At 70.3% G+C, this 57,289-nt stretch carries 52 protein-coding genes, 3 tRNA genes and 1 other RNA gene (1 of these 56 running past the window's edge); 26 read left to right on the forward strand and 30 right to left on the reverse strand.

Annotated features, from left to right (window positions below; translation table 11 throughout):
* The first annotated feature begins 124 nt into the window (after positions 1-124).
* A complete protein-coding gene (locus Raf01_RS31690; protein WP_203921740.1) occupies positions 125-2,578 on the forward strand; it encodes a penicillin-binding protein in 2,454 nt (817 codons plus the stop codon).
* Between the two features lie 120 nt (positions 2,579-2,698).
* Here Raf01_RS31690 and Raf01_RS31695 read toward each other — a convergent pair whose 3' ends face one another.
* Positions 2,699-3,154: a GatB/YqeY domain-containing protein gene (locus tag Raf01_RS31695; RefSeq protein ID WP_203921741.1), complete on the reverse strand. Its 456-nt coding sequence runs from the start codon at positions 3,152-3,154 to the stop codon at positions 2,699-2,701.
* 25 nt (positions 3,155-3,179) lie between these two features.
* Here Raf01_RS31695 and Raf01_RS31700 point away from each other — a divergent pair, with 25 nt between their 5' ends.
* Complete coding sequence (locus Raf01_RS31700; RefSeq protein WP_239134087.1) at positions 3,180-4,067, forward strand: metallophosphoesterase; 888 nt, start codon at positions 3,180-3,182, stop codon at positions 4,065-4,067.
* Positions 4,068-4,157: 90 nt separating this feature from the next.
* Positions 4,158-4,231, forward strand: a tRNA-Pro gene (locus Raf01_RS31705).
* 797 nt (positions 4,232-5,028) lie between these two features.
* Here the strand turns inward: Raf01_RS31705 and Raf01_RS31710 are convergent.
* From Raf01_RS31710 to Raf01_RS31725, 4 genes are all read right to left on the reverse strand, one after another.
* Positions 5,029-5,367 carry a hypothetical protein gene (locus Raf01_RS31710; protein ID WP_203921743.1) on the reverse strand — a complete coding sequence of 113 codons (339 nt, stop codon included), beginning with the start codon at positions 5,365-5,367 and terminating at the stop codon, positions 5,029-5,031.
* A 533-nt stretch (positions 5,368-5,900) separates the two neighbouring features.
* Positions 5,901-6,158, reverse strand: coding sequence for a hypothetical protein (locus Raf01_RS31715; RefSeq protein WP_203921744.1), 258 nt, complete (start codon positions 6,156-6,158; stop codon positions 5,901-5,903).
* Between the two features lie 100 nt (positions 6,159-6,258).
* The gene (locus Raf01_RS31720; protein WP_203921745.1) at positions 6,259-6,573 is read right to left on the reverse strand and encodes a hypothetical protein; all 315 of its coding nucleotides are present in this window, start codon (positions 6,571-6,573) and stop codon (positions 6,259-6,261) included.
* A 142-nt stretch (positions 6,574-6,715) separates the two neighbouring features.
* Positions 6,716-7,561 carry a hypothetical protein gene (locus Raf01_RS31725; RefSeq protein WP_203921746.1) on the reverse strand — a complete coding sequence of 282 codons (846 nt, stop codon included), beginning with the start codon at positions 7,559-7,561 and terminating at the stop codon, positions 6,716-6,718.
* A gap of 272 nt (positions 7,562-7,833) precedes the next feature.
* Here Raf01_RS31725 and trpD point away from each other — a divergent pair, with 272 nt between their 5' ends.
* Entirely contained in the window at positions 7,834-8,934 is a 1,101-nt protein-coding gene (gene trpD / locus Raf01_RS31730) for an anthranilate phosphoribosyltransferase (protein ID WP_203921747.1), read from the forward strand.
* On the opposite strand, the gene Raf01_RS31735 is transcribed toward trpD, so the two are convergent.
* Positions 8,935-9,783, reverse strand: coding sequence for an NAD(P)H-binding protein (locus Raf01_RS31735; protein ID WP_203921748.1), 849 nt, complete (start codon positions 9,781-9,783; stop codon positions 8,935-8,937).
* 97 nt (positions 9,784-9,880) lie between these two features.
* On the opposite strand from Raf01_RS31735, the gene Raf01_RS31740 reads away from it, so the two are divergent.
* Positions 9,881-10,321 (forward strand): MarR family winged helix-turn-helix transcriptional regulator, encoded by a 441-nt coding sequence (locus Raf01_RS31740; protein WP_203921749.1) that lies wholly within the window; start codon positions 9,881-9,883, stop codon positions 10,319-10,321.
* Positions 10,322-10,337: 16 nt separating this feature from the next.
* Here Raf01_RS31740 and Raf01_RS31745 read toward each other — a convergent pair whose 3' ends face one another.
* Positions 10,338-11,318 carry a DUF5937 family protein gene (locus Raf01_RS31745; RefSeq protein ID WP_203921750.1) on the reverse strand — a complete coding sequence of 327 codons (981 nt, stop codon included), beginning with the start codon at positions 11,316-11,318 and terminating at the stop codon, positions 10,338-10,340.
* 69 nt (positions 11,319-11,387) lie between these two features.
* Between Raf01_RS31745 and Raf01_RS31750 the strand changes: the two genes are divergently transcribed.
* From Raf01_RS31750 to Raf01_RS31760, 3 genes are all read left to right on the forward strand, one after another.
* Entirely contained in the window at positions 11,388-12,206 is an 819-nt protein-coding gene (locus Raf01_RS31750) for an isocitrate lyase/PEP mutase family protein (protein WP_203921751.1), read from the forward strand.
* Between the two features lie 125 nt (positions 12,207-12,331).
* Complete coding sequence (locus Raf01_RS31755) at positions 12,332-13,387, forward strand: LLM class flavin-dependent oxidoreductase (protein WP_203921752.1); 1,056 nt, start codon at positions 12,332-12,334, stop codon at positions 13,385-13,387.
* 205 nt (positions 13,388-13,592) lie between these two features.
* Positions 13,593-15,050 carry a GGDEF domain-containing protein gene (locus Raf01_RS31760; RefSeq protein ID WP_203921753.1) on the forward strand — a complete coding sequence of 486 codons (1,458 nt, stop codon included), beginning with the start codon at positions 13,593-13,595 and terminating at the stop codon, positions 15,048-15,050.
* 352 nt (positions 15,051-15,402) lie between these two features.
* Here Raf01_RS31760 and Raf01_RS31765 read toward each other — a convergent pair whose 3' ends face one another.
* Positions 15,403-16,473: an aspartate-semialdehyde dehydrogenase gene (locus tag Raf01_RS31765; RefSeq protein ID WP_203921754.1), complete on the reverse strand. Its 1,071-nt coding sequence runs from the start codon at positions 16,471-16,473 to the stop codon at positions 15,403-15,405.
* Between the two features lie 4 nt (positions 16,474-16,477).
* On the reverse strand, positions 16,478-17,743 hold the full coding sequence (locus Raf01_RS31770; RefSeq protein WP_203921755.1) for an aspartate kinase: 1,266 nt from the start codon (positions 17,741-17,743) through the stop codon (positions 16,478-16,480).
* A gap of 175 nt (positions 17,744-17,918) precedes the next feature.
* On the opposite strand from Raf01_RS31770, the gene Raf01_RS31775 reads away from it, so the two are divergent.
* Both Raf01_RS31775 and leuA read left to right on the forward strand, forming a co-directional pair.
* Positions 17,919-18,674 (forward strand): hypothetical protein, encoded by a 756-nt coding sequence (locus tag Raf01_RS31775; RefSeq protein WP_239134088.1) that lies wholly within the window; start codon positions 17,919-17,921, stop codon positions 18,672-18,674.
* Between the two features lie 391 nt (positions 18,675-19,065).
* Positions 19,066-20,745 (forward strand): 2-isopropylmalate synthase, encoded by a 1,680-nt coding sequence (gene leuA, locus Raf01_RS31780; RefSeq protein WP_239134096.1) that lies wholly within the window; start codon positions 19,066-19,068, stop codon positions 20,743-20,745.
* On the opposite strand, the gene Raf01_RS31785 is transcribed toward leuA, so the two are convergent.
* Positions 20,732-22,195 carry an MFS transporter gene (locus Raf01_RS31785; protein ID WP_203921757.1) on the reverse strand — a complete coding sequence of 488 codons (1,464 nt, stop codon included), beginning with the start codon at positions 22,193-22,195 and terminating at the stop codon, positions 20,732-20,734. The genes leuA and Raf01_RS31785 overlap by 14 nt on opposite strands.
* Before the next feature lie 49 nt (positions 22,196-22,244).
* Between Raf01_RS31785 and Raf01_RS31790 the strand changes: the two genes are divergently transcribed.
* Both Raf01_RS31790 and Raf01_RS31795 read left to right on the forward strand, forming a co-directional pair.
* Positions 22,245-22,892, forward strand: a complete 648-nt coding sequence (locus Raf01_RS31790) for an HNH endonuclease family protein (RefSeq protein ID WP_203921758.1) — start codon at positions 22,245-22,247, stop codon at positions 22,890-22,892.
* On the forward strand, positions 22,883-23,143 hold the full coding sequence (locus Raf01_RS31795) for a hypothetical protein (RefSeq protein ID WP_203921759.1): 261 nt from the start codon (positions 22,883-22,885) through the stop codon (positions 23,141-23,143). The genes Raf01_RS31790 and Raf01_RS31795 overlap by 10 nt, the downstream gene beginning before the upstream one ends.
* An 88-nt stretch (positions 23,144-23,231) precedes the next feature.
* Here Raf01_RS31795 and Raf01_RS31800 read toward each other — a convergent pair whose 3' ends face one another.
* From Raf01_RS31800 to ffs, 9 genes are all read right to left on the reverse strand, one after another.
* Complete coding sequence (locus tag Raf01_RS31800) at positions 23,232-24,290, reverse strand: ABC transporter ATP-binding protein (protein WP_203921760.1); 1,059 nt, start codon at positions 24,288-24,290, stop codon at positions 23,232-23,234.
* 10 nt (positions 24,291-24,300) lie between these two features.
* A complete protein-coding gene (locus Raf01_RS31805) occupies positions 24,301-25,347 on the reverse strand; it encodes an ABC transporter ATP-binding protein (protein ID WP_203921795.1) in 1,047 nt (348 codons plus the stop codon).
* 100 nt (positions 25,348-25,447) lie between these two features.
* Complete coding sequence (locus tag Raf01_RS31810; protein WP_203921761.1) at positions 25,448-26,449, reverse strand: ABC transporter permease; 1,002 nt, start codon at positions 26,447-26,449, stop codon at positions 25,448-25,450.
* Between the two features lie 102 nt (positions 26,450-26,551).
* Positions 26,552-28,312 carry an ABC transporter substrate-binding protein gene (locus Raf01_RS31815; protein ID WP_203921762.1) on the reverse strand — a complete coding sequence of 587 codons (1,761 nt, stop codon included), beginning with the start codon at positions 28,310-28,312 and terminating at the stop codon, positions 26,552-26,554.
* 85 nt (positions 28,313-28,397) lie between these two features.
* Positions 28,398-29,456 carry an ABC transporter permease gene (locus Raf01_RS31820; protein ID WP_373319628.1) on the reverse strand — a complete coding sequence of 353 codons (1,059 nt, stop codon included), beginning with the start codon at positions 29,454-29,456 and terminating at the stop codon, positions 28,398-28,400.
* A 271-nt stretch (positions 29,457-29,727) separates the two neighbouring features.
* Positions 29,728-30,321, reverse strand: a complete 594-nt coding sequence (gene recR, locus Raf01_RS31825; RefSeq protein ID WP_203921763.1) for a recombination mediator RecR — start codon at positions 30,319-30,321, stop codon at positions 29,728-29,730.
* 10 nt (positions 30,322-30,331) lie between these two features.
* Positions 30,332-30,652 carry a YbaB/EbfC family nucleoid-associated protein gene (locus Raf01_RS31830; protein ID WP_239134098.1) on the reverse strand — a complete coding sequence of 107 codons (321 nt, stop codon included), beginning with the start codon at positions 30,650-30,652 and terminating at the stop codon, positions 30,332-30,334.
* Between the two features lie 114 nt (positions 30,653-30,766).
* Positions 30,767-33,445, reverse strand: coding sequence for a DNA polymerase III subunit gamma and tau (locus tag Raf01_RS31835; protein WP_203921765.1), 2,679 nt, complete (start codon positions 33,443-33,445; stop codon positions 30,767-30,769).
* Between the two features lie 28 nt (positions 33,446-33,473).
* An RNA gene (ffs, locus tag Raf01_RS31840) (signal recognition particle sRNA small type) lies at positions 33,474-33,568 on the reverse strand.
* Between the two features lie 52 nt (positions 33,569-33,620).
* Here ffs and Raf01_RS31845 point away from each other — a divergent pair.
* Positions 33,621-33,705, forward strand: a tRNA-Ser gene (locus tag Raf01_RS31845).
* 95 nt (positions 33,706-33,800) lie between these two features.
* A complete protein-coding gene (locus tag Raf01_RS31850) occupies positions 33,801-34,355 on the forward strand; it encodes a GNAT family N-acetyltransferase (RefSeq protein ID WP_203921766.1) in 555 nt (184 codons plus the stop codon).
* Between the two features lie 6 nt (positions 34,356-34,361).
* Here the strand turns inward: Raf01_RS31850 and Raf01_RS31855 are convergent, their stop codons facing one another.
* Entirely contained in the window at positions 34,362-34,613 is a 252-nt protein-coding gene (locus Raf01_RS31855) for a hypothetical protein (RefSeq protein WP_203921767.1), read from the reverse strand.
* A gap of 81 nt (positions 34,614-34,694) precedes the next feature.
* Positions 34,695-34,982, reverse strand: coding sequence for an excisionase family DNA-binding protein (locus Raf01_RS31860; RefSeq protein ID WP_203921768.1), 288 nt, complete (start codon positions 34,980-34,982; stop codon positions 34,695-34,697).
* 831 nt (positions 34,983-35,813) lie between these two features.
* On the opposite strand from Raf01_RS31860, the gene Raf01_RS31865 reads away from it, so the two are divergent.
* Complete coding sequence (locus tag Raf01_RS31865; protein WP_203921769.1) at positions 35,814-36,329, forward strand: hypothetical protein; 516 nt, start codon at positions 35,814-35,816, stop codon at positions 36,327-36,329.
* A gap of 234 nt (positions 36,330-36,563) precedes the next feature.
* Here Raf01_RS31865 and Raf01_RS31870 read toward each other — a convergent pair.
* Positions 36,564-36,650: transfer RNA gene (locus Raf01_RS31870), tRNA-Ser, on the reverse strand.
* Between the two features lie 73 nt (positions 36,651-36,723).
* Between Raf01_RS31870 and deoD the strand changes: the two genes are divergently transcribed.
* Positions 36,724-37,437, forward strand: a complete 714-nt coding sequence (gene deoD / locus Raf01_RS31875; RefSeq protein WP_203921770.1) for a purine-nucleoside phosphorylase — start codon at positions 36,724-36,726, stop codon at positions 37,435-37,437.
* 146 nt (positions 37,438-37,583) lie between these two features.
* On the opposite strand, the gene Raf01_RS31880 is transcribed toward deoD, so the two are convergent.
* Positions 37,584-38,234: a hypothetical protein gene (locus Raf01_RS31880; RefSeq protein WP_203921771.1), complete on the reverse strand. Its 651-nt coding sequence runs from the start codon at positions 38,232-38,234 to the stop codon at positions 37,584-37,586.
* 189 nt (positions 38,235-38,423) lie between these two features.
* On the opposite strand from Raf01_RS31880, the gene Raf01_RS31885 reads away from it, so the two are divergent.
* From Raf01_RS31885 to Raf01_RS31915, 7 genes are all read left to right on the forward strand, one after another.
* Positions 38,424-39,782, forward strand: a complete 1,359-nt coding sequence (locus Raf01_RS31885) for an efflux RND transporter periplasmic adaptor subunit (RefSeq protein ID WP_203921772.1) — start codon at positions 38,424-38,426, stop codon at positions 39,780-39,782.
* 6 nt (positions 39,783-39,788) lie between these two features.
* Positions 39,789-40,478 (forward strand): response regulator transcription factor, encoded by a 690-nt coding sequence (locus Raf01_RS31890; RefSeq protein ID WP_239134091.1) that lies wholly within the window; start codon positions 39,789-39,791, stop codon positions 40,476-40,478.
* 80 nt (positions 40,479-40,558) lie between these two features.
* Positions 40,559-42,277: a sensor histidine kinase gene (locus Raf01_RS31895; protein ID WP_203921773.1), complete on the forward strand. Its 1,719-nt coding sequence runs from the start codon at positions 40,559-40,561 to the stop codon at positions 42,275-42,277.
* Positions 42,278-42,313: 36 nt separating this feature from the next.
* Positions 42,314-43,615, forward strand: a complete 1,302-nt coding sequence (locus tag Raf01_RS31900) for an efflux RND transporter periplasmic adaptor subunit (RefSeq protein ID WP_203921774.1) — start codon at positions 42,314-42,316, stop codon at positions 43,613-43,615.
* Positions 43,616-43,629: 14 nt separating this feature from the next.
* A complete protein-coding gene (locus Raf01_RS31905; RefSeq protein WP_239134092.1) occupies positions 43,630-44,463 on the forward strand; it encodes an ABC transporter ATP-binding protein in 834 nt (277 codons plus the stop codon).
* Positions 44,460-45,665, forward strand: a complete 1,206-nt coding sequence (locus tag Raf01_RS31910; RefSeq protein ID WP_203921775.1) for an ABC transporter permease — start codon at positions 44,460-44,462, stop codon at positions 45,663-45,665. Before Raf01_RS31905 ends, Raf01_RS31910 begins: the two co-directional genes overlap by 4 nt.
* Positions 45,666-45,674: 9 nt before the next feature.
* The gene (locus Raf01_RS31915) at positions 45,675-46,349 is read left to right on the forward strand and encodes a hypothetical protein (RefSeq protein WP_239134093.1); all 675 of its coding nucleotides are present in this window, start codon (positions 45,675-45,677) and stop codon (positions 46,347-46,349) included.
* 15 nt (positions 46,350-46,364) lie between these two features.
* Here the strand turns inward: Raf01_RS31915 and Raf01_RS31920 are convergent, their stop codons facing one another.
* The 4 genes from Raf01_RS31920 to Raf01_RS50970 all read right to left on the reverse strand — a co-directional run bounded on the left by Raf01_RS31920 (position 46,365) and on the right by Raf01_RS50970 (position 48,197).
* On the reverse strand, positions 46,365-46,799 hold the full coding sequence (locus tag Raf01_RS31920; RefSeq protein ID WP_203921776.1) for a nucleoside deaminase: 435 nt from the start codon (positions 46,797-46,799) through the stop codon (positions 46,365-46,367).
* A 14-nt stretch (positions 46,800-46,813) separates the two neighbouring features.
* Positions 46,814-47,338: a tRNA adenosine deaminase-associated protein gene (locus Raf01_RS31925; protein ID WP_203921777.1), complete on the reverse strand. Its 525-nt coding sequence runs from the start codon at positions 47,336-47,338 to the stop codon at positions 46,814-46,816.
* Between the two features lie 179 nt (positions 47,339-47,517).
* Complete coding sequence (locus Raf01_RS31930) at positions 47,518-47,691, reverse strand: hypothetical protein (protein WP_203921778.1); 174 nt, start codon at positions 47,689-47,691, stop codon at positions 47,518-47,520.
* A gap of 98 nt (positions 47,692-47,789) precedes the next feature.
* Positions 47,790-48,197 carry a hypothetical protein gene (locus Raf01_RS50970; RefSeq protein ID WP_373319633.1) on the reverse strand — a complete coding sequence of 136 codons (408 nt, stop codon included), beginning with the start codon at positions 48,195-48,197 and terminating at the stop codon, positions 47,790-47,792.
* A gap of 1,067 nt (positions 48,198-49,264) precedes the next feature.
* Here Raf01_RS50970 and Raf01_RS31940 point away from each other — a divergent pair.
* Positions 49,265-50,257: a prephenate dehydrogenase/arogenate dehydrogenase family protein gene (locus Raf01_RS31940; protein ID WP_203921779.1), complete on the forward strand. Its 993-nt coding sequence runs from the start codon at positions 49,265-49,267 to the stop codon at positions 50,255-50,257.
* Between the two features lie 59 nt (positions 50,258-50,316).
* Here Raf01_RS31940 and mtnA read toward each other — a convergent pair whose 3' ends face one another.
* Positions 50,317-51,300: an S-methyl-5-thioribose-1-phosphate isomerase gene (gene mtnA / locus Raf01_RS31945; RefSeq protein ID WP_203921780.1), complete on the reverse strand. Its 984-nt coding sequence runs from the start codon at positions 51,298-51,300 to the stop codon at positions 50,317-50,319.
* Between the two features lie 161 nt (positions 51,301-51,461).
* Here mtnA and Raf01_RS31950 point away from each other — a divergent pair, with 161 nt between their 5' ends.
* Complete coding sequence (locus Raf01_RS31950) at positions 51,462-52,529, forward strand: PHP domain-containing protein (RefSeq protein ID WP_203921781.1); 1,068 nt, start codon at positions 51,462-51,464, stop codon at positions 52,527-52,529.
* Positions 52,530-52,618: 89 nt separating this feature from the next.
* Entirely contained in the window at positions 52,619-54,298 is a 1,680-nt protein-coding gene (locus Raf01_RS31955) for a DUF885 domain-containing protein (RefSeq protein WP_203921782.1), read from the forward strand.
* Positions 54,299-54,358: 60 nt separating this feature from the next.
* Here Raf01_RS31955 and Raf01_RS31960 read toward each other — a convergent pair whose 3' ends face one another.
* Together Raf01_RS31960 and Raf01_RS31965 are read right to left on the reverse strand one after the other, a co-directional pair.
* The gene (locus tag Raf01_RS31960; protein WP_203921783.1) at positions 54,359-56,614 is read right to left on the reverse strand and encodes a DUF6114 domain-containing protein; all 2,256 of its coding nucleotides are present in this window, start codon (positions 56,612-56,614) and stop codon (positions 54,359-54,361) included.
* A 73-nt stretch (positions 56,615-56,687) separates the two neighbouring features.
* On the reverse strand, positions 56,688-57,289 hold the 3' portion of the coding sequence (locus tag Raf01_RS31965) for a DUF6230 family protein (protein ID WP_373319631.1). The gene runs 52 nt beyond the window's last position; 602 of the gene's 654 nt are visible here — the last part of the coding sequence; the start codon falls outside the window, past its right edge; the stop codon is at positions 56,688-56,690.

Genomic DNA, 57,289 nt, shown 5'->3' on the forward strand with positions numbered 1-57,289 from the left:
CGAGCAATCAAGGAAGCAGAAGGGACAACCGGACACCCAGGTTCGCGCGTTTAGCACAACGAGGCCGCGTCCGGCAGGACGCGGGCCAAATTCGTTGTTCGCGTACCCTGAGGCGGTGAACCGGATGCGTATACGTGATCGCAACCCGCTGTCCAATGCCACGGCTCTTCTCATCTGTGGCCTACTAGCTGGGGTTGTGGTCGCGGCTGCCGCTTTCCCGGCGGTGGCCATGTCCGGGCTCGCCGCCAAGGCGGGGGCGGACGGATTCGACAGCCTTCCGACCGAGCTGACCGTGGCGCAGTCACCACAGGTCAGCTATTTGTATGCTTCTGACCATAAAACGCTCATTGCGGCCTTCTACGACGAAAACCGGCGAGACGTTACGGCTTCGCAAATCGCGCCGGTCATGCTGCAGGCGATCGTCTCGGCCGAAGACATGCGCTTCTACCAGCACCACGGCGTGGACGTGAAGGGCGTCGCCCGGGCGATGGTCGCCAACCAGAAGTCCGGCGAGACCGAGCAGGGCGCGTCGACGCTGACCATGCAGTACGTGCGGCAGGCGATCGAATATTCGGCGTCCACGCCCCAGGAGGTCGTCGACGCGACCTCGGACACCCCGGGCCGCAAGCTCCGGGAGATGAAGATCGCGCTCTCCCTGGAGAAGAAGCTCACCAAGCAGCAGATCCTCGACCGGTACCTGAACATCGCCCCGTTCGGTAACGGCGCCTACGGCATCTACGCCGCCGCCGAGGTGTACTTCAACGAGACGCCGGACAAGTTGACGCTTGACCAGGCAGCGCTGCTGGCCGGCCTGGTGAAGGCGCCCACCGCGTTCGACCCGGTGACCACCAGCGGTCGCCCGCAGTCACTGCTCCGGCGCACGTACGTGCTGAACAACATGGTCAAGATGGGCTACATCACGCAGGCCCAGGCCAACACGGCGAACAAGGCCGAGCTCAAGCTCGCCGACAAGTCGACGCCCAACGGCTGCACCAGCGTGGTCAAGCCCGAGTGGGGCTTCTTCTGCGACTACTTCTACCGCTGGTGGCTTCAGCAGCCCGCGTTCGGTGCCGACGAGTACGAGCGTGCCGAGCACCTCAAGACCGGCGGCTACTCGATCTACGCCTCGCTGGACGTCGGCGCGCAGGCCGACGCGATGAAGAACGTGAACACCCAGGCGAAGGGCCTTCCGAAGAAGTCGGACGCGTTGATGGTGGCCGGGGTGGAGCCGGGCACCGGGCACATCAAGGTGATGGCGGTCAACCGCACGTACAGCAACGACCAGAGCGGCAACGGGCTCAGTACCGATCCCCATAAACACGGGCAAAAGGGTAACTATCCGAATACCACGGTGCCGCTGCTCGGCGCTCCCGATCAGCCGGGCGGATACCAGTTCGGTTCGACCTTCAAGATGTTCACCATGCTCACGGCGCTCCAACAGGGCGTACCGCTGTCCCGAACGATCGACACGACGAACCCCTACAAGTCGCACTTCATCGTCGGGTCGGGGCCGGCAGCCTGTCCGGGCACCAACTACTACTGCCCGACCAACGACTCGAAGGACGAAGTCGGCCCGTACAACATGTGGACCGGGTTCGGCGCCTCGATCAACACCTACTTCGTCCCGCTGGAGGAGCAGGTCGGCGCGCAGAACGTCGTCGCCATGGCGCAGAACCTCGGCATCACGTTCTCCGGCAACAAGAACACCGAGGGCACCGACGCGTACTTCGCGACGCACGGAGCCGACCAGTGGGGCGCGTTCACGCTGGGTGTCGCCGCGGTCAGCCCGCTCGAGATGGCCAACGCGTACGCGGCGGTGGCCGCCGACGGCAACTACTGCGAACCGCTGCCGGTCGACGAGATCCACGAGTTCAACGGCACCAAGCTCGACGCCGGCAACCCCCGCTGCCGCCAGGCCGTCGACCCCGACGTGGCCCGCGCGGCCACCGACGCGGCCCGGTGCCCGGTCGGTGACCAGGGCTTCTACGGTGGTTGCAACGGTCACGCGACCGCGTCGCCGACCCGGAGCATCGTGCCCCACAAGTACCAGATCGCCGGCAAGACCGGCACGACGGACAACGACCGCACCGCGGCGCTGATCACGATGACCAAGCAGTTGGCCGTCGCGGGCATCGTCGCCGACCCGGACAACTCGGATACCCACGGGTACAGCCACACCCAGGTCAACCTGGCGGTGCAGCACACGCTCGCCGACTACATGCAGGGCAAGCCGGCGGTCAACTTCACCAAGGAGACCGAACACACCGCGTACGGTCAGCGGCAGAGCATCCCGAGCGTGAAGTGCCAGTCGCCGAACGCGGCGACCACGCGGCTCGAGAACGCCGGCTTCGCTGTGCACGTCGGTTCGAAGCCGGTGGCCTCCAGCTGCCCGGCCGGTACCGTCGCCAGCACCACCCCGAGCGGCAGCACCTCCAAGGGCGGCCCGATCACCCTGAACATCAGTGCGGGACCGGGCGGCCAGCAGAACCCGCCCCCCGGGCAGGGCACGGGGCAGGGCAATCCGCCGGGCTGCATCCCGATTCTGGGGAAGAACTGCCCGCCCGGCGGCCGGCACTGACCGGCAGCCGGCGCTGATCAGTGGAGCCGGGCTTCGGGGCCGTCTAGGCGACCCCGGAGCCCGGCTCCGTCGTTTCCGGCTCGCTCGCGCGGCTCCGTCGTTTCGGCCCGCTCGCGCCGCTCAGAGGCCCAGCTGGCGGCGTACCTCCGCGGCCACCCGGCCGCCCTCGGCCCGACCCGCGACCGCGCCCTGAGCCGCCTTCATGGCCTGGCCCATCGCTCCCCGACCGCTGGTGTCCACCCCGGTCAACGCCTGCGCCACGATCCCGGTCAGCTCCTCGTCAGACAGCTGGGACGGCAGGTACCCGGTCAGCACGCCCTCCTCGGCGCGCTCACGCTCGGCCTGCTCTGCCCGCCCCGCGTCCGCGAACGCGGTCGCCGCCTCGCGCCGCTTCTTCGCCTCCCGGGTAAGGACGGCCTGTACCTCGTCCTCGCCGAGTTCCCGCGCCTGATCGCCGGCGACCTCCGCATTGCGCACCGCGGCCAGCGCCATGCGCAGCGTCGAGGTGACCAGTTCGTCCCGCGCCTTCATCGCGGTGCGCAGATCCGTTTCCAGGCGGTCCTTGAGCATGCTCATGGTCCCCGAAACTACCCTTAGCAGCATGCGCACGCGTACTGCATTAAGGTTCGTGACCGCCACGGCGGCGTTGGGAGCCGGGACACTGGCCTACGCCTCGCTGATCGAGCGGAACATGTTCACCCTGCGCCGGTTCGACGTGCCGGTGCTCGCGCCGGACGCCGAGCCGCTGCGCCTGCTGCACATCTCCGACCTGCACATGACCCCGGGGCAGCGGCGCAAGCAGGACTGGGTGGCCGCGCTCGCCGTGGCGACCGACCCGGACCTGGTCGTGACGACCGGGGACAACATGGCCCACCCGGACGCGGTGGCCGGCGTCACCCGGGCGCTCGAGCCGCTGATGGACCGGCCGGGGGCCTTCGTCTTCGGCTCCAACGACTACCGCGGGCCGGTGTTCAAGAACCCCTTCGGGTACTTCAAGAAGGACCGGGAGTACGTCCAGGGGGTCGAGCTGCCGTCCGAGGACCTGCGGGCGGCCCTGGTAGCGGCGGGCTGGGCGGACCTGAACAACGCCCGGACGGTACTGAAGGCGGGTGGCCGGACGGTCGAACTGGCGGGCGTGGACGACCCGCACATCGGCCGGGACAGCTACCGGCATGCTCCGCTGGCGGACGCGGACCTGCACATCGGGCTCACCCACTCGCCGGAGCCGTCGGTGCTGTCCGACATGGCGGCGGACGGGTTCTCGCTGCTGCTGGCCGGTCACACGCACGGTGGGCAGGTGCGGGTACCCGGGGTGGGCGCACTGGTCTCCAACTGTGGGCTGGACCGCCGGATGGCTCGGGGACTGCACCGCTGGCCGGGTTCGGACGCCTGGCTGCACGTGTCGGCGGGCCTGGGTACCCACCCGACGGCCCCGGTACGGTTTGCCTGCCGACCGGAGGCGTCGCTGCTCACGCTGATCCCCCGGTAGCCCGGGTAGCTGGTGGCCCGGGTGACGTCGGGTTAGCGGAGGCCCCTGTTTCCCGCGCCGTACCGGTCAGCTACTATTGCCCGGCACGCTCGGGGTGTGGCGCAGCTTGGTAGCGCGCTTCGTTCGGGACGAAGAGGTCGTGGGTTCAAATCCCGCCACCCCGACAGAGCAGAGCAGCAGATCAGGGCCGGTCTCCCAGAACAGGGAACCGGCCCTGATCATGTTCTAGAAGCCATTGGGAGACGTTTGGGAGACGATCTTGCCGGGTCACTCTCCGACCTCCGCCCGCGCTTCGACAGCCGCCGGTCTAGGTCCGTCACCGGGGAGCCGGGAGCGGGCGCCCAGCGGGCATCCAGCGCGGCCGGACACAGCCCGGTCAGGCTGTCTAGGAGCTGAGTCCGCATCGCGGCCGTGGCTCGCGAGTACGCACCCGGTCGGTACGAGCTGAAAGGCAGCGCCTTCACCAGCCCGTTCCTCCGCTGCACACCGTTCACGTTCAACGATGCCTCCGCCGGCATGCTCGACGACGACACCGGCTTTCGCTGCCTCGCCTCAGTGGAAAGCATCCGCGAGCTATCGAAGGGCCGGCAGAAGGTCCCAACCGGCCGGCTGACTGTTGTCTCATCACACGTCGAGCCAGCAACCTTCCGACTGTCGGCTGCACGGTTCCTCGCGGTTTCGTGCAGGACGAGGCTGTCTATTACGACGGTTCAGAGTCGGATTCGGTTGCGCCGGTTGCTGTACTTCGCGGCCGTACGCACGCTAGCGTCGCTTCCGCTGGCTTGTTTCGTTGCTCTCCGCGCTCGGGCGCTGGAGGGGCGCGGAGCGCTCACTCTGCGTCTACCGACGCTGCCATCTGTCGGCGCTGCGTCGTCACCACGGCGCATTCAACGCGACGGCACTCGGCCGTACGGCCCGCGCGGCATACCTACCGGCCAGGCAAGTTGCACGACAAGCGCGGTCAGCGGTTCCAAGGCAAGCGGGGCAAGGAATCGCGTTTGACAGCATGCAACATCGAAGCCTTAGAAACGTCAGGCAGGTCGGACTGCAGACGGGTGAGCGCGGACCTTTGCATGAGTACACCGCCCCAGTTCAGAACCCATAACGAAGGTATGACGGCGAGCGGAATCGGCCACGGGAAGTGATTCGTGACGGCGATCCAAGCCAGGATCAACGCGACGCCCAACACAGCGACCGGAATCGCGCAGGCATCGAGTCGGGTTCCTCGCACCAGCATGGGATAAGCGGCATGCCGCTTAAGTGAATCCTCCCAGTCCGCTGGCTGCTCGTCTTGGAGCACGAGGGCCTCACCCCGAGGGTCGCCGAGGACGCCCGTTCGACGCCAGCCCCGAACCGGAGCCCACGGCTGATCTTTCAGCAAGCGCCGGCTGGAGCACAAGCGGATGGTTCTCGTACTCGCGATGTCGGCGTTGCGGAAGACCGGCAAGATCCAGCCTCCGGCCCTACGGACCCGGATCACGCCTCCGGCGGCCAGGACTGCTCGCCCTGGACCCCAGCGCTCCGGGAAGCTCCGACGACGGCTCACCAGTGACGCACCAAAGGCAACCAGACCGCGCCACCGGGAGGCCGGCACCCACGCGGGGGCCGCACCCTTACGGCATGCAGTGGGAGCGAGATGGGAGCAGATCTTGATAACAGCCGTCGCGGGAACCTCGCCAGATGAATGACCACCCACGCTCCGACCAGCGCGAACGCCCAGGCGGCCAGGTCGATCACGGATCAGTACCTAATTCGGGACGAAGAGGGCGCTACCGACATCGGGCAACGCTGGGTTCGGAACGGAGACTGGGAAGCTCCTGGCGCGGGGCTGGCCTAGATGGTCTTCGACTCCGGCGAGACGAGTTCGAACCCATCGCCGATCAAGCCGGCGTGGCGGTCCTGGAGCCACAGCTCGCCATCACGGCCACGGAAGCTGATCTCATCGGTCAGAACGCGCTCATCCATCAGGTGGGTCACGTGGATCTCATAATCACCACGATCGTCGACGTGCACCACCATCTTCAGGCTCTCAATGCCCTGGCTGCCCACGCGCCGGTAGGTCTTTGCCTGATACACGTCCAATGGTCGCACGCGGTAATCACTCTTCGACGCGGCGTCGACGACCGGACCGCGCCTCCGGCGGGTAGGAGTCTCCGCTCGGCCAGCAAACGGCGGGCTCGGTCCATCGTGGCTAGCGAGGAGGCAGCCACACCAGGTCGCGCCTGAACTGTCGTCGGATCTCCGCATCCGCGAGGTCAAGCCAGCCGTTGAGGCGGACCCCGGCCAGACGCAGCAGCACGAGCGAGGCTGCCCACAGAAGCACAGCAGCGAACCAGGGCAGCCAGCGAAGAAAGCTGGACGGATCGCCAGCCGCGATGAAGCGCCAGATCAACGGGACGGAGCTCCAGAGCAGAATGCAGGCGAAGGCAAGACGCGTGCACCAGACCGCCGCCCAGTAGGCCGGGGCGCGCCGAACGTCGGGGCCGATGGGAACGATGATCGGCATGGCCGCAACGTAATGCCCGCGATTCGCGGCCGGTAGTCGACCGAATGGCTGAGCCTCCGGCGGGTGGGGCCTCCGGCCCTACGACCCGGACCACGCCTCCGGCGGCCACACTGCTCGCCCTAATGGAAGCGGGGCCTCGCGCTTATGAGCTTCTTATCGCGAACGGGAACGCCACCACCGCGGCCACGGCCACTATGACGGTGACGATCGCCAGTGCCCGCATCCCCCGCCGGGGAGCCGTGACCACTTCCCCGCCCGTACCGTAGGTAGCCGGCACCGCGCGCAGCATCGCCACGATCCGCTCGGCGGTGCGCAGCTGCGCGCGGATGTTCGTCCGATACTCGCTTCTACCCATGTCGTTCAGCGGCGAGTCGATCCGGACGTCGAGATGGTCGCCGCCGTCCAGCCGGAGGGTGAGAGTCAGGAAACCGCGCTCGAACCCGGCGATCAGGCGGCGGGGAACGCTGATCCGGCGAAGCGCGCGGTCGACGTGCAGGTACTCCGGCGTCACGACGAACCGCGCGGCCGGACCGGCGAGGTAACAACCGCTCAGGGCGCAGGCACCCAGGATCAGCTCAAGGAGACTGATCGAGCGACCCTGGGTGTTCCAGTTGAGCAGGGCAGCCGCCGCGGGCCCGCCACCGGCGAGAACCATGTAGAAGTAGGCCAGGCCGCTGCGGCGTACGGCCGAACGTCGCCGGGCGCCGGACCCGACCGGCGCCGGGCTGGACGGCGGCGCCGCCGGGAACTCGGCGCCCTCGTACCGCATGCGGTTCGCCGAGATGAGCCGGCCGCTGATGGCGACGAACAGCGCGACGCTCGCCGGTAGGGCCAGTCCGCCGAGCGGCCCGGGCCCGGTGGCTCCCACCGCCCACAGCACTCCGCCGACCGCCACGGCGGCCAGCGCGACGCCCGATACGGCCAGCGTCAGCGGCCACGTCCAGACCAGCGAGTGGTTGTCGTGGTACCGGATTTCGTGCCTGCCCACGGCAGCCCCTATCGCCAGCGGCCGGCCGCGATCGGCCGGCGGTTGATCACGCTTCGAAGGTGACACACCCCGGCAAGAACCGATGTGGGCGCCGGGTAGCCGGCGGCTGACGCTATCCTGGGCGCGTGACGATGCGCATGATCGGCTGGTGGCCCGCCTGGTAGGCGGTCCCGGTTCTCATGCACCCACGCGGCCGCCTTCGGGGCGGCCGTTGTCGTGTCCATCACTGGCCGGCGCCCCGGTAGGGGCCCGGACCCTGGAAGGACACGTCGATGAACTCTGTTCCCGTCCCGGCGACGCCGGCCGCCGCCTTGTCGTGGCCGGCGATTCTCAGACCGCTGCTCGCCGGAGACGACCTGTCGAGTGACGCCGCCGCGTGGGCGATGGGGCAGGTGATAGGCGGCGACGCGTCGCCGGCTCAGCTGGCCGCGTTCGTGGTGGCGCTCCGAGCGAAGGGCGAGACCGCGGCCGAGATCGACGGCTTCGTGTCCGCGCTGCTGCGGGCTGCCCCGCCGGTACCGATCCCGGGACCGATCGTGGACATCGTGGGTACCGGTGGAGACGGTACGAACGCGGTCAACATCTCCACGATGGCCGCCATCGTGGTCGCGGCGACCGGCGCGACGGTGGTCAAACACGGCGGCCGTGCCGCGTCGGCGACCAGCGCCGGGTCGGCCGACCTGGTGGAACGTCTCGGCGTACCGCTGGATCTGTCCGTCGCGGACCTTGTCGCCGTCGCCGCCGAGGCGGGCATCACCTTCCTGTTCGCGCCGCAGGTCCACCCCGGGATGCGTCACGCCGGTCCGGTACGCCGGGAGTTGGGGGTGCCGACCGTGTTCAACGTGCTCGGCCCATTGATCAATCCGGCGAACCCGACGCACCGGCTGATCGGGGTGGCGGATCCCCGCCTGCTGCCGGTGATCGCGGAGGTGTTGCGCAGGCGGGGCGCGAACGCGCTGGTGGTGCGCGGTGACGACGGCTTGGACAAGCTGAGCACGGCGGCGACATCGCAGGTCTGGCGGGTACGCGGGCACCGGGCGACCCGTGAGGTCTTCGACCCGCGGGCGGTCGGGATCCGCCGCTGCGCCGAGGGCGCCTTGCGGGGCGGCGACGCCGACATCAACGCCCGGGTCGCGCACGAGTTGCTGGCGGGCAAGCCGGGCGCGGTCCGTGATGCGGTTCTGCTCAACGCGGCCGGCGCCCTGGTCGCCGCGGCGCCAGCGGATGATCCGCTCGCGGACCTGTTGCCCCCGGCGATGGACCGCTGCGCCGCGGCGATCGACTCCGGCGCCGCCGCTGACCTGTTGGCCCGGTGGGTCGACGTGGCTCGGGTACGCCGGCGCGGGTCCCCGCAGTCGCCGGGTGCGTCGTGACTACCGGAACCGGTGGGCATTGCGGGTACACCAGTCGACGAAGGTCGCTGGTTGGCGGTGGAGCAGCCGCTTCACGGTGTCCGTGCGGAACCCGGTGGTGTCGGCGCGCATCAGCGTGAACCCCTCGACGATGGCGTCGGCGAGGGCCGGGGGCGCGCCGCCCGGGAAACGGGATCGCACGGCCTCCGCCGGTGTCGCCACGGTACGCACCTCGATCTCCCGGCCCAGCGCCGCGGAGAGAATCCGGACCTGCTCGGCGATGGTGAAGGTCTCCTCGCCGGTCAGCACATACTCGTTGCCGTCGTGGCCGTCCTCGGTGAGCGCGAGGGCGGCGACGGCGGCGATGTCGGCCGGGTCGATGGGCGCGTAGCGGCCGGGTCCGATCGGGTCGAGGACGAAGCCTGCCTGCCGGATGGTGGGCAGCCAGTCCAGGGCGTTGGTCATGAAGCCGCCGGGCCGCAGGAAGGTGGCCGGGATGCCGGATGCGCGGACCATCTCCTCGCGTTCGTGGTGCCACTGGCCCATCGCGGGCATCGGGTCACCGAGGACGTTGTACGAGGACAGGTGCACGATGTGCGCCACGCCGGCGCTCCGGGCGGCGGCCACGGCGTGAGCGGTGTGGTTCAGGCCGATGCCCGGGGTGAGCAGGAACAGCTTGTCGACGCCGTGAAAGGCGCCGGGCAGGCTATCGGGCTCGTCCAGGTCGGCGACCACGCAGTCGGCCCGGGTGCCGAGCCGGTCGGCCCGGGCCGGATCGCGGACCAGGATCCGGAACTTGACGCCGCTCGCGTCGAGTTGGTTGACGAGTTCGCGGCCGACGTTTCCGGTCGCTCCGGTGACCAGTAGCATGAGAAACTCCGAGATCGTGTACCGGTTAACGACTTGCTGGAGGAGAACGCTAACCGGTTAACGATGTGCTGTCAACGCCGAGATCGAAGGTGCCCGAGTGACCGAGTTCCTGGACTTGCACAGCAGGACGTCCAAGGCGCTGCGCGCCGCGGCCGAGGCCGGCATGCAGCGTCATGGCCTTCACCTCGGGCAGAACCACCTGCTGGCGATCCTCTGGGAGCGGGACGGCCGCACTCCCGGCGAGATCGCCGCGGCGGTGAACGTCACCACGCCCGCCGTGGTGAAGATGGCCGGGAGGATGGCCGACGCTGGTCTGATCACCCGGCGCCGCGACGACCGGGACAACCGGCTGGTCCGGCTCTGGCTCACCGACGCGGGTCGTGCCCTGCGGGGACCGATCGAGACCGAACGCCGGGTCCTCGAGCAGAAGGTCACCGAGAATCTGACGGACACCGAACGCGGTCACCTGATGTCCGCCCTCGCGAAGGTGTACCAGTCGGCGAGCGATCTGCTGGGCGGGACGATCCCGGCGGGCTGAGCCGAGCGGATACCCGTCAGGCCGAGGCGGCCAGGAGGGCGTCCGCCACCTCGGTACGGGTGTTCATCACCGACCGACCCTCCCGGCGGGTACTGGCCAGGCCGGCCGCGCGGAGCGCCGCCAGGTGCTGGGACACGCCGCCGACCGTGATCCCGGTACGTTGGGCCAGTTCGGAGGTTGACGCGGGTACCCGCATCTCGACGAGCAGCGCGGCCCGGGTCCGGCCGAGCACCCCGATGAGCGCGTCGGATGGGCGGGGCGCCCGTTCCCAGAGGGTCGCGACTCCGCGGGCCGGGTACGCGAGCTGTGGCCAGTTCACGTCCGCGATGGTGAGCACGGTTGGCCACGCGAACACGGACGGCACCAGGATCAGGCCGTGCCCGTCGGCGACGTCGTCCGCGTCGCAGTACCGCGCGGCGACCGAGAGCACGCCGTCCGCCCAGGTCACCCGCTCGTGGAGACCGTTGAGCAGGTCGGCGGCGCCGCGTTCGGCGAGTGCCCGGGCCCGGCCGGACACCTCGACATCGAGGAGCCGCCGGATGCGCGGCCAGTCGGCGGCGAGCGCGATCCGCCAGTACGCGGCGATCTCGCCGGTCAGCCTGCGCATGCCCGAGGCCGGGTCGGCGGCGAAGTCGCGGACTATCCTGGCTGGCTGTCCACCCTGCAGCGCCAACTGGGTGCGGATAACCGTGGCCGGGGTCTCCCGCAGGGTGGCCAGCTCGGTGTCGAGGTCGGCGATGAGGCCGGACGGCGCCGGAGTGAGGAAATCCGGCAGGTACCCGGGCTCGCTCGGGATCAGCTGCCAGAGCAGGCTGTCCCCGGTGTCCACGAGTCCCGCGGACACGAGGGCCGGGCGTACCGCGTGGACCCACGGCAGGTGTACCGCGTGCAGGTCCGGCCGGCGCAGTACCCGCAGGCTCGCGGCCACCTCCCAGAGGGCCGAGACGGCGAACCGGATCCGGGCCACCGCACCCGCGGACAGGCCGACGGCGACCACCCGCACCTCCTCGTTTTAGCTGGAGCTCAAACGATACGGCGACGCCCGCAGCCGCCGCAGACTGGCGGCATGACCGATCAGCACACACGTGCCAACCAGTTCCGTGCCCTCCACCGCGGCGGCGATCCGCTCGTTCTGGTCAACGCCTGGGACGCGGCGAGCGCCCGGATCGTCGCCTCGGCGGGCGCGCCCGCCGTCGCCTCGACCAGCGCCGGGGTCGCGTGGAGCCTCGGTGTCGCCGACGGCGACCTGCTCGGCCGGGCCGCCGTCACCGACCTTGTCGGTCGGATGGTCGGCGCGGTCGCCGTGCCGGTCACGGCCGACATCGAGGCCGGATACGGCGGCAGCCCCGCGGAGGTCGGGGAGACCGTCCGGGCCGTCATCGAGGCGGGTGCGGTCGGAGTGAACATCGAGGATGCGTCGCACGACGGTACTGGTGCGCTGCGCAGCGTCGAGGACCAGTGCGCCCGGCTGGAGGCCGCGCGCCGGGCCGCCGACGGTACGGGCATTCCGCTGTACGTCAACGCGCGTGTCGACACCTACCTGTCCGGTACCGGCGACTTCGCGGAGACCGTGGACCGGGCCGCCGCGTACCTGGCCGCCGGCGCGGACGGCGTGTTCGTCCCGGGCGTCGTCGACCCGAGCCTGGTCGCGAAGCTGGTGCCGTCGATCCCGGCGCCGCTGAACGTTCTCGCCGGCCCGGGCGCGCCGTCGGTACGGCAGCTCGCCGACCTCGGCGTCGCCCGGGTGAGCCTCGGCTCGGCGGTAGCGGAGGCCGCCTACGCGGTCGCCCGCCGGGCCGCCGAGGAGGCCCTGACGTCGGGCACCTACGCCTCGCTCGCCGGCGGCTTCGACTACTCCGCGATCAACACGCTCATGCGGGGCTGAGCCCGGGTCCGACCGGCCCCCGCCCCGGGAAGCGGGGGCCGGTGTGACCGGGGTCGCCCCGCGGAATGCTCGCCCTGGGGGCACGGTTCGCGTCTACTGATCGCGCCGCAGGGAAAGGACCGGAGATGTCCGCACCGCTTGAGTTCGCCATCGACACGTTCGGGGACGTCACCAAGGACGCCGACGGGCACCGGCTGCCGTACCCGCAGGTGATCCGGAACGTTGTCGAGGAGGCCGTACTCGCCGACAGCCTGGGGATCGACGCCATCGGGGTCGGGGAGCACCACCGGGACGACTTCGCGATCTCCGCGCCCGAGGTGGTACTGGCCGCGATCGCCGCCCGTACCGAGCGGATCCGGCTGACCACCGCGGTGACCGTGCTCAGCTCGGACGATCCGGTACGCGTGTACGAGAAGTTCGCGACCCTGGACGCGGTGTCCCGCGGGCGCGCGGAGATCATCCTCGGCCGCGGTTCGTTCACCGAGTCGTTCCCGCTGTTCGGGTACGACCTGGCGCAGTACGAGGAGCTGTTCGAGGAGAAGCTGGACCTGTTCTCCCACCTGCTCGACGAGGGCCCGGTCACCTGGCAGGGCCGGCTGCGCGCGGGTCTGGACAACCAGCAGGTCTACCCGAAGACCGAGTCCGGCCGGATCCGCACCTGGGTCGGTGTCGGCGGCAGCCCCGAGTCGGTGGTCCGCGCGGCCCGGTACCGGATGCCGCTCATGCTCGCGATCATCGGCGGCCAGCCGGCGCGCTTCGCGCCGTACGTCGACCTGTACCACCGCGCTCTCACCCAGCTGAAGGTCGAGCGGCTGCCGATCGGGGTGCACTCCCCGGGCCACGTCGCCGAGACCGACGAACAGGCCCGCGAGGAGCTGTGGCCCCACTACCGGGCGATGCACGACCGGATCGGTCGTGAGCGCGGCTGGGGTCCGACGAACAAGCACCGCTTCGACGCGGAGGCCGACGAGGGTTCGCTCTATGTCGGCTCCCCGGAGACGGTGGCCGCCAAGATCGCGAATACCGTCCGGACTCTCGGCGTCGACCGCTTCGAGTTCAAGTACAGCTCCGGGACGCTGCCGCACGAGAAGATGATGACCTCGCTGCGCCTGTACGGCGAGGAGGTCGTGCCCCGGGTACGGCAGCTCCTGGCGGAGGAGCCGGCCGGAGCCGGTGCCTGATCCCGGCGAGGCCGACCATCCCGGCGAGGCGGACCATCCCGCCGAGACAGACCCGGAAACGGCGCTCACCTGCGGCGGTACCGCCCGGAGTCACCCTGCGCTCCAAGACCGGAGGGGTACCGTAGGTTGCGGCCGCCGGCAGGTCGGCGGCCTTGACCCAGCGGAACCGGCACGCGCCGGTTCCTCCGATATCTGGACTGGTGACGTGCCCCTCGACCAGCTCCTAGAGGGCGTCACCAGCGCCCTCGACGACGCCGCGTCGGTCACCGAGGCATGCGAGCGCGCCGTAGAGGTATTCGCTGCGCACACCCCGGCGATGATCGCTGTGTTGCTGCCGGTCCAGGACCATCTCCGGTGCGCCGCCGCGGCCGGCTCCTGGCACGTGTACTCCACGCTCCCGTTCGATTCCGGGGTCGCCGGGCGGGTCTACCGGACGGGACGGAGGGCCGTCCTGACCGATGTGTCCGCCGACGCCGACTATGTCTCACTCGGCCCCCCGGTGGCGGTCGAGATCTGCGCGCCGATCCCGGGCCCCGGTGGTACCACCGGCGGAGCCTTCAACGTGGAGTGGCGCACGCCGGTCGACATCGACCTGTGGCTGCCGGTCGTCGAGGCGGTCGCCGCCCGCATCGGGGCCCGGATCTCGGCGCTGGGAGGTCCGCCCACCGAATCGGACAGCGAGAAGCTGCTGCGGCACGCACTGAGCTTCGGTACCGCGCGGGACGAGCGCCAGTTGCTGCACCGCTCGCTGGTCGCCGCCCGCGAGGTGTCCGGGCTGTCGACCCCGGCGGTCCTGCTGCCCGGCCGGGCCGGGGCCCGGGCGCTGCTCGACGACCGCAACCCGACCGCGCTCGGCGACCGGCTCGCCGCGCTCGGACCGGAGGTGCTGAGCCAGTTCACGGTACGGGCGCGCCGGCACGGGTCGGGGTACACGCTCGGTGACCCGTCCCAGTTCGGCGCTCACGGGTTCGAGCAGCTCACCTCGATCGGGGTACGGACGATGATCTCGGTACCGGTCGGGCCCGGCCGGGACGCGGATGCCGACCCGCGCTCGGCCGGGGGCGTCCTGCTCGTGGTCGACGAGCGTGCCATCCGCCCCGATCCGGCGATCCCCAACCTCCTGGAACTGCTCGCGGCTCACGCCTGGACCAGCCTGGACCGGCTGGAGACACTCCGCCGGCTGTCCGAGAAGGCCAGTTCGGACCCGCTCACCGGGCTGCGGCACTACGGCCCGTTCGGGGAGCGGCTGGCTCGGGCGACACCGGGTCGTACCGCCTTGCTGGCCATCGACATCGACCGGTTCAAGCAGCTCAACGACGAGTACGGGCACCAGGCCGGTGACCGGGCCCTGGTGGACCTCGCCCGTACCCTGCTCGCGACCCTGCGCAGCGGCGACGAGCTGTACCGGATCGGCGGCGACGAGTTCGCGGCGGTGATCGAGGTGAAGCGGCCGGAGGAGGCCCGCATGATCGCGGAGCGGCTGGCCCAGGCGGCCCGGCGGCAGGGCCGCACGATCAGCGTGGGAGTGGCGCTCCAGGCGGCGGCAGAGTCGGCGGCGGACACCCTGCGCCGCGCCGATCAGGCCCTCTACGAGGCGAAACGTACCGGTCGGGACAGCGTCCGGGTGGCTGCCTCGAACCGGCCCACCTCCGGCGTAGCCTGACTCCGCCCACGCACGCCCGAGCGGCACCGGCTGTGCTCCAGGTCACGAAATGCCCAGGCCCCGACCTCGCGTTGTACCCATCGCTGGTGTGCTCCGTGTCCCCGGGCCTCACCTAAATTGCCCTCGCGGAATACCGTACGGCTGGAGCCGCGTCGCGCCACTCGCCGAGAGGCGACCGGCACATCAGCGCACGTAGGTCCCCGTCGCACCCCGGTGCGGCGGGGACTTTGTCGTTGCCCCCGCCGGTTGTTGCCCTATCCCCGCCCTTCCGACGTGCGGCCACCGGACTCCCAGGGGATCGCCCGGGGCCACCCGATGGCCGCACGTTGTGTGCGGAAGGAGGGGTGAATGCTCAGTGCGCCGGGACGAACTCCGCGGCGAGAACCTCGGCGATCTGCGCGGTGTTGAGGGCAGCGCCCTTACGCAGGTTGTCGCCGGTCACAAACAGGTCCAGGGCCCGGGGATCGTCCAGCGACTTGCGGATCCGGCCGACCCAGCACGGATCCGTGCCGACCGCGTCGATGGGCATCGGGAACTCGCCGGCGGCCGGGTCGTCGACCAGGATCACGCCCGGCGCGTGGCGGAGCGCTTCCCGGGCGCCCTCGGCGTCCACCTCGGTGGCGAACACCGCGTGGACGGCGGCCGAGTGCCCGGTGATGACCGCTACCCGGACACAGGTCGCGGACACCTTGAGGTCGGGCAGGCCGAGGATCTTCCGGGACTCGTTGCGGACCTTCAGCTCCTCGGACGACCAGCCGTTGTCCTTCAGCGATCCGGCCCAGGGCACCACGTTGAGCGCCAACGGCGCGGGGAACGGGCCGAGGTCGTCGCCGACCGCCCGCCGGACGTTGCCGGACCGGGATCCGAGGTTGTGGTCCCCGGAGACCTTGTCGATCTGGCCGAGCAGGGTGTCGATGCCGACCTTGCCGGCGCCGGACACGGCCTGGTACGAGGCGACCGTCAGCTCGCGGAGGCCGTACTCGTGGTGCAGCGGCGACAGCGCGACGATCATGGTGAGCGTGGTGCAGTTGGGGTTCGCGATGATCCCCTTGGGGCGGTTGCGCACCTGCTCCGGGTTAATCTCCGGCACCACCAGCGGCACGTCGGGATCCATCCGGAAGGCGCCGGAGTTGTCCACCACGACCGCCCCCCGGGCCGCCGCGATCGGACCCCACTCCAGGGAGACCTCGTCGGGTACGTCGAACATCGCGACGTCGATGCCGTCGAACGCCTCGGGTGCCAGCGCGTGTACGGTCAGCTCCTCGCCGCGCACCATGATCTTCTTCCCGGCGGAGCGAGCCGAGGCGATCAACCGGATCTCGCCCCACATGTTCTTGCGGGAGGACAGCAGGTCGCACATCACGGCGCCGACCGCTCCGGTCGCCCCGACAACGGCCAGGCTCGGCAGATCCCTATCGGCCATCTCGCTACCTCCCGGTCCCGCCGTAGACCACGGCTTCCTCGTCGCCACCGAGGTCAAATGCATCATGTACGGCGACGACCGCGGCGTCCAGATCAGTGTCTCGGCAGACCACCGAAACCCGGATCTCGGACGTGGAGATCATCTCGATGTTGACGCTCGCCTCGGCCAGCGCGGCGAAGAACTTCGCGGCGACGCCGGGGTTCGAGCGCATCCCGGCGCCGATAAGGGACACCTTGCCTACGTGATCATCAAAGAGCAAGCCCTTGAAGCCGACCTTCTCCTGGACCTTGCCGAGCGCCGCCATCGCCGCCGGCCCGTCGCTCTTGGGAAGCGTGAACGAGATGTCGGTGCGGCCGGTGCCCTCGGTCGACACGTTCTGCACGATCATGTCGATGTTCGTCTCGGCGAGCGCGACGGTCTCGAAGAGATGGGCCGCCTCGCCCGGCTCGTCGGGGACCCCGACAATGGTGATCTTGGCCTCGTCGCGGTCGTGCGCGACGCCGGTGATCAGTGCTTGCTCCACTGGAAGATCCTCCATCGAGCCAGTGACGATGGTCCCCGGCTTGTTCGAATACGACGAGCGGACGTGGATCGGCATGCCGTAACGCCGTGCATACTCTACGCAACGCAGCATCAGTACCTTGGCACCGCAGGCGGCCAGCTCCAGCATCTCCTCGTAGGTGATCTGGGAAATCCGCCGGGCGTTCGGCACGATCCGCGGGTCGGCGGTGAACACGCCGTCCACGTCGGTGTAGATCTCGCAGCAGTCGGCGCGCAGGGCCGCCGCCACCGCCACCGCGGTGGTGTCCGAACCGCCCCGGCCCAGCGTGGTGATGTCCTTCGTGTCCTGCGACACGCCTTGGAATCCGGCGACGATCGCGATGGCGCCTTCGTCCAGCGCGCTGCGCAGCCGGCCCGGGGTGACGTCGATGATCCGCGCCTTGCCATGTGCCGAGGTAGTGATCACCCCGGCCTGTGAGCCCGTGTATGACCTGGCTTCATACCCCAGGTTGTGAATAGCCATCGCCAGCAGCGCCATCGAGATGCGCTCACCCGAGGTGAGCAGCATGTCCAGCTCCCGACCCGGCGGGAGCGGGCTGACCTGGTGGGCGAGGTCAAGCAGTTCGTCGGTGGTGTCACCCATCGCCGAGACGATCACGACGACATCGTTGCCGGCCTTTCGGCTCGCCACGATCCGTTCGGCTACCCGCTTGATGCGCTCGGCGTCCGCTACCGATGAGCCGCCGTACTTCTGCACCATGAGCGCCACGCCAGCGACTCCTCCTCCATCGCGACGACGCCGCCGGTCACTGCGGCCGTCGCGGGGGCGACGGGCCTGGTCAGGCCGGCGGCGCTAGTGGGACAGCACCCAGGGTACCGGCGCGCCGCGCCACCTTGGAGAGTCGATCCCACGATCCGGCCGTTGTGTGACCCACAATGACTCGGTGCGATCCAGAGCCGGAACCGCCGCAATCGTCCTGGTCGGCGTGCTATTGACGACCGGCTGCACCAGCATGCCGCCGCCGGTGGACCCCAGCCCCAGCGCGGGGCCGACCGGGCCTACCGACCCGTGGGGGCAGCTGGCCGCCCGGGTCGCCACGGCCCAGGACAAGCGGTACGTGGCGAGGTACACGCTGACCACCCGGGGCCGGCCGGTCCGTACTGTCACGGTGACCGTGGCGGCCGACGGATCGTGGCTGGTCACGGTACCCGGCGGGGCCCTGGGCGGCACCGCCGACGTGGCGGTGGCCGACACCCCGGCCGGGCTGTATCAGTGCGCCCTGGGCACCACGCCGGGCATCGCCCCGGGCTGTGTACGGGTGGCGGACCCCACCGGTACCCTGCCGGCCAAGAACGATCCCCGGGTGCAGTACCTGTTCACCAGCTGGCTGCCCATCCTCACCGATCGCGATCAGGCCATCGCGGTCAACAACGCGACCCTGAAGGGCGCCGCCGGCCAGTGCTTCTCGGTCGAGCCCAACTCGGCGGCCCTGACTCCACCGGTGGACGCCGGGATCTACTGCTACGACGCCGACGGCACGCTGACCGCCGCGGCCCTGGCACTGGGCACGCTCACGTTGACCGGCGCGCCGGCCCCGGCACCGCCGGCGATCACGCTGCCGGCCCCGGTCGTGGCCGGAGCCCCCCTCCCGACCACCTCTCCGTCGCCCACCACGCCAGCATCGGCCGGTACGCAATAAGGCCCCGGCCGGGGCCGACGCGGACGGCTCACCGGAGTCGGCGCCCGCGGAGCCGACAACAGGCCGGCGCGGCACCCGCACGGGTGAACCGGCTTCTCAGATCCCGGGAGCCGGGCGTCGGTGGGCTGATCGAGGCGTACAGTGTCCGGTGTTATGTCGCGGGTGCTTCTTCTTGGGTGCCGCGGCGGGGCTCCATCCGACCGGCACCCCGTCGCGGAGTTGGCGCGCGCCCTCGCCTGACTGATCATGCGGGCCCAGCCGGTCACTTCCTCCCGGCTTTGGAGCTTCCGACATGACTGACGACACGATCACTCGCAGCACCGCGACCGCCAGCACCGCGACCGCCGGAGACGTGACCGGCAATCCCATCGCTCGCCAGCGGCCCAGCGCCATGCCGTTCGGCCGCTACCAGCCGTACCACCAGCAGTTCACGATCGACCTGCCGGACCGGCAGTGGCCGTCCCGGCGGATCGAGGCAGCGCCCCGGTGGTGCGCCGTCGACCTGCGCGACGGCAACCAGGCGCTGATCGACCCGATGTCCCCCGAGCGCAAGCGGCGGATGTTCACCCTGCTGGTACAGATGGGATACAAGGAGATCGAGGTCGGTTTCCCGGCTGCGAGCCAGACCGACTTCGACTTCGTCCGCCAGCTCATCGAGCAGGACCTGATCCCGGACGACGTGACCATCCAGGTGCTGACCCAGTGCCGGGAACACCTGATCGACCGGACCTTCGAGTCGCTGCGCGGCGCCAAGCGGGCGATCGTGCACATCTACAACTCGACCTCGGTGCTCCAGCGCCGGGTGGTCTTCGGCCTGGACAAGGACGGGATCACCGACATCGCCACCAGCGCGGCCCGGCTGTGCAAGAAGTACCAGGAGATCCACACCCCGGACACGGACATCTTCTACGAGTACTCGCCGGAGAGCTACACCGGCACCGAGCTGGAGTACGCGCTGGAGATCTGCTCCGCGGTCATCGACGTGATCGATCCGACCCCGGACCGGCCGCTGATCGTCAACCTGCCGGCGACCGTCGAGATGGCCACCCCGAACGTGTACGCCGACTCCATCGAGTGGATGCACCGCAACCTGCCCCGGCGGGACTCGGTCGTACTGAGCCTGCACCCGCACAACGACCGCGGGTGCGCGGTGGCCGCCGCGGAACTGGGCCTGATGGCCGGCGCCGACCGGATCGAGGGCTGCCTGTTCGGCAACGGCGAGCGCACCGGCAACGTGGACCTGGTCACGCTGGGCCTGAACCTGTTCAGCCAGGGCATCGATCCGCAGATCGACTTCCGGCAGATCGACGAGATCCGCCGCACCGTCGAGTACTGCAACCAGCTACCCGTACACGAGCGGCACCCGTACGCGGGCGACCTGGTCTACACCGCGTTCTCCGGCTCCCACCAGGACGCCATCAACAAGGGCCTGGACTGGCTGACCCGGGACGCCGCCGACGCGGGCGTGGAGGTCGACGCGTTCACCTGGGGCGTGCCGTACCTGCCGATCGACCCGAAGGACGTCGGCCGCACGTACGAGGCGGTGATCCGGGTCAACTCGCAGTCCGGCAAGGGCGGCGTCGCGTACATCATGCGCACCGAGCACCAGCTGGAACTGCCCCGCCGGCTGCAGATCGAGTTCTCCGGTGTGGTCCAGCGGCACACCGACGACGAGGGCGGCGAGGTCATGCCGGAGCAGATGTGGGACATCTTCTCCGCGACGTACCTGCGCCCGGCATCGCCGCGGGTCGACGTCTCGACGTACTCGACGTCCACCGTGGACGGAAAGGTCGAACTCAACCTCGCCGTCGTGGTGGACGGCACGCGACGCGACCTCACCGGCGTCGGCAACGGGCCGATCGACGCGTTCGTCCACGCACTGTCCACCATGGACATCTCGGTGCGGGTACTGGACTACGCCGAGCACGCGCTGACGTCCGGCGGCGACGCGAGGGCCGCGGCGTACGTGGAGTGCGACGTGAACGGCGAGACCCGGTGGGGCGTGGCCATGGACGAGAACATCGTCACCGCGTCGCTGCGCGCGGTGGCCAGCGCCGTCAACCGCGGCTGAGCCCGCCGTTCCGCCCGCCGGACACGGACGCCTCGGGCGGGTTCGGGGCCGGTCGCGCGCCGCCGGAATCGGGTGCCCTCTTCACGAGTACCAACGTGATGAGGGCACCCGCCGCGTACAGGGCGGCGCAGCCCAGCACCGCCAGGTGGAACCCGTGATCCAGGGCGGCGGGCTGCTGGTACTCCCGCCCGGTGATGCCGACCGCGAGCGGCAGGGCGGCGACGGCGAGCAGCCCGCCGGACCGGGCGACGGCGTTGTTCACGCCGCTGGCCGTGCCGGCCTGCTCGCTCGGCGCGGCGGCCAGGATCGCGGCGGTCAGCGGAGCGACCACCAGGGTCATGCCGAGCCCGAACAGGATGGCCGCCGGCAGCACGTCGGTCAGGTAGTTGGTGTGCCGCCCGATGCGCAGCATCAGCAGGATCCCCGCGCCGGCGGTCACGCTGCCGACCGCCAGCGGCCAGCGCGGGCCGATCCGGGCGCCGAGTGCGCCGGCCCGGGACGAGCCGACCATCAGCAGCAGCGTCATCGGCAGCATCGACACCCCGGCCTGCAGCGCCGAATAGCCGGCCGCGACCTGCAACTCGACGATCAGGAAGAAACTGATCCCGGAGACGCCGGCGTAGATGAAGAACGTGACCAGGTTGATGGCGGTGAACTGGCGGGAGCTGAACAGCCGGGGCGGCAGCATCGCGGCATCGCCCCGGCGATGCTCGACGAGGACGAACACGACCAGCGCCAGCACTCCCAGCACTGCGGCCGGTGCCGCCCAGGTGCCGCCCTGGATCAGCGCGTACGTGATGCCGGCCAGGCCGGCCGCGGCGAGAACGGCGCCGGGTACGTCGAACCGGCCGGTACCCGGGTTGCTGCTCTCCGGTACCCAGATCATCGCGGCGACGATCGCGAGCACCGCCAGCGGCACGTTGATGAAGAAGATCCAGCGCCAGGACAGCGTGTCGATGAGCCAGCCACCGAGGAACGGCCCGATCGCGGTCGACACGCCGGACAGCCCGGACCAGGCACCGATCGCCCGGGCCCGATCCTCGCTCGCGAACGACGCCTGCAACAGCGCCAGCGAGCCCGGCGTCAGCAGCGCCGCGCCGCAGCCCTGAAAGGCTCGGGCCGCGGTGAGCATGCCCACATTCACCGAGAGTCCACAGAGGACGGACGCGAGGGTGAACCAGACCACACCGAAGAGGAAGATCTTCCGCCGGCCGTACCGGTCGCCGAGGGCGCCGCCGAACAGGACGAGCGCGGCCAGCGCGAGCGTGTACGCGCTGATTGTCCACTGTAGACCGGCGACACTCGCGTGCAGCTCACCACCGATGTGCGGGAGCGCGACGTTGACGACCGTGTTGTCGAGGAAAGCCATTCCCGACGCCACGACCGACGCGAACACGGCGCCCCGGCCCCGGCTTGACGAGAGTCGCAGAGCGTCAGCCATGACCACCATAGTGCCCGTCCGAGTGGCGCGACCGGCAAGTGGCCCTCAAGCTGAGAACATGCGTACCATCCGTGCCTTCATCGCGCTTCTCGCGCTCGGTGTCCTGGTCGGGTGCGATCCGAGCGTTCTGAACCAGGGTGGGGTCGGCTCCGAGACCGGCTCACCCGGTCCGGCGCCGGCCGCCGCCAGCCAGCAGTTGGCCGAGCTGACCGTGTCGGGCGGCCTGACCATGTCGGGCTACAGTCGGGAGAAGTTCCCGCACTGGATCTCGCAGGGCCACGGCTGCGACACCCGTGACGTGGTGCTGGAGCACCAGGGAACGGGCGTACACGCGACGTCCGCGTGCAAGATCACATCCGGGGACTGGACCAGCCCGTACGACGGCAAGGCATACACCGATCCGCAGAAGCTCCAGATCGATCACGTGGTACCGCTGGCCAACGCGTGGAAGTCGGGCGCCAAGACCTGGACCACCACGCGGCGGCAGCAGTTCGCCAACGACCTCAGCCGCCCGCAGCTGCTGGCGGTCACCTCGTCGCTGAACGAGTCCAAGGGCGACCAGGATCCGTCGCAGTGGCGCCCGCCGGACCGGAACTACTGGTGCTCGTACGCGACCGACTGGATCACCGTCAAGCACTACTGGCAACTGACCGTGACGTCCGCCGAGAAGGGGGCACTGTCCGACATGTTGGGGACATGCTCATGAGCTCACACCGGTCTGGTGACTTCACGGCCGCGCCGGGCGGCGTGTGGACCGAGGAGGTCGGTGTCGTCACCGGCCAACTGACGCTGCGCACCGAGCTGGCCGACGACCTGAGCCTGACGCTGAAGGTGCAGTACAAGGACGCGGACGAGTGGTACGTGGTCCGGGGCGGCCACGCCACCCTGCACGACGCCGACGACCTCGAACCGGTCCACCGCCTGATGCTCGGCGTACTGGACCGGCCCGAGGGCTGACGCTTCGCGCGGTCTGCTCCTCCGCGACGGCCGCCGCCTCTGGGCGGCGGCCCACTCCCCGTGACCGCCGTCGCTTCCGGGAGGCGGTCTACTCCTCCGCGACGGCCGCCGCGGCCTCCCGGGCGGCCTGGGCGCCCCGGCCGGTCCGCTCGCTGTCCTCGACCGGGAAGTGACAGGCCACCCGGTGCCCCTCCGCCGCGACGTTCAGCGGAGGCTCCGTGGTGGCGCAGATCTCCTGCGCTTTCCAGCAGCGGGTACGGAACCGGCACCCGGACGGCGGATCGATCGGGCTGGGTACGTCGCCGGTCAGCAGGATCCGCTCACGCTGCGCCTTGTCGCGACGGGCCGGGTCCGGCACCGGTACCGCCGACAGCAACGCCACCGTGTACGGGTGCAGCGGGCGGGCGTACAGGTCGTCCCGCGGCGCGACCTCGACGATCTTCCCCAGGTACATCACCGCGACCCGGTCGGAGATGTGCCGTACCACCGACAGGTCGTGCGCGATGACCAGGTACGTCAGGCCCAGCTCGCTCTGTAGGTCGTCGAGCAGGTTCACCACCTGGGCCTGGATCGACACGTCCAGCGCGGAGACCGGCTCGTCCGCGATGACCAGCTTCGGCCGCAGCGCGAGCGCCCGGGCGATGCCGATCCGCTGGCGCTGCCCGCCGGAGAACTCGTGCGGGTACCGGTTGTAGTGCTCCGGGTTGAGCCCGACCAGTTCCAGCAGCTCCTGGACCGCGCGCTTGCGCCCCTGCGGCGTCTGGACTCCCTGGATCCGCAGCGGCGCGCCGACGATCGCGCCGACGGTGTGGCGCGGGTTCAGCGACGAGTACGGGTCCTGGAAGATCATCTGTACGTCGCGCCGCAACGGTCGCATCGCGCGCGGCGACAGGTGCGTGATGTCCCGGCCCTCAAACATGATCTTGCCGCCGGTCGGCTCCAGCAGGCGGCTGAGCAGCCGTCCGGTCGTGGACTTGCCGCACCCGGACTCGCCGACGAGGCCGAGGGTCTCGCCGGACCGGACGACGAAGTCGATGCCGTCGACCGCGTGCACCGCGCCGACCTTCTGCCGGAAGATCGCACCCTTGGTGATCGGGAAGTGCTTCTCCAGCCCGGTCACCTCAAGCAGATTTTCTCCATTGCTCACTGGTGACTCCCTACAGGGCCGGTGCGATGTCGTCGGAGAAGATCCGGCGTCGTTGCGCCGCCGGCAGGTGGCAGGCCACCAGGTGCTGCTGTTCCCCGGCCAGTTCGGGTACGACGGAGCGGCACGGGATGCCGTCCCGCTCGGAGTACGGGCAACGCGGGTGGAACGCACAGCCCCTGGGCAGGTTGATCAGGCTCGGCGGGCTGCCCTTGATGGGTACGAGCCGATCGCGCACGTCCCGGTCCACCCGGGGCATGGAACTCAGCAGCCCCCAGGTGTACGGGTGCTCCGGGCGCCAGAACAGCTCGTCGGCCGGACCGTACTCGACGCACTTGCCTCCGTACATGACCAGGATGTCGTCTGCCAGCTCGGCGACCACGCCCAGGTCGTGCGTGATGATGATGACCGCGGATCCGAACTCGCCCTGCAGGTCCCGGATCAGGTCGAGGATCTGTGCCTGGACGGTCACGTCCAGCGCGGTGGTCGGCTCGTCCGCGATCAGCAGCTCGGGGTTGCAGACCAGCGCCATCGCGATCATCGCCCGCTGCCGCATGCCGCCGGAGAACTCGTGCGGGTAGTCGTCCACCCGCCGCTCCGGGCGCGGGATGCCAACCCGGCCGAGCATCTCGATGGCCCGCCGCCGGGCGACCTTCTTCGAGACCGCGTTGTGGACCCGGTACGCCTCGACGATCTGGGTGCCGATCGAATAGTACGGGTGCATCGAGGTCAGCGGGTCCTGGAAGATCATGGCCATCTTCTGGCCGCGCAGCTGCCGTACCCGTTCCTGCGGGGTGGAGATCAGCTCCTCGCCGTCGAGCCAGATCTCGCCGGTGACGTCGGCGTTGCGGCCCCGGCCCCGGTGCAGCCCGAGGATGCCGAGGCTGGTCACGCTCTTGCCGGAGCCGGACTCGCCCACGATGCCCAGGGTCTTGCCCCGGCCGAGGCCGAACGACAGGCCATCGACGGCCTTGACGATGCCGTCGTCCGTCTTGAACTGGATCCTGAGGTCATTGATCCTCAGGAAGACGTCGGATCCCGGAGGCGGTGGCCCGGCCAGGGTCGGCCCAGGGCTGGTCCGCACGGTGTTGTCGGTGGTCACTGCCCCTCCTCGGTGCTCACGGCCTGCTGGCCTGTCGTTCCACGGTCGCCAGCGGCGGTCATGCCAGCCGTACCCGGGGGTCGATCACGCCGTACAGGACGTCGACGATGAGGTTCGCGAGCACGATGAAGAACGCCGCGAACATGGTCACGCCGAGGATCACGGGCAGGTCACTCGTGCTGATCGCGAGGACCGCGTCCTTGCCGAGCCCGTTGAGGTTGAACACCGTCTCGGTGAGCACCGCGCCGCCGAGCAGCGCGCCGAGGTCGAGGCCGAAAACCGTGGTGATCGGGGTGAGCGTGGAGCGCAGGGCGTGCTTGCCGATGACCGTACGTTCCCGCAGGCCCTTGGCCCTCGCCGTACGGATGTAGTCCTCGCTGAGGGTCTCCAGCATCGTCGCCCTGGTCAACCGGGCGTACGTCGCGGCGAACAGGAACGCCAGCGTGATCCACGGAAGGATCAGCCCCTGCGCCCAGGTCAGCGGGTTCTGGAGGAACGGTGAGTACCCAGGACTCGGTAGCCAATTCAGGGTGTAGACGAAGATCGACGCCGACAGCAGGCCGGTGAAGTAGATCGGCAGCGACACCCCGGCCAGCGCGCCGGTCATCACTGCCCGGTCTATCGCGCGGCCCTTACGTAACGCGGATATGATGCCGGCCCCGACTCCCAGGATGAGCCAGATGACCGCGGCACCGACCGCCAGTGACGCGGTGACCGGCAGGTCGCTGAGCATCCGCTGCCACACGTTGAACTGGTTCTTGAACGAGTATCCGAAGCAGGGAGCCGGGCAGTGGGTCTTGTCCGGGCCGTCGTCGTAGTCCCGACCCACGACAAGCCCCTTGACGAACAGTCCGTACTGCTCGATGACCGGCTTGTCCAGGCCCATCTTCTTGCGGGCGCCCTCGATCGCGACCTTGTCGGTCTGCTTGCCGGTGTACAGCAACGCCGGGTCGGTACCGGTGAGCTTGGGCACCATGAAGAAGATGCCGAACGTGACGAGCGTGACCACCAGAAGGGTGATCACCCCGGCGATCAGTCGCCTAATGATGTACCTGAACACGACGCTCGGCCCACCGGCGGCCGGCGACCCCCGCGAGATGCGGAAGCCGTCGGCCGCCGAACGGCCTTCACCTGCCCTTCAAGCTCCGGTTACTGGCGAATCTCACTTACCGTCGCTAACACCGAGAGCCTGGAAGTCGATCATGCCCCACGCCTGATTGACGAAGACATTGGTCAACCTCGGGTTGCGGTAGTTGAGCGCCGCGTCGTACGTGAAGGGCAGGTAGTACGCACCCTCCATGACGATGTGGTTCATCTGGTTGTAGAGGGCGGCCGCCTTGGTCGGGTCGGTCTCCAGGGCGGTCTGCTGGAACAGCGACTGGATCTGCGGGTCCTTGATCTCCGGCAAGTTGTAGTTGCCGTTCTTCAGGATGAAGGTCTGGTCGATCAGCGGCTGGAGGTAGCCGGTGCCCGACGGCCAGTCGGCACCCCAACCGGCGATCATGATCCCGTAGCCGTTCTTCTTCACGTTGTCCGGCGCACCGATGACGGTGGAGAGCAGCTTGCCGTCGTACTGGTAGATGTTGGCCTTGATGCCAACCGCCGCCAGCGACTGCTGCAGCGCCTCGGCCGACTTGATTTCCTTGTCCTTGTTGTTGCGGACGGCGATCGTGGTGCTGAAGCCGTTCGGCTTGCCGCACTTCTGCAGCTCTTCCTTCGCCTTGTCGAGCTGCGGCTTGCCCTGCACGATGTTGTACGGGTCGTACTTGGTGTCCGAGCCCAGAATGTTCGGCGGGAGCATGTTCGGCGCGATCGGGCCACCACCGATCGGACCACCGCGGGCGGTCTGCAACGCGGTGTGGTCGGCGGCGTACATGACGGCCTTACGGCAGTCGATGTTGTCGAACGGTGCCACCGTGGTGGCGAACGCCGCGTACCGGATGAAGCCGTTCGGCGGAGCGTCCGTGTTCGCCTTCAGCGACGGGTTCTGCAGAACCTTGATCTGCGCGGCCGACTGCACACCGGTCTGGCCGACGTCGATGTCCGCGGTGCCAGCGATCAGGCGGCTGTCCAGGTCGTCAGCGTTCGACGTGATGGTCAGGTTGATCTTGTCGGGCAGCGCCTTGCGGATCGGGTCGGTCGACGGGTCCCAGTTCGGGTTGCGCACCCACACCGTGCTCTTGCCCGGCTCGTACGACTGGAACATGTATGGACCCGAGGAGGCCGGCTTCAGCGCGTACTTGGCGCCGGTGTCTCGAGCCTGCGGCACCGGACCGGCGCCGGGCATCGCGAGCAGGTACGGGAAGTCCGCGTACGGCGCCTTGAGGTGGAAGATGATGGTCGAGTCGTCGGGGGTCTCGATGCTCTTGAGCCCCGCCGGGTCCTTGTCCTTGTACGGGCCGGGGTAGTTCTGCCCCTCGTCCAGCTGGCCCATCAGGTAGATCGGGCCGCCGGGCAGGACGTCCTGCGCGAAGATGCGCTCGATGCCGTACTTGATGTCCTTGGACGTGATCGCCGTACCGTCGTCGAACTTGATCCCGCTACGCAGGTGGAACGTGTAGGTCTTGCCGCCGTCGGTGATGTCGGGCATCGCCGAGGCCAGGTCGGGCGCGAGCTTGAGGCCCGCGGTACCCGGCTGCGCCGGGTAGGTGACCAGGGTACGGGTATACAACTGGTTGAGGTCCCAGACGAACGCGTAGTACCCGATGGCCGGGTCCCACGAGTCGGCGTCCTGCGAACTCCACATCTGCAGGGTGCCGCCCTTCTTCGTCGAAGGGTTCACCACCTTGCCGACCGCCGCGTTGAAGCCGGCACCAGTGTTGGAGTTGGTGGTCGTCGTTGCCTTGTTGCCGCCACAGGCGGCCAGTAACGCCATAGCGAGCACGGCAGCTCCGGCCGCTATCGCCCTTCTCTTCACTGTCACTGGATCCCTTCCTCCTCCTTGTGCCACCGGCGAACCGGTGGCGCGGAACCTTCGGGTGCGTTGCTGCGATCCGGCGCGCGCACGCTCAATGCGCCCTGGGGTCGAGCGCGTCGCGCAGCCCGTCGCCGAAGAGGTTGAAAGCCATGACGGTGACGAAGATGGCAACGCCTGGAACGATCATGTAAGTCGGATCGGGTTGGTAGTAATTGACCGCGTCCGACATGAGCCGGCCCCACGAGGGTGTTGGAGACTTGACTCCGGCGCCCAGGAAGCTGAGCGCAGCCTCGTTCAGGATGTTCGTCGGGATGATCAGCGTGGTGTACACCAAAATCGGCGCCACCAGGTTCGGCAGCAACTCCCGGAACAGGATGTAGCCACCACGCGCGCCCAGGCTCCGGCTCGCCTCGACGAACTCACGTTCCCGCAGGGACAGGGCCTGCCCGCGGACGATGCGGCCGATGTACGGCCACCCGAAGAAACCGATGACCACCACGAGGACGGCCATGCGAAGGAAGGTGCCGCCGAATCCCCACAACGACTGCGGCAACACGGAGACCAGTGCGATCGCGAACAACAACTGCGGGAAGGCGAGCAGCAGGTCCATGACCCGGCTGATCGCGGCGTCCACCCAACCGCCGAAGTAGCCGGCCGCGACGCCGAGCACCGAGCCGATCAGCACCGCGACGAGCGCGGCGAGGAACGCGACGGTCAGTGACACCCGCGCCCCGTAGACGATCTGGCTGAACATGTCGCGGCCGGTGACGGGCTGGACCCCGAAGAGGTAGCTCCCGCTGATCCCGCCGAAGCGGCCCTTGGGCAGACCACCCAGGTTGGGATCGAGCAGGTCGTCGTGAAAGTCGTTCGGCGGATGAGCGACCAGTTTGACCAGGACCGGCGCGAAGATGGCGACGAGGATGAGAACGATGACGATAATTCCGCCGGCCATCGCGATCCGGTCCCGTTTCAAACGGTTCCACGCGATGCGGCCGAGCGAGCGGCCTTCGATCGCCCGAACCTCGGACTCGACGGGTAGCTCGTCGGCGACAAGGGTCGATCCAGCGGCAGCAGGCGGTTCCGGTCCCATCACCATGTGCGGTCTTGCCTTTCTCCGGCCGCCGCACGGCGCCGGAGCGAGGCCGGGCATCGCTGAACCGGCCTGACCGGGTCCCGTGGCAGTTGGCAACCGATGGGTTGTCTTCCGCGTGGACTCCCCGCACCCCGTTAATGAGTTGTGGTCACCAACGGAGACGCGATATCAACGGTGATGGCTTCACCGTCGGTGGAGAGAAACCTTCGTCTCCGAAGACCACGGCCGTCAAGGTCCGGACGACCCCGTAATCAAGTTCAGGCCACCCCGTGATGGAGATGTGACCTGGCTCGCAACATTGATGAAATCTTCTTGTGGGCCTGGGGGTTCAGATCGCCCGACGGCCCTCGAAAGCCCTTCCAAGGGTGATTTCGTCCGCGTACTCGAGGTCGCCACCGACCGGCAGACCGCTCGCCAGCCTGGTCACCGCGAGCCCCATCGGCTTCACCAGCAGGGCGAGGTAGGTGGCCGTCGCCTCGCCCTCGGTGTTCGGGTCGGTCGCCAGGATCAGTTCCTTGACCGAGCCGTCGGCGAGCCGGGCCATCAGCTCGCGAATCTTGAGGTGATCCGGGCCGATGCCCTCGAGCGGGTTGATGGCGCCGCCCAACACGTGGTACCGGCCACGGAACTCGCCCGTGCGCTCGACCGCGACGACGTCCTTCGGCTCCTCGACGACGCACAGCACGTCGTCGTGCCGGCGCGGGTCGCGGCAGATCCGGCACTGCTCCGCCTCGGCGACATTGAAGCAGGTGGTGCAGAACCGGACCTGCTCCTTGACCCGTTGCAGGGCAACGGCCAGCCGTTTCACGTCGGTCGGGTCGGCCGACAGGATGTGGAACGCGATGCGCTGGGCACTCTTTGGTCCGACGCCAGGCAGCCGGCCGAGCTCGTCGATCAGGTCCTGAATGGCGCCTTCATACATGGCGGAACCGTCAGAACCCGGGCAGGCCCAGGCCGCCGCCCATGCCACCGAGGCCGGCGGTGAGCGGGCCCATCTTCTGCTCGGTCAGCTCCCGTACCGCCTCGGAGGCGTTGTGCAGCGCGGCGAGCACCAGGTCTTCCAGGGTCTCCACGTCGTCCGGGTCGACAGCCTTGGGGTCGATCTTCACGGCGGACACCTCGCCGGTGCCCTTGATGGTGACCGTGACCAGTCCACCCCCGGCGGTGCCGGTCAGCTCGGCGTCGGCCAGCTCGGCCTGCGCGTCGGCCATCTGCTGCTGCATCTTCTGCGCCTGCTTCATCAGCTGCTGCAGGTTGGGCTGTCCACCGGGGCGCACGGGAGTCTCCTGTCGTTGGTTCCTCAGCTGGCCAAGCCTAGCCCTCGGACCCGGCCCGGGCAGTCCGGACCGTCCACTTCGGGCGCGGGGTCAACGGGCGTCGACCTCGCCGATCTTCTCCGCCCCCAGAGTCTGCCGCAGCAGCGCCAGCGCCTGCTGCTCGCTGGACTGGCGGGCGGTCTGCTCGTCGATGACGTCGTCGAGCGGTTCGTCACCGGGGTCGAACCCCTCGTGTGTCTGGGCGTCGCGGACCGGCGGGTCGTAGTCGGGATCGTACGGCGGCTCGTCCGGCGCGCCGTCCCAGCCGGAGTCGGCCGGCGCGGCGGCGCCCCGCGTGTCCTGGGCGCCACGCTTGGCGGCGCCGGACCGGCCGTTTGCGGCGCGCCCGGCGGCAGCCGCCCGGGCAGCCGAACGGGGGTCGCCGGAGTCGGCCGCGGTGCGCGAACCCGTTCCGCCCCGTCCGCTCGCGCGGGTCGGCGCACCGTCGGCCTTGCGCTCGCCGCCGTTGTTCCGGTTGGAGCTCCCGGCCTGGCCACTCTGGCCACCGGCCGGACTCCGCCCGCCGGCGCCATCGGCCGCGCCGGGTCCACTGGCTGAGCCGGTTCCATTGGCTGAGCCGGGTCCACCGGCTGAGTCGGGTCCACCGGCCGCGCTTGGTTTCCCGGCTGCACCCTGCTCCCCGGCGGCACCTGGTCGACCGGCGCTCCTGCCGGCACCCGGCTCGTCGGCGCTCGGCCCGTCGGCAGCGCCCATCGCACCGGCCGGGGTCGGCTCGCCGGCAGTGCCCGACGCGCCGGCGGCGCTCTGGCCGCCGGGCTGCACGATCGTCGGCCAGTCGGACTCCGCGTCGGCGGCCGGCGGGCTGCTCGGTCGCGCACTCGCCGAAGCCTCGGCGGACGCGCCGGCCGGCCGGTTCGCGGCCTGGCGGGGGGCCGGTGCGGGCCGGGCGGCGGCCGAGGCTGACGCCGAGCGGACCGGACCGTCGGCCACCTCGCAGCGCACCTGCCACTTACCGCCCAGCACCTCGTAGACCGCCTCGACGACCAGCGACGGGTCGGCGCCCAGTGCGGTCGCGTGGAAGCTGTGCTTGAAGACGAGGACCAGAACGTCGCCCTCGACGTCGCGTACCGTCGCCTCGCGCGCCCAAGCCGCCACCTTCTTACTCTTGCGGCCCACCAGGACGAGCACCTCGTCCCAGACCCGGCGCACCCCGGCGGCGTCGATGACGCCCGGAGCCGACCGGGACACCGGAGCGGCGTCCACGATCACCGCCGGCGCGGCCAGCGGCGGTGCCGCGGCAGGCGCCGCCGCCACCGGAGCGGCGGGCGCGGTCGGCGTGGCGACCGGAGCGGTCACAACGCCGGCGGCCCCGGCGGGTGGGGCAGGCGGCGCCGCAGACGGCATGCCCATGGCGGGTGCGGCGGGTGCGGACTCGACTGCCGGGTCGGGCGGCGCGGAAGCCGCGGTGCTCGGGGTGGTCGCGACCGGAACCCCGGCAACGGACACTCCGGCAATCGGTGTCCCGGCGACCGGCACGCCAGCCACCGGTATTCCGGCGACGGGCACCGCGGCGACCGGTGCCGTCCAGGCCGCCGCCGCGTCACCGCTGGCGGTGAGCCGGCGCTCCATCCGTTCCAGCCGTTGAAGCAGCGCGCCGGTGGAGTCGTCGGCACCGGGCAGCAGCATCCGGGCGCAGACCAGTTCGAGCAACAGCCGCGGCGCCGTCGTGCCGCGCATCTCGGTCAGCCCGTTGTGCACGATGTCGGCCATCCGGGACAGCGTCGCCTGGCCGAACCGCTCGGCCTGCGCCACCATCCGGGCCAGGTCGTCGTCCGGCGCGTCGATCAGTCCCTTGGCCGCCGCGTCGGGCACCTGCTGCAGGACGATCAGGTCGCGCAGGCGTTCCAGCAGGTCGGACGCGAACCGGCGGGGATCGTGCCCGGCGTCGACCACCCGGTCGATCGTCGCGTATGCCGCCGCCCCGTCGCCCGCGGCCAAGGCGTCGCACATCTCGTCGATCAGCGCGACGTCGGTGACCCCGAGCAGCGCCACCGCACCGGTGTAGCTGACCCCGTCAGAGCCGGCGCCCGCGATCAGCTGGTCGAGCACCGACAGCGAGTCACGCGCCGAGCCCCCACCCGCGCGGACCACCAGCGGGAACACCGCCGGCTCGACCCGGACGCCCTCGGACTCGCACAACTGCTCCAGATAGGGCCGCAGCACGCCGGGCGGGATCAGCCGGAACGGGTAGTGGTGGGTGCGCGACTTGATGGTGCCGAGGACCTTCTCCGGCTCGGTGGTCGCGAACACGAACTTGACGTAGTCCGGCGGCTCTTCGACGAGCTTGAGCAGTGCATTGAACCCGGCAGACGAGACCATGTGGGCCTCATCAATGACATAGACCTTGAACCGGCTGGAAACGGGCGCGAAGATCGCTCGCTCGCGCAGGTCTCGGGCGTCGTCGACACCACCGTGCGACGCGGCGTCGATCTCGATCACGTCGATCGAGCCTGGGCCGTCGGGCGCCAGAGCCACGCAGGAGTCGCACTCGCCGCACGGCTCGGGAGTGGGACCACGCTCACAGTTGAGCGACCGGGCGAGGATCCTGGCGCTGCTGGTCTTGCCGCAGCCGCGCGGGCCGGAGAAGAGATAGGCATGGTTGAGCCGGCCGCTACGCAGCGCCTGCATCAACGGTTCGGTGACGTGCTCCTGGCCTATGACCTCGGCAAACGTGCGCGGCCGGTACTTGCGATAGAGCGCCAGTGCCACGAGTACAAGCTACCCCTCGGGTGTGACGAAAAGGGCCCCCCGTGCACCCGTCAGAGCCCGCTTATCCTTGCTGCCTTCCGGCCCTGGGGAGGTTCACGAGGTGTACGCCGCACGAGGGGCTTGGACAAGAATACCCGGTGCGCGGACGGCGACGGTGACCGGTATCCTTCTCGGCGGAGGATTCGCCTAGAGGCCTAGGGCGCACGCTTGGAAAGCGTGTTGGGAGCAATCCCTCACGAGTTCGAATCTCGTATCCTCCGCCGCTGTGACCAGCCAGAACGCCGGGCCGGACCCCTGAGGGACCGACCCGGCGTCGATCTTCGCGGCGGTTGCCGGCCCATGTGAGACTGCGGTCGTGGCCGCTTTGGACGTGTCCCTCCGCCCCATCACGCGCGACGACCTGCCCCGGATCGCCGGATGGCTGACCGAGCCCCACGTCGCCGCCTGGTGGCAGACGTCCAGCGACCTCACCGACGTCGAGGCCGAGTACCTGCCGTGCATCACCGGCGACGATCCGACCGAGGTCTTCGCGATCGAGATCGAGGGTCGGCCGATCGGGCTCATCCAGCGTTATCTGATCGGCGATGACGCCGGCTGGGCGCGGGCGATGGCGGCGGCCGGGGTGCGGGCGGACCGGTCGGCCGGGATCGACTACTTCGTGGGCGATCCGGCGCTGGTCGGCAAGGGGATCGGGTCGGCCGTCATCGCGTCGTTCACGGACCAGACCTTTTCGCGGTACCCGACGGCCGACGCCGTGGCGGTCGCCGTACAGCAGGCGAACCGGGCGTCGTGGCGGGCACTGGAGCGGGCCGGGTACGTCCGGCTGTGGGCGGGTCAACTGGACTCCGACGACCCGTCCGACGCCGGGCCTGCCTACGTGTACGCGAAGAGCCGCCCGGCGGCGGCCTGAACGGCGTCAGCGGTCGCCCTCGGCTCCCCTCAGGCGCCGGGTGCCCAGCGGCGGGTCAAGCTCCACGGCAGAGATCGCGCGCACCATGATCAACGTGCGGAACCCGCCCGGTGGCGGGGTGCGGTAGACGGTGAGCGTCACGTCCGACGGAGTCTCCGCGATCCGTACGCCTTTGACGGAGCCGGGGGCCGCGGCCACGCTGATGACGATCCGGCGCCCGCCGTCCTCGACACGGACGAGACTCCACGGTACGGGCATCAAGCGCTCAGTCTGACCGGCCGACAGTACGGGCAGGGTGCCGCTAGGTGCCCCAGGTACCTCGTCTGCTTCTGCCATGCATCAGTCCACGTCGAGGTCTTGGGCTAGCACGGCCAACTCGTCGGCGGCCTCCCGCCGACGGGCGTCGTCCTGGTGCTTATAGGCCAGGAGCGAGCCCGCCTGGATGCGTCGATGGGTACCGACCTTGCGGTATTCGATCTCATCGGCGTCGAGCAGGCCGATGAGGTACGGCCTGGATACGTTCAGCAGATCAGCGGCCTGCTGGGTGGTCAGCTCCGCGTGCGCGGGGACGGCGGACACCCCGTGTCCGCTGGCCATGTGCGCCAGAACCCGGGCCAACAGTTCCATGGCCTCCCTCGGCACGATCAGCCACTCCCGGCGTCGTCGACGAAGCGGATCGTCGCTTTCCCCTGCCCGGGGATGACACACGTCACACTACCGCCACAGTCCGCCGTGAACGCACTAGGACGGGCAGCCCGGGAAGCATGGGTGGTCCAGACTCCGTCGTTGGCCGCAGACTATTAGCATCTGCCAGCAGAAGCGCGACGAACATGGCGAACCACGCGGGCGACTTACTCTGGCATACGCGCCCGAGTCGAACTCCTCTCAATGAGCGCACGAGCGCCAAGCAGTAAGACAGCCGCAGACACTGATCAAGGTTCGGCACATTGGGCGACTTAGGCGGGAAGAACGTGCTCTGTCCATGTCAAACTCAGCACTGATGACCGCGCTTGCTGCATGCCCGATCGATGGATAGTGGCCTCACCAATCTCGACGAACCCGAGCATCTGTTCGGCGGAGTCGATTAAATGATCGTCGATCAATACGGAGCGCATGGCGTATGCGCTCTCGCTTCACCCATGCCAGCAAAGTCGGTAACCTAAATTTCGTGGATCTCCTTCCGATCTTGGTTGCAGTTGCCGGCACTGTGCCCGCAGTCGCAAGCGCCGCTTTAGCCGCAGTGAAGCTGTGGGCGGCTCGGCACGTGCGACAAGTCGCGATCACGGTCAAGTCCGGAGACTCGAAGGTCGAGGTCGCATTAAGCTCCTTATCAGCGGCGGACACCGACAAGATCATAGAGCTTCTCGCGGCCAATAGAGATGAAGCGCCGGCGTCTCGCAAAGACTCCCCTGGTACAGCCCTCCCGCAGCAGGCGCAGAGCACGCGGGAGGCAGCAAAATGAGCGGTGCTTCCGGAGCCAAGAGAGACAAAGACCGCTCCGCCGGCTCGACTTTCTCTAAGGCTGCTGGCCTTAGCGGCGGAACAGGACTTGCCGTCTTTGCACATTCCCTGACTCCGGAACATGCGACCGTCAGCGCCGCCCTTCTCTATGTCTCCCCCACAGTTACCTTTGTGCTTGGGGCGGTGCTCCTGTATGTCAATGGGAAGGCCGATCGACTTCTGAAGAAACGAGCGCTAAGCGAGCTTCGCAAGGATGTGACAGAAAGGCTCAACAGCCCATTCGTTTCATCCGAGGATAAAGCAGTTCTTAGCAAGAGCCTGGGAGAACTCGAGGTGGAGTTCACCAAGGATCTATTCTCGCGAGTCGGCATCACTATCGGCGTACCGGGAGCGGGCAGCGAAAGGCGAGAAGCGGAGCGAGCAGGACGGGCCACTACCGGCAGTTCGGCTCGAAGAGTTTATGTAGATCCTCAGGGTAATGAACTCAGCCAAAAGGCACAGCCGAAGGAGTAGTTCCACGAGCGGGCGCATCCCACGCTACCGAACCAAGAACGAGATCGGCTCGGGGCCGCAGGACCGCGACCGGGTGTAAACGGCCAGCTCGTTGGGCGGCATCCCTAGATCAAGTTTTTCTGACCAATTCCTCTCCTGCGGCGGCTGCAGCCGACAACTGAGGCGGGACGGCAGGCGAAAGCCAAACGCCCGACCGGAACGTCGCTGCCCGGTCGGGCGTTTGGCCTGGTAGAGCGGTGGCGCGGGGATTCGAACCCCGGGAGGGCGTAAACCCTCACACGCTTTCGAGGCGTGCTCCTTAGGCCACTCGGACACGCCACCGCCGAGAAGGGTACCGGACGCAACCCCCCGGTGTCCCCGCGGTATCGGGCCGGCGCCTGGCAGGATCATGGGCATGAGTACCCACATCGGCGCCAAGCCCGGCGAGATCGCGCCCCGTGTCCTGCTCCCCGGCGATCCGCTGCGCGCGAAATGGATCGCCGAGACGTACCTCGAGGACGCCAAGTGCTACTCGAACGTGCGCAACATGTTCGGCTTCACCGGCACGTACCACGGCGTGTCCGTGTCCGTACAGGGCTCGGGGATGGGCATGCCCTCGGCGTCCATCTACTACCACGAGCTGCTCTCCGACTACGGTGCCCGGGTTCTGATCCGGGTCGGCAGTTGCGGGGCGCTCACCGAGGAGCTGCAGTTGCGCGACGTCGTCGCGGCCAGCGCCTCGTCCACCGACTCGGCGATGAACCGGGTTCGGTTCGACGGTCTCATCGACTACGCCCCGGTGGCCAGCTTCGAGCTGCTGCGCAAGGCCGTGGACGTGGCCGCCGACAAGGAACTGCCGATGCACGTCGGCCAGGTGTTCGCCGCGGACGCGTTCTACACCGACCGCCCGGACCTGTTCGACCGACTGGCCGCGTACGGCGTACTCGCGGTGGAGATGGAGTCGGCGGCGCTGTACACGCTGGCGGCGCGGTTCCGGGCCCGGGCGCTCACCCTGCTGACGGTCAGCGACCACATCAAAACCGGTGCGAGCACCAGCTCCCACGAGCGGGAGCAGACGTTCGCGCACATGGTCGAGGTCGCGCTCGACACCGTGGTCGCCGACGCCTGAGCCCGCAGTCGCCTGATCCGGCGGACACCAGAAATGGTGACCGCCGGGTCGCAGCTCTCGGGGGTGGGTTGGAGCGGCGACCCGGCGGGGTCAGCGGTGCCGGCGCGGATTCGAGCCGGCGGGCCGGGCATCATCCGGGCGATGCGTCATCCGGTCGATGATCCCGGGTTCGGCTGGCCGGTCGGGCGCAGCGGCTCGCAGGTCTTGACGGCGGCGGCGATCGCCGGATCGGCGGTGTTGAGGCGGCCGACCGGGCCCGACGACGGGACGGCGCCGTGCTCGCGGAGGCAGTTCAGGTATGCGGCGTTGGCGCCGTTGTCGCCGCCCCGGAACCCGCCGCGCCCGCCGGCACCGAAGCTGGGTTCGACGCTCGCGCACGCCTGCTGGGCCGCCTCCCAGGTGGCCTGGGAGACGCCGGTCGGCGGCTGGCCGCCGTTGCCGAAGATGCCGCCGAAGCCGCCACCGAATCCACCTCCGGCGCCGTTCCCGCCGCGGGGGAAGCCGGACCGGGCGCCGGACGGGCGGACGGTGGGCCGGGCCGTCGGCCTACCGGAGCGGTTGAAGCCAGACGGGAACCCGCTCGGCCGGCCGCTGGGCAGGGTGATGTGCACGCCGTGCTGGTTCAGGCAGCTGATGTACGCCTGCAGCTGCTGCTGTCCTCCGCTCGGTGCGCCGCCGGGCGTGGCGCCGCTCGCCGGCTTGGATCCGCCGCCACAACCGGCCAGTCCCGCCGCCAGCAGGGCCCCGGTCGTCGCCAATCCCAGTACCAGGCCGGTCATTCGCGTCCGGTACCTCACCGTGGCCTCCCATCACCGGTCCGCCCGAGTGGCCATGCTCACGCGGGGCGAGGTCATGCAACCGGCCGCGCCTCGATAGGGCGTCACACGTACCTCGAAAACAGCTCGGAATCTCCAGCCGGCCGCTTTGAGGTAGCTCCAAGGCGGCACTGAGCGAATCGCGACAACGAGCGGCAAGACTCCCGCGATATGAGGCTCGGACTGGGTGCCGTGCGGTTGCCGCGTACACGGGTGGCGCGTTGGACCACGGCGGGCGTGGCGGTGGTGGCGGCGGCAGCGGTCATCGCGGTGGTCATGGCCGGTGGACAGAGCGCCAGCCCGAAGGCCGCGGCCAGCACGATGTCGACGGTACGGCGCGGCACGGTGTCGCTGACCGCGTCGGCGGCCGGCACGATACAGGCGGTGGCGACCCGTGGCCTCAGCTTCGCGGTCAGCGGCACGGTCAGCGAGGTCGACGTGCGCCCGGGCCAATCGGTGACGGCCGGCCAGGTGCTGGCCCGCATCGACAATGCCGACGCGCAGACCGCGGTCGACTCGGCTCAGGACGCCGTCGACTCGGCCCAGAACGCGCTCGACACGGCGGAGCAGACGCCCACACCGTCGACCGGCGGGTGCATGGTCGCGGCCGCGTACCGGCCGGGGTCGGCCGGCGAACCGACCTCCTCCTCGCCGTCACCGAGCCCGACCAGCTCGCCCTCGCCGACCAAGTCGCCGAGCCCGCCGTCCGGCGGCCACCCGTCGACCTCCCCGACGGCGCACCCGACCGCGACCGGTACCCGCACGCAGCCCCAGTCCGGCCAGCCGGGACGCGGAGCCGGTACCGGAACCGGAACCGGGGGCGCCCCGGGGGCCGGCAACGGTAGGGGCGGCTGCGGGTCGGCCGGTGGTTCGGGCGGCTCCGGCGGCTCCGGCGGGCGGGGCGGCTCCACCGACAGCGTGTTCTCCGCCCAGCAACAGCTCAACAACGCGCGGCTGGCGCTGACACAGGCGCAGGCGAAGCTGACGGGTACGGTCATCACGGCGCCGGTCGCCGGCAAGGTGCTCTCGGTCGCCGGTACGGTCGGCGGCTCGGAAGCTCCCGGCAGCACCCCGTTCATCTCCCTCGGCGGGGTGAACGACACCGAGGTCACCGCACAGTTCACCGAGGCCGACGTGGCGCACCTCGCGATCGGCCAGCCGGCCGCGATCACGCTTCCGGACCGGGCCGGCCAGAAGTACACCGGGAAGGTCTCCCAGGTCTCCCCGGCCGGTACCACGTCCGGCCGGCTGGTCCGCTACGCCGTGCTGATCGCGTTCGACCAGGTGCCGGCTGACCTGCTGTACGGGCAGAGCGCCGACGTCGCGGTCACCACCCAGTCGGTGGACAACGTGCTGTTCGTGTCCTCGTCGGCGGTCACCGGCATCGTGAACGACACCGGTACCGTGACGGTCCGGGAAAACGGGCACGACCAGCAACGGAACGTCCACATCGGACTCCGTGGCGACCAGTACACGGAAATCCAGTCGGGACTGTCCCAGGGCGACTCCGTGGTCGTCGGCGGCCGGTGAGCCACCGTGGCCGCAACCCGGATCCTGGTCGTCGATGACGAACCGAACGTCTGTGAGCTGGTCGCCGCCACGCTGCGGCTGAGCGGCTACCAGGTGCGGATGGCGCACTCCGGGGAAGAGGCGCTGCGCGCGGCCGGGGAGTTCCTACCCCACCTGGTGGTACTGGACCTGGTCCTGCCGGACCTGCACGGGTACGAGGTGGCCCAGCGGTTGCGCGCCGGCGGGCGCACGCCGGTGCTGTTTATGACCGCGCGGGCCTGGACGGCCGAGCGCTCCGGCGGCCTGACCATCGGTGGCGACGACTGCGTGACCAAGCCGTTCAGCCTGGAGGATCTCGTGCTGCGCGTCGGCTCGGTGTTGCGGCGCAACGGCATCGGTACCGAGGGCCTGCTGCACTACGCCGATCTGGAGCTGGACGATGACGCTCGCGAGGTACGCCGGGCGGGCCGGCCCATCGACCTGTCGCCGACCGAGTTCAACCTGCTGCGGTACCTGCTGACCAACGCCGGTCGGGTGGTCAGCAAGGCGCAGATCCTGGATCGGGTGTGGAGCTACGACTTCGGTGGCGACGGCCGGATCGTGGAGTCCTATGTGTACTACCTGCGCCGGAAGATCGACCGAGCCGGGCCGGCGCTGATCCATACCGTGCGCGGCGTCGGGTACGCGCTGCGCCTGCCGCCCGCCGACAGGGCGTGAAGATGCTGCGCCGGGCCGGACGGCTGCGGTCGTCGGCGCGGCGTGTCCGGCCGTGGCGCGAATGGACGCTCCGGACCCGGATGGTGGTGGCGATCGCCACGCTCGCCGCGATCGGCATCGTGGTCACCGACGTGGCCGGGATGCTGTTGCTGCGCGGCCAGCTCATCCACCGGATCGACGCCCAGCTGCAGGGCGAGCAGCGGCTGCTGTCCCGCAATGGCCTCAACCGCAACGCCGTCCCGCCGGCACGGCGGGGGCCGTTCGGACCGGATGCACGGTTCCTCGGGTACCACGCCGACGGAACGCCGGTCGCGAAACCGTCGGCGGACGATCCCGACCTCGGCGGGTTCACGGCACTGAAGGCCCATGCCGGTACGGATCCCTACACCGTCAACTCGTGGCGGGTGATGGTGACGTACCTTCCGGACACCGCGTTCGGCCCCGGGTACCTGGTCAGTGCGGTCTCCCTCGCCGACGTGCAGAGCACCGAAGACGAGTTGCTGCTCATCGACGTACCGGTCAGCGCCCTAGTGCTGGTGCTGATCGGGTTCGCCGCGGCGACCGTGGTGCGCATCGGGCTGCGCCCGCTGACCCGGATGGAACAGACCGCCGCCGAGATCGCGGCCGGGAACCTGCACCACGTGGCGCTGGAACCGGACCGCCCCGGCGGCGCCCGGCTGTCGCGAGTGGACGATGCCGACCCGCACACCGAGTCCGGGCGCCTGGGCACCGCGCTGAACGGGATGCTCGGCCAGATCGAAAGCGCCCTGGCCGCCCGTACCGCGTCCGAACAGCGGCTGAGACAGTTCCTCGCGGACGCCTCCCACGAGCTGCGTACCCCGCTGACGTCCATCCAGGGTTTCGCCGAGCTGTACCGGCGCGGAGGCGCCCCGCCCGGCCCGGCGCTTGACGAGGCCATGGGCCGGATCGAGTCCGAGGTGAGCCGGATGCGGCTGCTGGTCGGCGATCTGCTGCTGCTGGCCCGGGTTGACGAGGAGCGGCCGCTGGAGCAGCACCCGGTGGATCTGCTGGAGGTGGCGGCCGACGCGGTACGCGACGCGCATGTGCGGGTACCCACCAGGTTCGTCGGGCTGGGCGCGTTGGACGACTCGTACGACACCTTTGAGCCGGTGACCGTCCTCGGCGACGAGCCGCGGCTGCGGCAGGTCGTGACGAACCTGGTCGCGAACGCCCTCGCGCACACGCCGGACGACGCGCGCGTCGAGGTACGGGTGGGCCGTCCACTGTCCCAGCTGGACGCTTCCGACTGGTCTGGCTCGGCGCGTCTGACGCCGCGCCACGACCCAGACCAGTCGTCCGACCCGCCGGTCGCGGCGGTCGGCGCGGCCCTGCCGCCCGGGGAGCCGGTCGCCGCGCTGGAAGTCGTGGACACCGGCCCGGGCATGTCGCCGGAGGATGCCCGACGCGCCTTTGAACGGCTCTACCGCGCGGATCCGAGCCGGGTCCGCCACCAACCCGGGGCGCACGGCGGCGCCGGCCTCGGCCTGTCGATCGTGGCCGCGATCGTGCAGGCTCACGGCGGGCGGGTGGAGCTGTGGACGGCGCCGGGTGAGGGGGCGAGGTTCCGGGTGCTGCTGCCCGCCCAGCCGGACCCGGACGACGAGCCGATCGCCGAAGACGATCCGGCCACCGGAGCTGAGCCAATCACCGAAGCTGAGCCGATCGCCGGAGCTGAGCCCGGCCCAGGCGACGAGCCGGCCCCGGGGGACGAGACGGTCGCGGCGGAGGCCGAACCCGGGGCGAGCCCCGAACTCCAAGGCAGTTCCGAGCAAATCTGAGGTCAGTTCCCAGCGCTCACGTTCACGATATCGGCCATGCGTGTGTGGCGTCGTCCGACACTGTGGGTCAATGCCGGGCTGGGCGTGCTCGCCATTGCCGGTGCCCTGTGGGCATACCAGACCATAGCGGTCTCCCCATCCTCCGCCAACAGCCGCGGCTCCGGCAGCGCCCATGCCACGGTCGACACCGGACCGGTCACCGCGACCGTGTCCGCCTCCGGCACCGTACAGAGCGCGAACACGGCCGGGGCGGATTTCATCACCGCCGGTACGGTCACCGAGGTCGACGTCAAGGTCGGCGACACCGTGACCAAGGGCCAGCAACTGGCCAAGGTGGATCCGAGCGCGGCTCAGGAGACGTTGAACACCGCGAAAGCCAACCTCCAGGCGGCGAAGGATTCGCTGTCCCGGGCGGAATCGTCGACGACCTCCGACGCGGCCACCATCTCGTCGGCCAATGCGCAGGTCGCCTCGGCACAGGCAACCGTGGACGCCGATCAGCGGGCGGTCAACGGCACGGTACTCACCGCGCCGATCGCCGGTACCGTGATCGCCGTCAATGGCTCTGTGGGTAACCCGTCCGGCTCCGGCTCCTCCGCGACCTCCTCCGGCGGAGGATCCGGAGCCGGTGGGAGCGGCGGCGGTAACGGGGGCAACGGCGGTGGCGGTGGGGCCGGCGGATCCTCCTCGTCCTCCTCGTCCTCCTCCTCGTCGAGCAGCAGCTCGTCGGGCTTCGTGCAGATCGCCGACCTGACCAAGATGCAGGTATCGGCGAGCTTCGCCGAGGCGGACGCCGCGAAGCTGAAGGTCGACCAGACCGCGAACATCACCTGGAGCGCCCTGTCCGGCGCCCGGGCCACCGGGAAGGTGGCAACCATCTCGCCGACCGCGACCTCCTCGAGCGGGGTCAACTCGTACGCGGTGACGGTCAGCATGGACACAGTGCCGGACGGGGCGCGCATCGGCCAGACCACCACGGTCCAGGTCACCACTGCCGAGGCGGACAACGTTCTGCGGGTACCGCTGGCGGCGGTGCGCAGTGCCGGCGGGGTGCACACGGTGCAGGTGGTGTCCGGGACCGGTACCAGCACGGTACGGATCCAGGTCGGCGTCACCGGCGACTCGTTCTACGAAGTGACGTCCGGGCTCACTCAGGGACAGACGGTCGAGTTGACGCCGGCGACCGGTACCGGCACGGCCGGCGGCACGGGTGCCGGCCGGTTCGGTGGCGCCGGCGGGTTCGGCGGGGCCGGCGGTCTGGGTGGCGCCGGCGGCTTCGGTGGCGGTGGCGCGGGCGGGTTCCGCGGCGGCGCGGGCGGCGGCAGGGCCGGCGGATGAGGCTCGGCAGGCGGATGAGCGCGAACCGACCGGCGGACGCGGGCCGGCAAATGAACCCCGACAGGCAGGGCGGCCACACCGTGACGGGCAACCGCCCCGTACCCGAGCAGTCCGGACTCGAGCGACCGGTGCTCGACGTACGGAACCTGATCAAGACGTACGGCGCCGGAGAGACCGCGGTACACGCCCTGCGCGGCGTGTCGCTGACCGTGCAGCGCGGCGACTACGTCGCCATCATGGGCTCCTCCGGTTCCGGCAAGTCGACCCTGATGAACATCCTCGGCTGTCTGGACATCCCGACCTCGGGCCGGTACCTGCTCGACGGGGTGGACGTGAGCCGGCTGTCGGATCGGCAGCTCGCCCTGGTACGCAACCGGAGGATCGGCTTCGTGTTCCAGTCGTTCAACCTGATCCCACGCACCAGCGCGCTGTCTAATGTGGAGTTACCCCTCGCGTACGCCGGACTGAAGTCCGCCGAGCGGCGGCGCCGGGCCCGCGCGGCCCTGGCGCTGGTCGGCCTGGCCGATCGGGAGAACCACGAACCCAACCAGCTCTCCGGCGGCCAGCAACAACGGGTCGCGGTGGCCCGCGCTCTGGTGACGGCACCGGCGCTGGTGCTCGCCGACGAACCGACCGGAAACCTGGACACCCAGTCGACCGCGGACGTGCTCGGCGTACTGGACCGGCTGAACCGCTCCGGTCGCACGATCGTGCTGATCACCCACGAGCCGGACGTCGCGGAGCACGCGCGCCGGCTGATCCGGTTGGTGGACGGGCGGATCGTCCAGGACGCCCGGCAGGCGCCGCTGCCGCAACCCCGACACCTGGCACAGGCGGTGGATGCGTGAATCTATTCGAGACCATCCGGTTCGCCATCCGCGGTGTCACCGCGAACAAGCTGCGTTCCGGGCTGACCGTGCTGGGCATGCTGATCGGCGTGGCCGCGGTCATCCTGCTGGTCGCGGTCGGCAACGGTTCGGCCAAGCAGGTGCAGGACCGCATCTCGCAACTGGGCAGCAGCACGCTGACCATCAGCGGCGGCGGCCGGAGCACCGGCGCGACCACTCAGGACTTCTCGCTGACCAGCAGCCTGGTACCGGCGCTGAGCGACCACGGCACCGCTCCGCACGTCAAGAGCGTGTCGCCGGTCGTCACCACGTCCGAGGACACCGCGTACGAGGGCACCAGCCACACCGTTCCGCAGTTCATCGGCACGTACCCGTCGTACCTGTCGGCGGAGAACTACAGCGTCGCCAAGGGATCCGGGTTCACCCAGCAGGACGTGGACGAGGCCCGCAAGGTCGTCCTGATCGGCTCCACCACCGCCGACGACCTGTTCGGTACGGTCAGCCCGATCGACCAGCAGGTGACCGTCAACGGCACGCTGTTCACCGTCATCGGCGTGCTGGGCAACAAGGACGGCACCGGTTTCACCGACCCGAACGATGTCGCGCTCGCGCCGCTGACCGCGGTGGAGGAGTCGTTGACCGGGTATGGTCCGCTCAACCAGATCATCGTGCAGGCGACCAGTTCGGACTCGGTGGACGCGGCGCAGACCGAAGTCACCGCCATCCTCAACGACAAGCTGCACGTGACCGACACCGCCAACGAACCTTTCCGGGTACTCAACGCGGCCCAGTTGCTGTCCACCCAGGCGGACACCGCGCAGACGTTCACCGTCCTGCTCGGTGCGGTCGCCGGCATCTCCCTGCTGGTCGGCGGCATCGGCATCACGAACATCATGATGGTCACGGTCACCGAACGGACCCGGGAGATCGGTATCCGCAAGGCACTCGGTGCGCCCCGCCGTACGGTACTGGCCCAGTTCCTGGTCGAGGCCACGGTGTTGAGCGTGATCGGTGGCCTGCTCGGAGTCGCCGCCGCGCTGATCGGCAGCCAGTTCACCATCGTCGGGGTCAAACCCGTCGTGGTACCGGCCTCCATCCTGCTGGCCGTGGGGGTGTCTGTCGTGATTGGACTGTTCTTCGGCAGCTACCCGGCAAGCCGGGCGGCGGCTCTGCGACCCATCGAGGCGCTTCGCTATGAATAGGGATGCACGATGAACCCGTACGCACGGCACGCAGACGATACTGCTGAGCTGGACCCGATCGGCGCCACGACGGCAGGGCTCGCGACGGATGCGCCGGACACGCCGGCCGGATCCGGGGCGGAATTGGCGCACGACGTCGACCTGAGCCAGGATCCGTTCGCAGACGACCTGTCCGAACAGTTGGAAGCGGTCGCGCCGCGGCGCTGGACCAGCCGTACCACCGTGGCGCTGGCCGGCCTCGTCCTGCTCGTCGCGGGCTTCGTGGGCGGCGCGCAGGTGGAGAAGCACTGGGGTACCCCGAACGGCGGGACGGGCCGGCCGGCCGCGTTCCCCAGCGGCAACCCGTTCGCGGCCGGAGGCTTCGGCGGCCGCTTCGGCGGGACCGGTGGCGCGGGCGGAGCCGGTGGCGGCACGGCGCGTGGCGGCCAGAACAGCGGCGGGCAGAGCAGCGGGGGCCAGGGCGGCGCCACCAACGGCACGGTGAAGCTGGTGGACGGCGACACGGTCTACATCACCACGCCGCAGGGGCAGACGGTCATCGTGAAGACCACCGGCTCCACCGCGGTGACCGTCCCGCAGGCCGGCTCGCTCAAAGATCTGGCGCCCGGCACTTCGGTCACCATTCAGGGGCAGACCGGCAGCGACGGGTCGGTCAACGCGACATCGATCACCAAGACCAAGTAGCGCTCCGGCGGCCGGTCAACGCTGGCCGCCGAAGAACGCCCGGAGCAGCGCGGCGCTCTCCTCGCCCAGTACCCCGGCGTAAACCTCGGGACGGTGGCTCAGCCGCCGGTCGCGTACCACGTCCCACAGCGAACCCACCGCGCCGGTCTTGGGCTCCCACGCGCCGAACACGAGCGTGCCGATCCGGGCCAGGACGAGTGCGCCCGCACACATCGTGCAGGGCTCCAGGGTGACCACCAGCGTGCAGCCGGTCAGGCGCCAGGAACCCAGCCGTGCCGCGGCCGCCCGCAGCGCGACGATCTCGGCGTGCGCGGTCGGATCGCCGGCAGCCTCGCGCTGATTGCCGGCAGCGGCGAGTTCGGCGCCGTCGGGGGCGTAGACCACCGCCCCGACCGGCACGTCACCGGCGTCGACCGTGGCGGCCGTGGCGACCTGGAGCGCACGTCGCATCCACGGCTCGTATCTCACACCTCGCGCAGCTCCTCGATCTCGTCGCCGCAGCCGAGCACGAGGCAGACCTCCGCGGTCACGTCCGACGGCAGCATCCCCTCGGACGAGCACAGCTCCAGCAACTGGCGTGCCGGAATCCCGAGGTCGGCGAGCAGATCCGGATCCCCCACCGGGTCGGTGTCGGGCTCCCCTGCCGGCTCGTCCGGCTCCTCCTCGGGCTCCTCGGCCGGCTCGTTGGTCACCTCGTCGATCTCCAGCGCCGGCTCGTCGACCTCACCGAGCAGCAGCGCGCCGAGCCGGGACTCCTCGGCGAAGGCGGAGTCTGAGCCGAAGACCCTCAGGTCCTCGGCGTCATCGAGGCGCAGGATCGCCAGGTACGCGTCGTCGGACTCGACGAACAGCAGCGACACGTCGGCGTCCGGATCGACATCGCGCAGGCGGTCGGCCACCTCGTCAACGTCGGCAGCACCGTTCAGATCAATCTCGGCGGCGGCCCAGCCGCCGGATCCGCGGACCACCGCGGCAGCGAAGTAGGACACGATTCCCCCGGGTGGAAGGTCTTGGCGTGTGAGCCGCACAGCCGCGGCGGCACAGGTGACCCTCAGCCTATTCGGTCGTTAAGCGTGACGGTATCTGGTGCAGGGCACATCCACCGGGAGAACGCGGCCCGAATCGGAGTCTGATCACACTCGCGAGCCTTGTCTGGGGTGGTGGCGGCTCAGGTCCACCGGGCGCTGCGGCGGCGGGCGGCGATCAGCTCGCGCACCTGGTTCACGTATGCCTGGCGGGGCGCGACCCGGTCACGCACGGCCTTAGCGTCAGCGAGTTCGGCGAGGAGCCGGATCCGCCGGCGCCGGCGGTCGGGGTCAAGCCGCTGCAACGTCTGAGCCATGGAGCCGAGATTGCCGGTCCGGGACGGCTTCGTCAAGCCGGTGCCGTTGCGCGAGTGTAAACACACGTACGGTCACCGACGTGGCACGAACGGCAACGTCACCACAGCAGCCAGTGACCGCCGGCGAACCGAGCGAGTACCACAATCCCAGCGATACCGACGCCGACCGCGCTGCTGATGGCGATGCCGACCGCCACTCCGCGGTCGCCGTACCTGGCCAGTGCCAGGGCGGTCAGCCAGGCCACCAGGCCGGCGCTGATACTCAGCCAGGCATATCCGCGGGCATTCGAGGCGAGCAGGCCGAAGAGCAGCATCCACAGGGCGCCGGAACCAGCTCCGGCGGCGACGGCGGGCCGCCGCACCGGATGCGGCTCGCGGTAGGTCGGCCGGGGACGTCCGGAGGGAAAGAGCCCGGACGGGGCACGGGTGGTCGGCGCGGGCCAGCCCGGCGCTCCCTGGGCGCCGGGCCAGCCGGGCGTACCGGGCCATCCCGGACCGCCCGGCATCCGCGGCGTACCCGTGCCGGCCCAGCCCTGGACGCCGGGCTGGCTCTGGACACCCTGCGGGGCGGCCCAGCCCGGACCGGGCCCGCTGACCGGCCGCGTGGCGCTCCCCTGACCCGGGCCGCTGACCGCGCTCCCCTGACCTGGGCCGCTCACCGGCCACGTGGCGTTTCCCTGACCCAGGCCGCTCACCGGACCGGTGGCGCTTCCCGGCGAGGACGAGCCGGGGGCGGCCCAGGCCCGGTCGGCAACGGCCTGCCCCGATTGCCCCTGGCCGGGTTGTGCCCAGCCGGGCTGCGGGTGGCCGGGCTGCAGCTGGCCAGGCTGGCCGGTGCCGGATGGGCCGCCGGGCCGTGCGGGGCCGGAAGGCCCGTTGAGAGCGGAAGGTCCGTTGGGGGCGCCGGGCCCATTGGGGGCGGCAGACCCGTTGGGGGCGCTGGGCCCATTGGGGGCGGCGGGCGGGGCTGGCCGGCCCGGCGCGGATCGGTTGTCCGCACCGGCGGAGCCGGTCACGTGTGCCCAGGACTGATCGACAGTGGGATCCGAGTCGTCGACATATCCGGGCGGCACGATCGGGCGGATGCCCGGAGGCAGCGTGATCCGGGTCGGCACCGCTCCTCCCGCCGGCGCCGCTTCTCCCGCCGCCTGCGGCGACGCGGGCGGGCCGGACGCGCTGGCGGGCGGGCCGGACGCGCTGTCCGGCCGGTCCGGCTGCGCCCAGCCGAGGCCGGGTTCGTCGCCCAGACGGTGGTTCTCGATCGGCTCGGTCATCCGTCACCCTCCGACCATGAGCCTAGGCCATGTCTCGGAGTACCTGGCCGGCCTGCGGCGGATCCAGACGACGACCGGCGGCCGCCGCGGCAGATGCGCCGCCACCGGAGACCGGACGCAGATCGGCCGCCGCGCCGGACGCGCCCCCACCGGTGAGCCCGCGACACACCCGGCGGTCGGGCGCGACACGCCCGGCGCCGCCGGGTCCGCCCGGCGCGTCCGGGAGCGCGGTCAGGCGCGCGGTTGGCCACGGGTACCTCATGTCCTGGCTGCCCACGACATGTGGGAGAGTGGCCGCCGTGCGGACTGCGGTGATCGGCCTTGGATTGATCGGCGGATCCCTGCTGCGCGCGCTCGCCGCCGGAGGTCACGCCGTTCTCGGGTACGACGCCGACCCGGCCACCCGCGCGGTGGCCCGTACCGCCGCCGCCCGGGCACCACAGGGCGAGCGCTGGCAGGTCGCCGGGGCGGTGCGGGACGCCGTGGCCAATGCCGAGCTGGTGGTGCTCGCGGTCCCGCTGCCCGCCGTCGGTACGGTCCTCGACGAGCTGGCCGGGATCGGGTACAGCAGCCTGCTCACCGACGTCACATCCGTCAAGGGGCCGGTACGCGACCGGGTCAACGAACGGGCCCGCCGCTTCGGCCGGCTGCCCGGATTCATCGGCGGGCACCCGATGGCCGGCCGGGAGACGTCCGGCTTCACCGCCAGCGATCCGCGCCTCTTCCACGGCTGCACCTGGGTGCTCTGCCTGGAACCGGGCGAGACCGAACTGACCGACTGGCTCACCCTGGCCGCGCTGATCACGACCCTGGGCGCCCGGGTCGTACCGGCCACCGCCGCCGACCACGATCGCGCGGTGGCGGCCGTGTCCCACGTACCCCATCTGCTCGCCGCCGCGCTGGCCACCGTCGCGGCCGCCGACCCGCTCGCGCTCAGCCTCGGCGCCGGGTCGTTCCGGGACGGAACCCGGGTGGCTGCCAGCCCACCGGCGCTGAGCGCCGCGATGACCGGGGGCAATGCCGACGCGGTCGGCCCGACGCTCGACCGGGTGCTGTCCCTCCTGGGTACGGCGAGAGCCGCACTGGACGGCGCCGACCCGATCGGCGAGCTGATGCCCTGGTTCGCCACCGGTACGGCGGCGCGAGCCGGCTGGCCGGGCGAGCCGAGCGAGCCGGTCGCCCTGCCCGCCGACCCGGATGTGCTGCTGCGGCTCGGGCGCGCCGGGGGCTGGGTCATCGCGGTCGCGGACGACCGGGGCACGGTCACCGCCGCCCGCCCGCTGATCCGCTGAGCCGGCAGGGCGCCGTCCGCTGATCCGTCGAGCCGGACAGGCCCCCGCCGCGGGCGGGTCTACCCGACGACCGGCGGGGTGATCACGCGCTGGTCGGTGACGATCGCCGTCACCAGGTCGGCCGGCGTCACATCGAACGCCGGGTTGACCGCTGCCGCGCCGGCCGGAGCGGTCCGGGCGCCCCGGAACGCGAGCACTTCATCGGCTCCCCGGTCCTCGATCTCAACCGCGCCGCCGTCGGGCGTGTCCGGGTCGACCGTCGACTCGGGCGCGACCACGAGGAACGGGATGCCGGCCCGCCGGGCGCCGAGCGCATGGGCGAAGGTACCCACCTTGTTGACGACGTCCCCGTTCGCGCAGATGCGGTCGGCCCCCACGATGACCGCGTCGACCTCGCCGCGACTCATCAGGAACGCTCCGGCGCCGTCCACCGCCACCCGGAACGGGATCCCCAGCCGGCCCAGCTCCCACGCGGTGAGCCGGGCACCCTGGAGCAGCGGCCGGGTCTCGCTGGCGATCACCTCGCGCAGCGAGCCGCGCCGGTGCAGTTCGGCGACCACGGACAGCCCGGTGCCGCCGACGACCGCGGCGAGCGCGCCGGTGTTGCAGTGGGTCAGCACCCGGACCGGGCCATCGCACATCGAGGCGACCAGGTCGGCACCGAGCCGTCCCTGCGCCTCGGAGCTGGCGATCTCCTCGTCCCGTACCAGAAGTGCCTCGGCGAGTACGGCGTCCGGCCCTTCGGGCAGCCGCCGCGCGGCGCGACGCGCGCCCCTGGCCAGGTTGACCGCGGTCGGCCGGGCGGTCTCGACCGCCGCGACCGCCCGGGCACGCTGCTCGGGATCGTCCGGATGCTGTCGGGCGGCCAGTGCCACACCGAGCGCACCGGCGACCCCGAGAGCCGGGGCACCCCGTACCGCCAGCCGGCGGATCGCGTCGACCATTTCCTCCACAGTGGACAGTCTCAGAGTGCGTAGCTCGTCGGGCAGCGCGGTCTGGTCGATGATCTCTACGGCGTCGTTCACCCAGTCGATGGTCCGCACGCCCACACGGTACGCGGGGATGGTCAAAACGCCGAACGCCATCCGAGCGGCGCGGGCGGGGCGATCCGGCGCCCCGGTAGATTTGACGGCATGTCCGATCCCGACAGGATGCCCGGTACGGAGGCCGGCCGACCTCGGACGGCGCCGGCCCGGGGCGGCCGATGAGCGCCCGCGACCCGGTAGCCGACCTGCGCGAGATCGCCTTCCGGCTGGAGCGCGCGAACGAGGCGACCTACCGGGTGCGGGCGTTCCGCTCGGCGGCCACCGCGATCGGCGCGCTGGCACCGGGCGAACTCGCCGCGCGGGTAGCCGACGGCAGCCTCACCAAGCTGCCGGGGGTCGGCGAGGTGACCGCGCGCTGCGTGGCCGAGTCGCTGGCCGGCGAGGAGCCGGTGTACCTCCGCCGGCTGGTCGCGACATCGACGGTCGACCTGGACGAGGCGGCGACGACGGTGCGCCGCGCTCTGCGTGGGGACTGCCACAGCCACTCGGACTGGTCGGACGGCGGGTCGCCGATTGAGGAGATGGCACTGGCCGCGGTGCAACTCGGTCACGAGTACCTGGTCATCACCGACCACTCGCCGAGGTTGACCGTCGCGCAGGGGTTGTCCCCGAGCCGGCTGCGCGAGCAACTGGCCATGGTGGCCGCCATCAACGACTCCCTGCCCGAGGGATTCCGGCTGTTGACCGGCATCGAGGTGGACATCCTCCCGGATGGCTCACTCGACCAGGAACCGGACCTGCTGGCACAGCTCGACATCGTGGTCGGATCGGTCCACAGTGGACTCCGTGCGGAGAGTGCCGCGATGACCAGGCGGATGCTCACCGCGATCGCCAATCCGCACCTGGACATCCTCGGGCACTGCACCGGTCGGCGGCTGGCCGCGCGTAGCGGCAAGGGCGGCGGCGACCGGGCGCACCGGGAGGGCAGATCGCGGCCGGAGAGCACGTTCGACGCCGACGCGGTCTTCGCCGCCTGCGCCGAGCACGACAAGGCGGTCGAGATCAACTGTCGACCGGACCGGCTGGACCCGCCGAAGCGGTTGCTGCGCCTGGCGGTCGAGGCGGAGTGCCGGTTTTCCATCGACACTGACGCACACGCGCCGGGGCAGCTCGACTGGCTCGGATACGGCTGCGAACGTGCCGCACGCTGTGCCGTACCGGTCGCCAACGTCGTCAACAGCTGGAGCGCGGAGCGGCTCGTAGCATGGGCCGCCGGCCACAGCTAGGCCGTGTCTCGCCGCTGGGCCCCCTTTCCCACCCCGCGACCTTCGCTCAACGACTTAGCAGTTCAGGGCCGGTCGAATAGGGTCGGCGGGTGGGAAGAATTGATGACCTCGCCAACTGGTACGTCGAAGAATGGGCGCCGCTTGATCCCATCGCGTCCACCTACGTCGGAATCGGCGGATACGATGACAAACTGACCGATATGTCGCTCGCTGGCTACGCTGCGCAGGCTGACCTCGACCGCCGCACTCTCGCCGAGCTGTCCACGATGGAGCCGGCCAACGAGCGCGAGCGGGTCGCCAAGGAGGCAATGCGGGAGCGCCTGGAGCTGGCTCTGGCACGGTACGACGCGGGCGAGACGACCAGCGAGCTGAACGTCATCGGCAGCGGGCTGCACGCCGTTCGTTCGGTGTTCGACCTGATGCCGCTGGCGGGCGAGAAGGCGGCCAGCGACATCGCGGCCCGGCTCGGCGCGGTCCCCAGGGCGCTGGGCGAATACCAGCAGACGTTGCTGGAGGCGGCGCGCGGCGGGCACGTCTCGGCGCAGAAGCAGATCGTCGAGGTCGCCAAGCAGTGCGACAGCTGGACCGACCCGAACGCGGACGACTTCTACCCGGCGCTGGTACGCCGGGTCGAGCAGGCCGGCGAGCTGCCGGCCGGTTTGCGCGCCGATCTGGAGCGCGGCGGCGAGGCCGCCAACGCGGCAACCGTGGAGTTCGGGCGGTTCCTGCGTGAGGAGCTGGCTCCGCTCGGCGGGCAGAACCAGGCAGTCGGGCGCGACCGGTACGCGCTCGCCTCGCAGTACTTCCTCGGTGCCCGGGTCGACCTGGACGAGACGTATGCGTGGGGCTTCGCCGAGCTGGCCCGGCTCGAGTCGGAGATGCGGAATGTGTCCGACAAGATCGTGCCAGGTGGCTCCATCGACGACGCGGTCGCGGCACTCGACGCCGATCCGGCTCGGACGATCGGGACCAAGGAGGCGTTCCGCGACTGGATGCAGGAACTGGCCGACCGGGCCATCGCCGACCTGAGCGGTACTCACTTCGACATCCCGGAACAAGTGCGGCGGATCGAGTGCTGCATCGCACCGACCTCGGACGGGGCCATCTACTACACCGGTCCGAGCGAGGACTTCAGCCGGCCCGGCCGGATGTGGTGGGCGGTGCCGCAGGGCATCACCAGCTTCTCCACCTGGCGCGAGGTGACCACGGTCTACCACGAGGGCGCTCCCGGACACCACCTCCAGGTGGCGCAGACGGCGGTCCGCGCCGACCTGCTCAACCGCTGGCAACGCCTGCTGTCCTGGTGCTCCGGCCACGGTGAGGGCTGGGCCCTGTACGCCGAGAACCTGATGGACGAACTGGGCTACCTCCAGGATCCCGGCGACAAGCTGGGCATGCTCGACAGTCAGGCGTTCCGCGCCTCGCGAGTGATCGTGGACATCGGCATGCATCTGGAGTTGGAGATCCCGGCGGACAATCCGTTCGGCTTCCACCCCGGCGAGCGGTGGACGCCGGAGTTGGGCTGGGAGTTCCTTCGCGCCCACTGCCGGATCCCGGACGAGAACCTGCGGTTCGAACTCAACCGGTACCTGGGCTGGCCGGGCCAGGCCCCGTCGTACAAGGTCGGCGAGCGGTTCTGGCTGACCGCCCGCGAGGAGGCCAGGGCGCGCAAGGGCAAGGACTTCAACCTCAAGGAGTTCCACCGCGCCGCGCTCGACCTGGGCTCGATCGGCCTGGATCCGCTCAAGGACGCGCTCGCCCGCATCTGATCCCCTGCACGCTGACGCCCCCGGTCGCCGTTGACCGGGGGCGTCAGCGTCTGAGGAACATCAGGAGAGGTAGGAGATCCCCAACGCCGGGGCGGTGAGCTTGTCGGCGTGGACGAGCACCAGGTCCAGCGTCGCGTTCGTGAAGAACGCACCGGGGATCGGGATCGGGGGCAGCGGCGGCGGGGTGTCCGGCGTCCAGTTCACTGGAATCAGGCCGAGCAGATTGCCGGTGAGCCTACTGGTGTAGAACGTGACGTGCCCGGAAACCGTGAGCTTGGTGCTCTTGTAGGACAGCGTGCGGTTGCCGGTCACCATCGGTACGCGCAGCTCGAACGGCGTGGACGAGGAGCTGGCCATGGTGAACTGCAGCACCCGTACCGTGCCGCCGTTGGCGGTCGGCAGCGCGGTCACACCCCGGTACGTCACCGTGAGCTGTTCCAGCAGTGCGGTGATCTGCTCGGAGGGGTTCGCCGCGACGACCGTCTGATCCAGCGGCGGCACCGGATCGGTGCTGCCTACGGGGCAGTCGGCCGAGGACGGTGAGGCACTGGCCGCGCGGCCGGCGCTCCTGCCGGGGATGGACGAGTGCGCGGCGGGTGACGAGCTGTGCGCGCTCGGGGTGAGGGACTTCGGCGTACCGGTCGGCTGGCCACTGGTCGGCTGCGACGTCGCGGTCGGCCGCGGACTGGCGGTCGGAGTGTCCGACGGCGTGGTAGACGTGGACGCGGACGGTTCCGGGGACGTGTCGTCGCCGATGCCGAGGAGCTTTCCGAGTCCATCGAGGACGCCGAGCACCGCGCCGCCGAGCGAGCTGTGCGCGCCGTCCGATCCGGCCGGCGCACCCGAGGCGGTTGGCGCGGCCGACGAGGACGGCACGCCGGCCGCGGTGGCGGAGCCGGCCTGGTTGGCTTTCCCAGTGCCGGCCTGGTTCGCTTTCCCGCCGGTCGACTCCGTCCCGGTCGACTTCGCGCCACCTGACTTCGCGCCACCCGACTTCGCGCCGCTTGAGTTGGCGGCGCTTGAATTCGCGGCGCTCGACCTCGCGCCGCTGGCCGCCTTGGCCGCACTGCCGCCCGTCGGCTTGGCGCTGGGCGTGGGGCTGGCACTGCCGATCAGCGAGGCGATCAGTTCGGAACACGACGGTGCGGCGCCGGCCGGAGCCGAGGGCCGCAGCGTGGTGGCTCCGACGGCGCCCACGGTCAGCAGTATCAGGATGACCGCGAGCCCGCGCGGGCTGCGTCGGGGCAGTCCGCCGGAGGGCGGGGGCTCCTCACTGCCGCCGGACGGCGGGCGCTCCTTACTGCCGCCGGACTCGTCGGCGTCCGGCTGCTCGACGCTCGGCCGCAGAAGGCCGGCCCGCGCCTCCTCGGTGCCCGCCGGACCGGTGCCCGCCGGTCCGGCGCCCGGCGCCGCTGGGCCGGGCGATGCTGCGTCCGGCGGTTGCATGCCCGGCCGCCCTGTGCCTGACCAAGACGTGCCTGCCGGCTCGGTGCCCGGCCGGTGGCCGCCGAGCCGCGGGGTCGGCGCGGTCGTCCGGGCCGGTACCCCCAGCGGCGAGACCGTCGATGTCGGCAGCGTGTCGGCCAGCGGCCCGCTGGAGCGGGATCCGGTCGGCTCTTCCTCGACCGGATCGGAATCCTGGTCCGGAGCGGCGTGCGCGGGCGACGAGCGGCGCCAGGACGGGTCGCCGTCGCCGGCTGTCCCGCTATCAGCCGTCCCGCCGTCACCCGTGTCGTGGCCGGCTGTGTCGTGGCCGGCCGTGTCGTGGCCGGCCGCGTCGTGGCCGGCCGTGTCGTGGCCGGCTGTGGCTGCCGGTCCGAGAATCGCGTCCAGCCCACCGGCCGAGTCGACCCCGGCGGTCGCGTCGGGCCCGGTGGCCGGTTGGGGTACCGGACCCATCGGCCAACCGCCCGGAACGGGGGTGCTCGGTGCCGGCGTCCACGAGGCACCGAGCGCGCCTCCGACGATGCCCACCAGCATGCCGAGCACGAAGCCGCCCAGGTTCAGGCCGACCAGCCCGCCCACCGACACGGCCGAAGCCAGAACACCGTAGAAGATGCGCTGAGCCGGAGTGAACAGCGTCAGAAGCCCGCACAACGCCAGGATCAGCGGGATCATCCAGCCGAGGAACTCCTGCTGGGAGAACGAAATCTTGATGTTCGCGAACCCGATGTGGCCGCTGTAGAAGTAGATCCCCGCGGCCACGATGGTCAGCAGCCCGCCCCAGAACGGCCGGCCCCGGGTCCAACGGACGAACGCCCGCCAGCCCCGGACCCACGCGTTGCGCGGCGGCGGCACTACGTACCCGGTTGTCACGTGCTCCTCCCGCCTCTCGTCGCGACAAGGAGAAGGCCCGCGGAGAGGAACTCCGCGGGCCTCGCGCCGCTGGTCAGAAGCACTCTTCCTTGTTCAGGCTCACGTGCAGGTCGAGCCCGTTGAGGTTGAACGTGCCAGCGCTGGTGGACCACGCGATCTGGGTCAGGTTAGTGATCTTTACGGTGTCCGCCTGCTGGCCGAAGAAGCCCGGCAGGCCCTGGGCGCCAGTCGGGCCCTTGTTCAGCGTCGACGCGTCCTGACCGATGCTGATGTTGCCGAACTCGGCGTCACCGTTGAGCTGGGTCAGGTCGATCATCAGGTCGGTCGCCGTGGCGGCCGTGCCGTTGTTGCCGGCGTGGATGACGAGACTGATGCTCGTGCCCGGCACCACGACCGACTGGCACATGTCGGTCAGGCTCGCCTTGGCGATGCCGGAGACCGCGACCGGGTGGTTCTTCGCGTCGGTCGGGTCGGGAATGTTGGTGCCGGGGATCATTCGCCCGCCCTTTTCCTGGGCAAAGCCGCCGTACTGCACGAAGCCCGTACCGTCCAGTTCGGCGGCCTTGACCTTGAAGGTGGAGCCGGACACGGCGAACGACGCGGGGATCGCGCCGTTGGCGATGCCGACGACGAGCAGGCTCGCGGCGGCCACCGCGGGCACCAACACGGCGGCGA

The sequence above is a fragment of the Rugosimonospora africana genome, assembly GCF_016862975.1.
In the GTDB taxonomy this organism is placed as follows: Bacteria; Actinomycetota; Actinomycetes; order Mycobacteriales; family Micromonosporaceae; genus Rugosimonospora; species Rugosimonospora africana.

What these genes read in the sequence shown, in the direction of transcription:
- Raf01_RS31820 (WP_373319628.1), bottom strand. Translation starts at nt 29,456, where the DNA reads ATGCCCGGCCTCGCTCCGGCGCCGTGCGGCGGCCGGAGAAAGGCAAGA.
- Raf01_RS31690 (WP_203921740.1), top strand. Translation starts at nt 125, where the DNA reads ATGCGTATACGTGATCGCAACCCGCTGTCCAATGCCACGGCTCTTCTC.
- Raf01_RS31795 (WP_203921759.1), top strand. Translation starts at nt 22,883, where the DNA reads ATGCTCATGAGCTCACACCGGTCTGGTGACTTCACGGCCGCGCCGGGC.
- Raf01_RS31750 (WP_203921751.1), top strand. Translation starts at nt 11,388, where the DNA reads ATGACCGATCAGCACACACGTGCCAACCAGTTCCGTGCCCTCCACCGC.
- deoD (WP_203921770.1), top strand. Translation starts at nt 36,724, where the DNA reads ATGAGTACCCACATCGGCGCCAAGCCCGGCGAGATCGCGCCCCGTGTC.
- trpD (WP_203921747.1), top strand. Translation starts at nt 7,834, where the DNA reads ATGAACTCTGTTCCCGTCCCGGCGACGCCGGCCGCCGCCTTGTCGTGG.
- Raf01_RS31695 (WP_203921741.1), bottom strand. Translation starts at nt 3,154, where the DNA reads ATGAGCATGCTCAAGGACCGCCTGGAAACGGATCTGCGCACCGCGATG.
- Raf01_RS31895 (WP_203921773.1), top strand. Translation starts at nt 40,559, where the DNA reads ATGGTGGTGGCGATCGCCACGCTCGCCGCGATCGGCATCGTGGTCACC.
- Raf01_RS31905 (WP_239134092.1), top strand. Translation starts at nt 43,630, where the DNA reads ATGAGCGCGAACCGACCGGCGGACGCGGGCCGGCAAATGAACCCCGAC.
- recR (WP_203921763.1), bottom strand. Translation starts at nt 30,321, where the DNA reads ATGTATGAAGGCGCCATTCAGGACCTGATCGACGAGCTCGGCCGGCTG.
- Raf01_RS31865 (WP_203921769.1), top strand. Translation starts at nt 35,814, where the DNA reads ATGAGCGGTGCTTCCGGAGCCAAGAGAGACAAAGACCGCTCCGCCGGC.
- Raf01_RS50970 (WP_373319633.1), bottom strand. Translation starts at nt 48,197, where the DNA reads ATGCCGGGCGGTCCGGGATGGCCCGGTACGCCCGGCTGGCCCGGCGCC.
- leuA (WP_239134096.1), top strand. Translation starts at nt 19,066, where the DNA reads ATGCCGTTCGGCCGCTACCAGCCGTACCACCAGCAGTTCACGATCGAC.
- Raf01_RS31765 (WP_203921754.1), bottom strand. Translation starts at nt 16,473, where the DNA reads ATGGCCGATAGGGATCTGCCGAGCCTGGCCGTTGTCGGGGCGACCGGA.
- Raf01_RS31720 (WP_203921745.1), bottom strand. Translation starts at nt 6,573, where the DNA reads ATGCCGATCATCGTTCCCATCGGCCCCGACGTTCGGCGCGCCCCGGCC.
- Raf01_RS31755 (WP_203921752.1), top strand. Translation starts at nt 12,332, where the DNA reads ATGTCCGCACCGCTTGAGTTCGCCATCGACACGTTCGGGGACGTCACC.
- Raf01_RS31930 (WP_203921778.1), bottom strand. Translation starts at nt 47,691, where the DNA reads ATGGCTCAGACGTTGCAGCGGCTTGACCCCGACCGCCGGCGCCGGCGG.
- Raf01_RS31950 (WP_203921781.1), top strand. Translation starts at nt 51,462, where the DNA reads ATGAGCGCCCGCGACCCGGTAGCCGACCTGCGCGAGATCGCCTTCCGG.
- Raf01_RS31855 (WP_203921767.1), bottom strand. Translation starts at nt 34,613, where the DNA reads ATGCCCGTACCGTGGAGTCTCGTCCGTGTCGAGGACGGCGGGCGCCGG.
- Raf01_RS31900 (WP_203921774.1), top strand. Translation starts at nt 42,314, where the DNA reads ATGCGTGTGTGGCGTCGTCCGACACTGTGGGTCAATGCCGGGCTGGGC.
- Raf01_RS31735 (WP_203921748.1), bottom strand. Translation starts at nt 9,783, where the DNA reads ATGCTACTGGTCACCGGAGCGACCGGAAACGTCGGCCGCGAACTCGTC.
- Raf01_RS31885 (WP_203921772.1), top strand. Translation starts at nt 38,424, where the DNA reads ATGAGGCTCGGACTGGGTGCCGTGCGGTTGCCGCGTACACGGGTGGCG.
- Raf01_RS31860 (WP_203921768.1), bottom strand. Translation starts at nt 34,982, where the DNA reads ATGGAACTGTTGGCCCGGGTTCTGGCGCACATGGCCAGCGGACACGGG.
- Raf01_RS31700 (WP_239134087.1), top strand. Translation starts at nt 3,180, where the DNA reads ATGCGCACGCGTACTGCATTAAGGTTCGTGACCGCCACGGCGGCGTTG.
- Raf01_RS31915 (WP_239134093.1), top strand. Translation starts at nt 45,675, where the DNA reads ATGAACCCGTACGCACGGCACGCAGACGATACTGCTGAGCTGGACCCG.
- Raf01_RS31920 (WP_203921776.1), bottom strand. Translation starts at nt 46,799, where the DNA reads ATGCGACGTGCGCTCCAGGTCGCCACGGCCGCCACGGTCGACGCCGGT.
- Raf01_RS31785 (WP_203921757.1), bottom strand. Translation starts at nt 22,195, where the DNA reads ATGGTGGTCATGGCTGACGCTCTGCGACTCTCGTCAAGCCGGGGCCGG.
- Raf01_RS31790 (WP_203921758.1), top strand. Translation starts at nt 22,245, where the DNA reads ATGCGTACCATCCGTGCCTTCATCGCGCTTCTCGCGCTCGGTGTCCTG.